Below are 42,042 nucleotides of genomic sequence, written 5' to 3'. Positions count from 1 at the left end.
TGAAGGAAATATTTAAAATAACAAAAAATATTAAATTAATATCAAAAATGTTAATTCGATCAATATAAAATAAACTACAAACATTACAATAAAAATAGATAAACACATTTAAACAAAATATATTATCTCACAAAAACAACATAGGAAGATTCATATCATGATTAAAAAAAATATTTTACTAGGACTTATAATTGCTTTTTCAAGTCAATCATATGCCGCCACAATAAATTCAGAAACGTTTAAAGATTTAGATTATAAGAGTGCTGTAACAACAGCACATACACTATATAAAAATAATGAAGGGATAATGATAAAAGTTCTACCCAATAGAATAGTTGCAACTTTTTCAGATGGTAAAAGTAGTTCTGTAGCAATACCAAAAGATCAATTTTTTCTATCAATAGCTCCGTACATTAATAGCTCTCATCCATGTACTAATCATGTTTTAACAGGTTGTACCGGTGAGATAAAAAATCAAGTAATGAAAGTTGTCATGATTGATACTGATACAGGTGAAACATTAATAGACAAACAAGTCACGACACAACGTGATGGATTTATAGACTTTTGGGTTCCAAAAGATAAAAACTTAGCATTCAATATTTATCATAAAGCAAAAGACGGAAGCGAAAGAGTGGCAAGAGAGGTACTGTCTACTTTCAATAATGATAGAACTTGCATTACTACTATGCAACTTATTGAAAGTTAATATTTGAATGCAAAATCAAAAAAGACTGGAGTTATTCCGGTCTTTTTTTATATAAAAAATGGAAATCCTTTTCCATAAAATATCATGCACTAACATGATCCGAGTCTTTGTGGTTTTCTTGGGAGCACCTACAAAGAAGCTCAAGATAATCCCTTATCTGGTTGATGAAACTTTTATTAGTTACGACCAGTGCACGTGGGTTATTTTCCAATTACCATCCGCTTGTTTAATTAACACAAGCGTTTCCATGGTCATTGAGTCAATACTTTTACCTTTATATTCACCTTGGGCGTGACTTATTGACGTTGAAATAGCAATGTCATCTGTAATCGTTACTTGGTGTTCTTTTGGCGTTATGGTTAACCCTTTTAAGTAGGCCATATCTGCAAGCATGTGATGATTGGCATAATCCGTAAGTGAACGTTCTACTTTTCCACCTTCATAAATTTGCACATTGACAGCTAATGACTGCCTGACAATAGCCTCATTGCCCGTTTGTAATGCAACATGAAATTGTTTGACAACATTACCCGCGGCGGAATCAACACCGATAAACGTTTTTTGTTCTATAGGGTGAGTTTCATCACCATGGGCGAAGCTCAATGTGCTTTGTCCTGCTGACATCAGTAATATCCCGGTCGTTATGAGTATTGTTAAAGGGCTATTCTTCATTTTTATCTCTCTGTTAATTTATAGTGATTATCCAAGGCTCATAGGACCTAGCACGCTCGAAAGTACCGCTGTTGTCGCTAATATCAGTACTGCTATTAATGCTTCTAATCCAATCGATTTTTGTAGTTTTTGCTTTGCGAGTAATGGGTTCGCAATCGTTAATTTCGGTACTAAAACCAATTTATGCCATGCTGCTATAAGCAAAATGATAGCCACCAAACAGAGCTTGATGGTGACCGCAATACCATAATCGGAGCTGAATAATTCAGTGGGACTATCAAACAACATCCACACCATTCCCATGCCTGAGAGCAACACAAGAATGACAATCACTATGCCTAAACGACCAAATGTATCCATGACATTTTTTATGACGATGTTGTCATCGGTGCTGCATAATTTCCATAATGGATAAAAAGCGCCTATCCAGCTGCCAATGATCAACACGTGTATCAATATTAAGCCTTGAGCAAGCAATCCCAGCTCAGTGCTATGGCCAATAAAAGTAAACGTGACAGCAATTAACAGACAGCTGAGAATCGCTAATACCGCAGAAAACGTTTTGATATAACGGTTCTTATGTAACAGTAAACCACTAACCACTAGCATTATCCCAAAACCGATTAAGCGCCAAAGCACCGTTTGCCCTACCTGGGTTGGCCAAAGAAAAGCATGCATCTGCGCATCAAATATTCCCATCAAGCCACTTTCAGCAAAAGCCCCTACTTGAGCAAAATAGTTGATACTGACGGCAATCAACCCCAAAACGGCACCTACGAAGGTATATTTTGCAACGTTAATACCAAGGTTCGGTTGACCCTTAATGAGATATTGCATCAATGTGCCGCCAATAACGGCGGCAACACTCAGATAGATAACCCATTTAGATATCAACACCGATATTTCAAATACGGTTAATATCATGTTTACTCATCCACTTATTGATGTGCAGTGTGCTCGCTAGTCTCATGCTCCATTGTCATAGGCGGTGCACTGCGAGTGTTCATGCCAGAGTCGTGAAGCATAAAGCTCATGTTGCCTTTCATCTTATGACCGTCGTCACCCATGATCATCCAGTTAACTGTGTAATTAGCTGCGTTTAATGCTGGTAGAGCGAATGAAAATGCTGCTTGGCTGGTCGCACTTGAAGGTAATGTTAGCGGTACGCTTTGCTGCTTCTCATCTTGCATTGTTAATTTGACCAAACGTACCGGAGCCGTAAAGGTCAGTTCAAGCGTTGTTGGGGCTTGACTTAGCATCGCACCGTTAGCGGGCATAGAACTGCCCAGTCCGACATGAGCAAATGCTGAAGCACTCAGGAATAGACTTGTTACGACTAAAACGTTGTTAAATAATTTCATGATATTTCCTTTTATATTGTTTTTAACGATCGAAAAACGGTTTACATAAATGATTAAATATTGGCTTAGCTAACATCTTGGCGCCAAGCTTATAACTCAGTGTACGAACGAGGTCTTAGAACCAAGCTCTAAAACCAATAACAAACTGGGTTTCTTGTGTTTCTTCCCCTTCATTTCGGGCGTAATCGGCGGTATTACCGAGCTTCTGACGCCAATCCACACCGATATAGGGTGCGAACTCTCGAACAATCTCGTATCTCAATCGCAGCCCTGCACTGACGTCAGATAAGCCTGAGCCTATTCCAAGTTCAGCATCGTCCTTACCAAATAAATTAACTTCTACTTCAGGTGTGAGTATCAACTTTTGAGTGATTAACAGTTCATATTCCGCACTCACACGCATAGCCGTACGGCCTTGATCACCGATGAATAAGGCCGCATCAATATCAAAGAAATATGGCGCTAACCCTTGAACCCCAATCACAGCCCAATTACGGTTCGGCGTCGGTTTGATATCGGTTTTAATACCGAATTGTACATCCCAGTATGGTGCGATGGGCTTACTGTAAAGAGCCTGAATTTCAAGGTCTTGCTTATCACTATTTGAATATTCACCTTCTGTTTTAAGCCACAACTTATTCAAATCGTAACCTAACCAGGCTTGTGCACTAAACTGGGTAGGATCTTGCGGATCCACGCCTTTTTCAAATTGATCCAGCATGACTTTTGTTAATAGAGGATCATCATTACCGCCGGCAAACACAGCTGAGCTAGCCAATGAGGCGCTCAGACTCAACAGTCCCAATGCCACTAAATTCGTTTTATTCATCTGTATTCCCCTTATTTCACCACGACTTTTCTGAACATGCCTGGCATGTGGAATAACAAGTGGCAATGATATGCCCATTGCCCTTTTGCATCGGCGGTGACTAAGTAACTGATTTTAGAACCCGGCTGAACTAATACCGTGTGCTTACGGGGAATAAAATCAGGGTCGCCTGTCTCTAACTCACTCCACATACCATGCAAATGCATAGGGTGAGTCATCATCGTGTCGTTCACTAAGGTGATCCGCAGTCTTTCTCCGTATTCAAACTCTAATGGCGCGGCGTCCATAAATTTCACCCCATTCACAGACCACATATATCGGTTCATATTGCCGGTTAAATGCAGTTGAATTTCGCGGCTAGGTTGGCGCGTGTCGTAGGTAGGATGTAAGCCTTTAATATCGCCATAAGTTAATACTTTGCGATTAAATTGTTGTTGATGGTCACGCAATCCAATCCCGGGATCGTGTAAACCACTTTTTGGCGCATCTGCACGCATATCCACTTGTGGGCCGAACTCGGTGTCAATGTGTTTAATTTCATTGTTACTGCCAAAGCCTGCAAGCCCTAGTCCTGAGACTGTCGCTTTCGCAGCGTCCATGGCCATTTTGCTGTGATCCATGCCTGACATATCACCGCCACCCATAGCCATCTTGCTGTGATCCATGCCTGACATATCACCGCTGCCCATAGCCATCTTGCTATGATCCATGCCAGGCATATCACCGCCGTCCATAGCCATCTTGCTGTGATCCATGCCTGACATATCACCGCCACCCATAGCCATCTTGCTGTGATCCATGCCTGACATATCACCAGCGCCCATGTCCATTTTGCTATGATCCATACCGCTCATATCCATATCACTCATATCCATGCCCATATCACTGTGGCCAAGGACTGGCCTTGGATCCATTGGGGGAATAGGAGCATGTAAACTGGCATCTGAGGTAAGGTTACCTACCGTAAAGCCGGTGCGGTCAATACTTTGAGCGAAAATACAATAGGCATTATCAACCTCTGGCTCAATAACCACATCATAGGTTTCAGCAACACCGATTCGAAATTCATCCACAGAAACCGGTTGAATGTTCTGACCATCACTGGCAACAACACTCATTTTGAGACCCGGTATACGTACATCAAATATGGTCATCGCAGAACTATTTATAAAGCGTAAGCGCACTTTTTCACCTTGTTCAAACAATCCTTGCCAGCCCTGTTGCGGAGGATTGCCATTCATTAAATAGGTGTAAGTTGAACCCGTAACATCAGATATGTCTCTGTCACTCATGCGCGCGTTATTCCACATCGAACGAGCGTTCCACGTATTGGCTAAGCCATTTTTATTCACGTCAGAGAAAAAATCCATTACCGTACGCTCACGGTAATTATAGTAATCGGCTTGTTTCTTTAATTTGGCATAAATGTTTTCAGGGGCTTCGTCAGACCAATCAGACAGCATGATCACATAGTCACGGTCATATACAACCGGATCGGGGGTAGCCGGATCAATCACAATAGCACCGAATAAACCGGTTTGTTCTTGATAGCCTGAATGACTGTGATACCAATATGTGCCACTTTGCTGGACGGTAAATTGATACTCAAATGTTTCACCGGGTTTAATGCCATCAAAGCTAAAGCCAGGCACACCGTCCATTTCGGTGGGTAAAATAATACCGTGCCAGTGAATAGAGCTATCATGGTCGAGATTATTTTTTACTCTTAAGGTGACTGTTTCACCTTCTTTCCAACGTAATAACGGCGCGGGCAGTAATTGGTTTACAACAGTCGCTCGAGCAGATTTCCCGGTAAAATTAACCATTTTATAGTCAATTGATAAGTCAAACACTTTGCCAGAGAGCTGGCTCAACGATTGGCTTAACGCATTGGCAAAGGCATTTTTAGGGAAAGGGATCGACATCAATGCCAACATGGCGGATGCACCAAACACAAACCGGCGTCGGCTGTTGTTGAGTTCACTGTTTGTCGTTTGAATCATGGGTTTTATCATGTATTGAGATTTCATTGCACAGACTCCTCAAGCGAGTTCACTTGGGCGTATACCTGGCTACTGCCATCATTTTTCAACAGTAAGACTTGGTATGGCATAAATTTATCTTGGTACTCCATACCAGGGCTGCCCACAGGCATAGCGGGTACGGTTAGGCCGATAGCATCTTTAGGGGGGGTGGCTAAAAAACGACTAATGAATTTTGCAGGGATATGCCCTTCAAACACATAACCTTGAGATGACACTGCGGTATGGCAAGATTGCATTGAAGCAGGAATACCCTTTGACTGTTTAAACTCATAAAGGTTGTTAATATTGTGGGCATCAACATTAAATCCACGCTCACTAATATGCGTAAGCCATTTCTCACAACAGCCACAATTGGCATCTTTATAAACAGTGAGTAATGGCGCCGTAGTGCCGGGCTCCGCTGCATGGGCAGGTAACATCCCTCCCATAATTTGCAGAATAAAAATAGTACCTATGACACGAAAAAAACGAATAGAATTGCGATATAGAGCAGACATAATATTGCCTCCAAATCAAATTTCGTCACATTAAACAACGCGGTTTAATGTCAGTTTATTAACCGAAAAAAGTTAAAAAATTGAAACTACATGATTGGCTAGGACAGTTAGCAAAAAAAAGGCGTAACTGTGCCTATGTTAGGCAAATATTGGAGGACGGTATAAAGATGAAAAATACTGGGGCATTAGTGCTGAGGTAAACATTGTTGCAGAATTAACTAAGCTGACTTCTGATTTAAGCGTTGGCATGGCCATCGTTAAAGCGATGGATAAACATGAGCCGACAGGACAATGGCACGCTTGGGCGCAGCAATTATCATCCGCACCATCGTTCATATCCATGTTCATTTGCATACTAGCGTCATGACATGCTTTGCCATTTTCAGCAGGCATATTTGAAGTCGTCATTGAACTCATTGGCATAGTACCAGGCATAATCACAGACGCAAAAGTTTGACCGACAAACGTCAGTAAAACAAACATCATGATTAAATGGACTCTACGCAAAATATATCTCCAATGATTATAGAATAATATTAGTGAAAAATACTGCATTTAGCAATGAAAATTCATTTGAAAAACATAATTAAATGAAAATAAAAATCAATCTAATATAAAAATAACGATGCAGATACTTTTATCTGCATCATTTTTTAATCAACTCAACACTATCGTTCCTCATGTCTCAATTGAGCACGACGCCATAAAAAGAACACAACAGGAACAATTAATAGTGTCAGTATGATTGCACTGACCATTCCGCCGACCATTGGCGCAGCAATTCGACTCATCACCTCGGAACCTGTTCCAGTACCATAAAGTATAGGTAATAATCCAGCAATGATTGCTGCTGCGGTCATCATTACAGGACGTACACGCATACCTGCACCTTGAATAACGGATTGAATCAACTTTAGTTCATCAAATTTTTCTAGCTGCTGTGAACTATGATCAATCGCTTCTCTATAGGCTTGGTTTAAATAGACAAGCATAATGACGCCAATTTCGACAGCCACACCCGCCAATGCTATAAAACCTACCCCTACAGCAACTGAAAAATTAAAACCTTGTATATACATTAACCAAATACTGCCCACCATTGCAAAAGGCAATGTTCCCACAATAATTCCTACTTCAACAGCATTGCGGAAATTCATGAACAATAAAATAACGATAATAAACAAAGTCAATGGTACTACGTAAGTAAGCTTCGCTTTTGCTCTTTCCATATACTCATATTGACCTGCCCAGGTAATAGAGTAACCGGCAGGTAATACCAATTTATCACTAACAACTTTTTGGGCTATTTCAACATAACTACCGATATCGACATCTTCAATATCGATATAAGCCCAACCATTAAGACGAGCATTTTCACTTTTAATACCTGGTGGTCCATTTTCGATAACAATATCCGCTACATCCCCTAAAGAAATCCTCAAACCTTGCGGAGTGACGATAGGCAATAAAGCTAATGCTTCAGGAGAATTTCGATAATCCTGAGGATAGCGTAAATTAATTGGATATCGTTCTAAGCCTTCAACTGTTTGTGAAATATTCATACCACCGATCGCTGTAGCCACAACTTGTTGAACATCCGCTATATTTAAACCATACCGAGCAGCATTCTCCCTCTGGATATCAACTTTAATATAACGTCCACCTGCAACCCTCTCAGCGTATACTGACGCAGTCCCTTTAACATCTTTAAGGATTTCCTCTAATTGTTTACCAATTTTCTCAATTTCCTTGAGGCTAGGACCTGCAATTTTAATCCCTACAGGCGTTTTAATCCCTGTCGCCAACATGTCAATTCGGGTTTTAATTGGCATTACCCATGCGTTCGTCACACCGGGTAACTTTACTAATGAGTCTAATTCTTGTTTTAAACTCTCAGTCGTCAGTCCTTCTCTCCACTCGCTTTTGGGCTTAAGCTGAATAAACGTTTCCACCATTGTTAGAGGTGCAGGATCCGTTGCAGAGTCTGCTCGGCCAACCTTGCCAAATACGGTTTTAACCTCGGGTACTGTGTAAATTAACTTATCCATTTGTTGCACTAATTGGCGAGCTTTACCAATAGAAATACCAGGGTAAGTGGTCGGCATATACATTAGATCGCCTTCATCTAGTGGAGGCATAAACTCACTACCAATTTTATTTAACGGCCACACACCAATTGCCAACACAAATAACGCAAATAGGAGGGTTATTTTCGGGAAAGCCAATACTTTTTTCAACACTGGCATATATACAGCAGTTAACAATCGATTAACGGGGTTTTTGTGTTCAGGAAGCACTTTTCCCCGAATAAAGTATCCCATTAGCACTGGCACTAAGGTAATAGCTAACGCTGCCGATGCAGCCATTGCGTAAGTTTTAGTAAACGCAAGCGGTGAAAACATCCTTCCCTCCTGTGCTTCGAGGGTAAATACCGGTAAAAAACTAACAGTAATAATAAGTAAACTAAAAAACAATGCCGGGCCAACTTCGCTGGCAGACCGCGCTACAACCTGCCAACGGTTTTCTGCCGTCAATGGCGTTCGTTCCATATGTTTATGCATATTTTCAATCATTACAATGGCGCCATCGACCATAGCACCAATTGCAATAGCAATACCACCTAAAGACATGATATTGGCATTTAACCCCTGCAAGTGCATAATAATAAATGCTGTTAAAATACCAACTGGTAAGCTAACAATCGCAACAAGTGATGATCTTACATGCGCCAAAAATACCATACAGACTAAAGCTACGACTAAAAACTCCTCTAGTAGTTTAAACCCTAAGTTTGATACGGCTCTCTCAATTAAACCGCTGCGATCGTAAACGGTCACAACTTCCACCCCCTCTGGAAGGCCTTTTTTCAGTGTCTCTAATTTAGCTTTCACACCATCAATAGTCTTTTGGGCATTTTCACCAAATCGCATCACAATAATGCCACCGACAGTCTCACCTTCACCATTTAGATCAACGACGCCTCGTCGCATTTGCGGTCCGGTCCCTATATCCGCAACATCTTTTAGCAGTAATGGTGTGCCATTATTGTTCACGCCTAAAGGAATATTGCCGATGTCCTCTTTATTCTCAAGATATCCTGTGGCACGAACCATATATTCAGCTTCAGCGATTTCGACTACAGAGGCACCAATTTCTTGATTACCACGGTTAATCGCCATTTGAATAGCGGCTAAAGGTATACCAAATGCACGCAACTTATCTGGGTCAACCTTAATCTGATACTGTTTGACCATCCCACCTAGAGCACTCACTTCAGAAACACCAGGGACTGTTTGTAATTCATACTTTAAAAACCAGTCCTGTAAGCTGCGTAACTCACTAATATCGTGTTTACCGGTTCTATCAACTAGTGCATATAAATATACCCAGCCCACACCAGTTGCGTCAGGTCCTAATTGAGGCTTTGCATTATCAGGTAACGTTGAAACAACTTGGCTAAGATATTCCAACACACGACTACGAGCCCAATATAAATCGGTTTCTTCATCAAAGATGACATAGACATATGAATCACCAAAAAAAGAGAATCCCCTTACCGTTACTGCACCAGGTACAGACAGCATAGCCGTAGTTAAAGGGTAAGTGACTTGATCTTCAACTACTTGTGGGGCTTGACCTGGATAACTTGTTTTAATAATTACCTGAACATCAGATAAATCAGGCAAAGCATCAATAGGGGTATTTTTAAGTGAAAATAAACCCGCGCCGACGAGAATTGCACTGGCGAGCAAAACAAAAAATCTGTTTGCTACAGACCATCGTATTATTGATTCAATCATGGTTATTCTCCCATCTCCATTCCTGAATGATCTGTTTGATGTGTTGTATTAGATACATCATCAGTATCTTTGGGATAGTGTATATTTACCACTTTGACCAAGCCGTCTGATGTTTTTTCTAATTCAATATGAAGCACAGCACCAACGGTAAATACAGAGAAATCCACACTGTCATCAACAGTAAAGTCCATGGTCATTTGTGGCCATTCCCATTCATTGACAGCTTGATGGTCCACATTAATCATTCGATGTGCAGCCATTAAACCATTTACTTTTGCCTCTACCCAGGCGGTTTCAGATGTGATGGCTTGAATATTTTCTTGCTCATCTTCTGGTGCTGTCATACGTTTAAGATCAGAAGTTTTATTTGATTCAGAATCCAATAAAAATTGTGCAGACGAGACTACAATATCTCCCTCGTACAGTCCTGACTCTATTTGAATGCTGTCATCATCTAATCGCCCTAACGTTACCGCTACAGATTTATATTTACCTTCACCGAGGGCAAGTACAACTCGATCAGAGTTTCCTGTTCTAATAACAGCCTCCCTTGGTAACAGTAATACGTCCTCTTCACTTCGTGTTTTTATCGACACTTGAGCAAACATATTTGGCTTTAATGCCGCATTGGTATTATCGAAACGCAATCTCACTTTTAGCGTTCTTGTTTTACTGTCTAATGTCGGGTAGACATAATCGACTTTTCCTTGCCAAAATTGGCCTGGCAGGTAATCTAATTTCATTTCAACAGCTTGCCCAACTTTAACCATGTTTGCTTGACGTTCAAAAACTTCAGCTTCAACCCATACTTGTGATAATGAGCCAACTGAAAACATTGTCATACCCGGTTTAACAAACGATCCCTCCCTTATATTCAAATTATCAATAACACCACTTTGGTCAGCATAAAATGTAATATTTTGTTTGACTGTTCTATTTTTTCGTAGCGCTTTAATCTCCTCGCTTGGTATTAATAATGCTTTTAACCGAGCTTCAGATGCTGTAATCAAACGTTGATCTTTTCGATTTAATGCTAATAACATTTCTTCTTGTGCATTAACTAAAGCAGGAGAATAAATCGAATATATAGGTTGCCCTTTAATAACCGGATCACCAGAGGCTTTTACATAAAGTTCTTCAATCCATCCTTCTACTCTAGGATTAATATGAATAAGTTGATCTTGATCGTATTGAACGTATCCTACTGTTTTAATGCTAGTTTCCAGTGCTCCAAGCGTTGCTACGGATGTGCGCATACCAAGTTTATTAATCACAGCAGGTGATATTTTAATGGCACCAGGTCCAAAATCTGTCGAATCGGTGCCATCTTCGTATACAGGTATAAGATCCATACCCATTGGTGATTTCCCAGGTTTATCACTACGATAATTAGGATTCATAGGTGCGACCCAATATGAAGGCTTAGCTTTTGCACTGTCCTCTGAAGTTATCTGATTCTGCGGTGTATATAGGGTTGATGCACTAATACCAGTAAGAATACCGATAACTAATATGCTGATCATTTTCAAATTGCTGTTCATTTTACTTCTCCATCAACATAAGATTTATGTGAGATGCTAACTGGGCCCACTTTAGGGGTAAAAAAATAGTTCAATTGAACTTTAACTTTCTGTAAATCAACGTTAATGGCCAAAGCATCTAATTGAGTATTTAATTGAGCAATGAGGGAACGTACGACTTCAGCGAAATCACCCTTATCATTTGTGTAAGCCGTTAGCGACGCATCAGCTTGATCTTGCATTTGAGGTAATAAAAAATCGTTATAGAGTGTCTGACGTTGTTCCAATTTAAGAAGTTGCGCTTTCGCAGTACCGTATGACGCCATCATGTTTCGAAGCAGTAACCACTTTTCCGTTTTAATTGATTCCGATTGATAAATAGCGGCTTGAACTTGCTTGTCTTGTTTTGACGAAGTAAATATTGGTAAATCAAAACTCACACCAATTGATAGCAAATCATCGCGAGAATTACCCATAGGATCATTGCCTCGATAACTGTATCCAGCATTTACACCCCATTCTGGCTTATACAATTGCTTTTTCAACTCGACACCTTTTCGGCTTGACTCAATTCTTTGCTCCAATGCTGAAATGAGTGGATGAACAGAGAACGCTTCATACAGAGACTGTTGGTAATGTTGGCTTTTTTCCTCATCGAAATAAAGATTAGGATTCGTTAGTTTAATTTGAGGAAGTATATTAGGGACGGTGAACGTCGAAAATAACAGCTCATAATCTTGTTCATGACCTATTCGATATTCATCAACAAATGCCTTACCAACCCATTCAGATAATTTCTGTTTAAACATATCTTCTTGCTGGGCCAAAACGGTCAGCTTATCTTCAAGACGGGTCACCTCTAACTGAGCACGAATAATATCCTGCTGATTAGATTTAACTAAAGCAGATGAATACCCTGCTTTAACAACATCTGATAGTTGTTCAAATAAGTTCCGATTGCGCTCAATCAGTGCAATGCTCTCTTGCGCTTTATATACATCAAACCAAATTTGAGCTGTGGTGACACTTAACTTTGCTCGTCTATCTTGTCTTAAAAAAGGATATTGCTCAGCCATTAACTCAAGTTGTTGTTTGCGTAAACTTAAGCTATCACCACGGGGAAACATTTGAGTGACATCAACTTTCATTTGAGTCATTGCTTCTTGTCCAAAATCAAAAGTGTTTATGGACAAATTAGCTAAACCAACACTGATTTTTGGATCTGGTAAGGTTCCTGCCGCGATACTCTCTGATTGAATAGCATCTTGTTGAAATTGATTGCTGACTAACCAGGGATCGTTTGATTGAGAGAGATAAACGGCTTCTTCCAGTGTTAATGTCTGTACTGGTTCAGCAGCATACACAGCAACACTGAGACTAGTAGAGAACATCACTACCATTAAAATATATTGAGTGTAAATTTCACCCAATCTCTTGTAAATTAAAGACATATAGCCTCCAAATTAATCACCAATGCTCGTATTGAATCCGAACAACGGTAATATCTTGTTAATTTATTTTAAAAAAGATAAATGAACAGGAAGACGATCAAAAATTGATCAGGTCTTTCCTATTTAACAAAAAATATTGGAGGACGATATAAAGAAGAGTTATATTGCGGAGTCGTATTTTGAGTCAAACCAGATATAAAACTACTCAAACTTGAGATGGTTATTGATTGGACAATTATCATTTCAAGGGCAATTGAAAAACAAGTACCTATCGGACAATCACATTGATTATCACAACAATCAGTAATGTCCGCGGTAGATGTTTTAACGGCATCAGCATCTGATGTTAATTGGTGATGGCAAGCGTTAGCCGCAGCGGTATTCACTGGATTTGATTTACTTAACATTGAATTCATATCAGAGGGGCATGGCAAAATCACAGACGCGAAAGCTTGACTGACAAATGTCATCAAGATAAGCATCACTGTGATAATTCGCATACGACTCAAGATAAAACTCCAATATAATTAGTTCTATTAATGTTAACTCAACTTGACTAAATCATCATAGTTAACTGTAGTGTTTTTTTACTTTTAACTACTGATACTTGACATAGATCACACTTCGAAAGCTCTTACTAAAAGATAGTCTGTATCGATAAAAATTAACATCTAATTGTCTTAACTTATCTTGGATCCTGGTGGGGGTTTGTGGCAACTATGTGGTTGATGATTTGCATTATCTTTGATGTTTTGATCCACAAATTGGTAGTAACTTTCCTTCACATGAGTCCACCAATCGTTATGAATATTAGCACCATGCTTTCTGATAACCGCTTCAATACCTTCTAAATTGATATGGCTGGCATCATAGGTTAGATAAATAGATCCCGATTTGTCATTATAAATCACTTCTTCTATGCCAAACAGTTTGTCTATCTCAGTCTTTAATGCTTCTAAATTTTGATTATCTACTCCAGTTAATCTTAGGTTTCTGACAACTAAAGTGGCTTCTTTAACGCCCGGTCTATGTTCAAAATCACTCATAATGTCTCTCTTAATCATTAACTCATCATTTTTCTGATGATTTAGGTAAAAAGTAATTAACAAAAAATGGCCAATTTTCTAACCTAGACCGTAAACAGCTTAGGTTAGAATCAAGATATTGATTGCAAAGTTCAAAAAGGCTCATTTTAATACTGCTATTATCTTCATCATTGATACCAACATATTGAAAAATACGCATGGATATCTAGTGTTTACTCAACAATCAATACACCTTTATACATTTGCATCTGACAATGAAATGGATACTCACCCTTTTCCAGAGCTGGTAATGATATCGTCGTGGGCTTATCCAGCGCTAAATCCTGGCTAATCTCCAAGTCGGGTAGCAGGACTGTGGCTGAACATCCGGATTTATCTTGGCGTAAAAAAGTTATCTCTGTTGGTGTATTAGCCGAAATTTTAATTCGTGCAGGCGTATACACACCGTCTTTAACCAGTATCAATGTACTAGCGTCAACACTAGAATCCTTTGTCGGTTTATATAGCCAAAACCACCAAATGATAAAACCGATTAATGCGATACACAGTAAATTAATTAACATATTGAAGCTCCTAGTGTTCTTTGGCTTTAAACAAACGTAAACGGTTAGCGTTACTCACTACGGTAAGTGATGAAAAGGCCATCGCAGCCCCGGCAATCACTGGATTTAGCAAAATACCAAAAACAGGGAAAAGCACACCTGCTGCTAAGGGAATACCCGCGACGTTGTAAATAAACGCGCCAAACAAGTTTTGTTTAATGTTGCGCAGCGTTGCTTTACTAATGGCTATCGCATCGGCTAAGCCATGAAGTGATCCGCGCATTAAGGTAATATCAGCGCTTTCTATCGCCACATCAGTGCCTGTTCCAATAGCAAAGCCAACATCGGCTAACGCTAATGCGGGGGCGTCATTAATCCCATCGCCGGTCATACCAACCACTTCATTTTGTTGCTGAAGTTCAGCCACTTTATTGGCTTTATCTTCTGGCATGACTTCTGCGAAAAAATCATCAATACCGACTTTTTTAGCCACTGCGGCGGCGGTCGCTTTATTGTCCCCGGTTAACATTATCACTTTGATGCCACTGCGTTTCAGTCTCGCAATCGCTTCGATTGAATCAGGCTTTATCGGATCTGATACCGCAATAATGGCCAGTAATTGCCCTGCAAGCGCTAAATACATTGGTGTTTTAGCATTTTCAGCTAACACTTGGGCCTTAGCTTCATTGAATCCAATATCAATATTTTTGTCTTGCATTAATTTTAGATTACCAAATAATAATATCTGGCCATCCACTTCAGCTTCTACACCTTTACCTGAAATGGCATTGAAGTGCTCAGTGTTAATGGCTTCAATACCTCTATCATTCGCACTTTCAACAATCGCTTGCGCGAGTGGATGTTCGGAGTGACTTTCAATTCCAGCAGACAAGGCAAGTACCTGCTCTTCACTGTCTGTATTAACCAAAATAATATCGGTAACTTGCGGTTTACCTTCGGTAATGGTGCCGGTTTTATCCAATACCATGGCGGTTATTTTAGACGCGGTTTGCAATGCTTCACCGTTCCGAATAAGCACTCCCGATTCAGCCGCCTTACCAACGCCGACCATCACTGACATTGGCGTTGCGAGTCCTAACGCACAAGGACAAGCAATAATTAATACTGTTGTTGCAGACACGATGGCAAATACACTCGACGGCTCAGGGCCAAAGTTAAACCACACCATGGCACTGACTGTAGCGATGATCATAATGGCGGGCACAAAGTAAGCGGCTATAACATCAGCTAAACGTCCAATCGGCGGCTTAGAGTTTTGCGCCCGTTTGACCATACTAATAATGCGCGCCAGTGCAGTATCTTTACCTACACGAGTGGCTTTAAATATGATCGAGCCTGATTTATTCAAGGTGCCAGTGACCACATCGTCACCGATCACTTTTTCAACAGGCATTGGCTCACCAGTCAACATTGATTCATCAATGGTGCTGTTACCTTCAATAACCACCCCATCAACTGGGATTTTTTCGCCAGGGCGAACTTTAACGTGATCATTAAGTAATACATGAGCAATATCGATGTCGAGGTCTTTTCCATCACGGATAACCCGAGCAGTTTTAGCTTGCAAACCAATGAGACGCTTAATCGCTTCAGAGGTTTTACCGCGCGCTTTAACTTCTAGTGCTAAACCAAGATTAATTAAACCAATAATCATTGCGGTCGCTTCAAAGTAAACATGCCTTGCCATCTCGGGAAATAATTGTGGAAATGCAACTATCAACATAGAGTAAACCCAAGCAGTACCGGTACCTAAGGCAATGAGGGTATCCATATTGGCGTTATGGTTTAAAAATGATTTCCATGCACCGATATAAAAATGCCTACCTGATATCAGCATAATCGCAAGAGTCACCACACCAACCAGTCCCCACACCACTTGTTCTAATAGGGTTGATACCGTCATTTCGCCAATAAACAGTCCATAAATCATCAACGGAATACCGACGGACAGAGCGATAATGGTATGGCGTAATAAACTTTTATAATGTTGCAAATCAGCCTGTTCTTTCTCGTTCATGACATCTTCTGCCGACTCCGCCTTTATTTGAGAGGCATTGTAACCAGCGCTTTCGACCGCTTTTATAATCAACTCGGCAGATGCTTTACCGTTAACTAATACCGTTCTGTCCGCAAAATTCATCTCGGCCGAATCAACGCCTTCTACGTTGTTAATCGCTTTTTCAATTTTGCCAACACAACTCGCGCAGCCTGCGCCGAGAATATTGAGTTGTATGGGTGAGTGTGTAGTGTGATCCATTACTTAACCTCCGTTGAAGTTTCATTAACACAATGGGGAACATCTAATTCCTCTGAAACTATATCCTCTTGATTTGTATTTTCTATCAAATGGCAAATCATGTTTCCTGTAGGTATGTTGTCAGGCATTTGAGACCAATCTTGTATCGCCTTAGAAAGCTTACTTCTTAATTTCACCATTTCGTTGAACTGTTGCTCTGTTTCAAGCAGCTTTACTTTAATTAATTCGCGTACAAGTTGACATGCACTATCCCCAAGATCAGTCTTAGAAAAAATAACTTTAATATCTTCGACAGAAAAGCCTAAATTTCGAGCACTCAAAATAAATTGCATCCTCACCATATCTTTATGGTTGAATGTTTTATAACCATTATTGGGAGATTTGCTTGGATTGAGTAATCCAATTCGAGTATAAAAACGCACAGTATCAGCGGATACACCCAATTTATTAGCGAGTTGAGTCACTTTCATACGACCTCCAAACCAACGTAAGTAACTACGATAGTTCTACTATAACTCTGTGTGTTACACACAGCTCAAGAAGTATATTAGATATAAATAGGGCGCTATGATAGCGCCCTATTTATCCAATTAATGTTTCATCATTTTGCCGTGTTGTTTCATAATGATAGACATTAATTCTTCATGGTTAACCAGCTTCACTGATTCACCTTTTAAGCTAACAGAATCTATTGTGATCTGAGGGGCGTCGATAAATTTACGAGCAGATTTTGTAGTAAAAATATCCTTAGCTCTAACCTGAATATCTTCGTTTTTAGTTAAATTCAAACTCCAATATAATGCATCAGATTTTACAAAATTAGTATCATCTGCTCCCGTTGAAAAAACGTCAAAAAACTGAAGTTCAAGTAAATGTTGACCTGGCTCAATTTCAATCTGCCCCTTATTAGTCACAGACTGACCATCAACTGAAGTAAAAATAAGATAATCAGGTAATGTAATAGTAGCAGCCATTGAAGCTGTACTAGCTAAAGATAAAAGTGTAATTGCGATAAATTTTTTCATGATAAACTCCAGATGCTTTATGATGCTCATAAGTAAACGAGCAACGAAAATCTTTATAAATTAATAGTAAGTGATTAATTAAAATAAAGAATTAAGCAATTGGAGGGGGATTTTGACTTCCAAGCGAAGCCGGAGTTGATATCCATAAAGTTGAGTTAACTTTAGAACTTGTGAATAGAGCATTAACTAAATTTGAATCTGATAACAAAACAAATACATTAGCGACTGCATGGCAATGGCTAATACAGTGGCTTGAATCTTCGGGACAACAGTTATCAGTATCATCACAATCATTGTCCATCATAACTGAATGTGACATAGAGCTAGTTTGCATACTTGATTCAGACATTTCGCTAGACATAGCATTATTTGGCATTAATAACTGTATTATTAATGCTAATATAACTGCTAAATTTAACAAAATATTAGTCATGCAATTGTATCCAGTTGAATTATGCGATTAACCATAGCAAATTTTAAAATCAAATTCCATGACATAAGTCACAATCCTAGGTCTATTAAGATATTCAACTTACAATTATTAAACTATTCAATGAATCCTTACCCTGACATAACACTGGGGAGATGCAGACCTGGGCGGGATATGTGCTCTGTACTATGTAGATATGCCCAAGGGATATTGCAGAGAGCACAGGACTCAGGGCTATTTTATTTGTAACCGAGCTACTAAATCCAGTCTTTAATACTACTTTAAGCATCGATGGATTCATCATGCATCGCTTTTGTTTTCTAACAATGCTTATCTTCGTCGGCTCTGCTCCTAACATATTCAAGCTCATATGATGCAGGCATGATAGATTTTCCGCCCCGTGAGCATTGTATATCAGACATACATCCTCACTCATACTGACATCAAGCACCCAGCGCATCGATTCTATGCCCTAATGTTCTCGAACGACTATCGCTGCTTGTTCGGCAATTAACGCCTCAGAACTAATATAATAACGATACTCCAGCTCGATTGGTTTTCCTTTCTCAAGGCGACAACTTTCAACCATAACGTTTTTTTAACCTTTTCCACTTTGAAAAGTCACCGACTAAGTTTTTACTATCAATAACATAGCGCTGGCGACATTCAGTTCAACCATGACCGTGCTCAATTGCGGATTTGTCCGTATTGTTGGTTTACTTGAAACTGTTTGCTGGAACGGTATATGTACAGGCTCTGTACAAAGTTTTAAGTAAATGCAGCATTTTTAAAAAAAATACTCACATACAAGATCTTAACGTATCATCATTCCGTTTCAAAAACTTGATTTTGTTACTTTATCAAAATAAATACTGTCCATTAATCTGAGCTGAAGTAAGTGCAACAGTTTCTCTTATAGAGATTTCTGGTATATCGAGCTTGAGTAAGCCAACTTAATCACATCATACCGGATTGCAGCTAACGATCATCATTAGCTAGCTCATTATTGAAGAATATTACAGTGACTGGAACAAATTTTTATTATTACTTTATTCACGTAAGTTAACTTAAACACGAAGCAATCTTTTAGCAGTGAAGGACTACTGATTACACATTAAAATTCATGTTATTAATAAACGCTCCAATATAATACATGTTGTTATTGGACCATATGTATTGTAGAAGTCCTTAAAATCAATACTCATAGCATATATGTACATAAATAACTCCTCCTAAAGCATGTACCGGCACAACCAGTGTGAGTGTGGCCTTACTTGAGCAAGGGTTAACGGTTGCCCACCAAGCCTTTACTAAGCAGGCGTTTATGTTGGCCGATGCGGTGTCTGATGCGCCGTGTTTTAGTGACTATCAGCAGTTAGATAGGTTATTTCCCAACGCTAAGTTTGTTTATTTAGATAGGCCGTTAGATAAGTGGTTGCCGTCAATGCAAATGTTAATGGGCAGAATGCTAGTGCATTTAGACAAAGACAAGGGTCGTTTTCATCCGGTGATGAAACGCAGCTTTAATCATTGCTTTGATATATGGCAGGTTGAGGATGTGTTTGATGATAGCCATTTAACAGCCTGCTATCTGCGCCACCAGCAGCAAGTGCTGGACTATTTTACTGAGCGAGATGACTTTATTGCTCTTGATATTAGTGTGACTGGTAGCTTTGCTGCGCTGTTGCAATTTATCGGTTTACCTAAGCCAAATACCACTGAATTTCCACAGTTGAACTTTCCGCGGTTGAACAAGGGCCGTAATGTGGCCAGTTGGGATGAGTATAAACACCCAAATAAAATTAGCGCTAACGCTTCTGGGCCTGATAAGCGCAAGTTTTTTGATTACCGAATGTAACGCTGTCGATTAAAAATGAGCGCGTCAATACACTCTGATCCACTCGCGTATCAACCACGGTTTTATAACCGTTTGCGGCTGGTCATTACTTCTCTTTATCGCGTTTTTTCTTGGCAACGGTTAGCCAATCTAAGCTCACACCCGATATGGCATTAAAACCACGGATGCGGAAAATCAGTGTCAGCAATTGAGGTCTAGGGCGAATTTTGGGCTCGACCGAGCGCGGAATAAACCACAATGCCACCAGCGATCGCATGGTAGTTGATACGATAAACACCACAAATATTGGGCTGCTTAACCAAGTATCCAAACCAGACCAAACTAAAAATACTTCCGAATATGAGGCAATGGAGCCGCCGACCATGGCTCCCACAAATACAAATCCGGCGCTTAATGCAGCTTGTAAGGCGGCATAGATGGCAAAGTCACTGCGAAAGGGTCGAATATCGTAAAGGTAATTAGCAGTGCTTAAAGTAAAGCCACTCCAAGCAAAACCCGAAAAAGCTTGAATGGCGAGAATGTATAAATAATTTTCCGAGAATAACCACAGCAACGGCAAACTGGGAATTAAGCAGCTGGTGATGATCATCACCAGACGATTGCCATATAGGTCGCTAAAGCGCCCCCAAAACCGCAAGGTGATGAACTGAGTCAAAATAGACGCTACGCTGCTTAACACAAATTCGAAGTAGGTAAAGTGCAAGCCTTCGAGCATATATACCGCAAAAAACGGTGCTGATATCGCGACCATGCACTGCATACCAGCAACAAATAAACTGTAATGCCTAAAGGTTTTATCTTTCCATGCTTGACCAAAGTTATACAAGGTTTGGGTAAATACCCCAGATGCTTTCGCCACCCTCGGTTCTGGGTCGTGCATTTGCAACAATAACCACGCCGATACAAACCGCCCCATTGCCGCAATCGAAAACAGTAAACTAAAACCAAGCCATGCCATCTGCACTGAGTCGGTTAAGGTTAAGATGCCGCCGCCAACAAAAAATATGCTTAGTGACGCCATCATGGTTAAGCGGGTGCGCGAAGCAAAAAAGGCGCCGCGACGACGCTGTGGCACTATCATGCCCATCCAAGCACGCCAATGTGGCTGAATCAGATTAATAAACCCTTGATAGAACACCGCTAAGCCAATGAATAACCACACCGCATTATCAGGCCTAAACGCCGCGAGCGCGCCCATGCCTAACACCACTACCGCTTGCAATACTGCACACACAACAATGAATTGTCGGCGACTAAAATGACTCGCTAACCACACTGATAACAGTTGTGCTATCGCGCCAAACAGCTGAGGTAAACCGGTTACCCAACCCATTTGCCCTAGGCTTGCCCCTAAGAAAATCGCATACGCATTAAAAAAGTTGTCACTGGTGGCTGTCATGGTTGACGATGCCACCGCTTCTTGCTGGCTGCGGCGCAAGGTACACCTCAGCCACGACAATCTATCGCGACTGCGTGAGCATGGATTATGTGGACTTGATAAAGGATCAAAAGCCATAAGCTATATAAGTGCACACCATTGATAAGTGATTGATTATGATTACGGATTAACGTCACGGATGAAAGTCACGGGTTAACGTTAGTGACTAAAATTATGACTGATAAATAATCAGCTCACAATCTATAACGATCACATAATCATCTATTATTGTATGTTTAAAATAGACTCATGAATGAATCATCAACTTATTTCGTTAACGACGCACCTTGTCTAACCCAACAATTACCTTGACTAAAATGAAACAAAAAATTTACATTAGTAGCCTGATTAGTGCTACGGAAAGTGCTTCGCTAATTAAAGCCATATTTTAAAGCTTCGCTGTTCAGCTTAATAACGCCAATTGCGCTATGACCTTCCGCAAGTACTCAACAAAATCAATAAGCTACATGCTGATATCTTTTTGGTGTGTGTATTTTTTTATTAATATAAAAGCAAAAATATAATGAAATTACCGTTAATTATCAGTTGTTTTTTTCTCGCAGGATGCCAGTCAACACCTTACGCCATGGTTGATGGCAGTCAAAGTAAGGTGTCGGATGCTGACAATTATAACGTGGAGATTGTCGCCATTGATGGTGCTTTTCAAACCGGTAAGCTGACAAAAAATATTAAACCTGGATATCACACAGTACACCTAAGCACCACAGGACCGCTGCGCAGCAAAAAAGCCACTTCAACCTTAGTTTATCCTCTATTAGCTAAAGAGTGCATGCGTTACGTTGTATCCGCCCAACATGGACCGGGCAATAAAGATGACTGGGAAATTAGAGTATTAGATGAAAGACTGATTCCAGCATGCACACCTTCATCCGCTGAACCAGAGGTTGCAGTCGTGATCCCTGATTATGCTAAACCCACAAGTAACATTAGCTGCTTAACTCAAGAGCAACTCACGAATCAAACGACTCCTGTAGTGCTATTTCATTCGGTTGCAGCATGCATAAAATCTCAAGATTACAACTCAGCAATTAACGGTTACTTTTTAGCAGGTGCTTATGCCTATTTTGACTCTTTGCGAATTCCTAACAAGCCATCGCATGCAATTGTAGAGTTAATCAAAAAAGATTCTATTTGGACGTTATCTGCACTTGAGCAACAAAACTTTGAACAAAAACTGGCAGAGTATCTTGCCTCAGAACAAAAACAACAAACTTGTGAATGGGTAAAGTCGATGGATGCACCAGACTATGCGCCACAGTACATGTTGCAGCATTTACCTCAAGACGGCACGCCTCAACCGACAGACTTGTTTGCAAACATAGCAGCGACCTTGTTTAGTGCAACACTCAATCAATACCTTGGCTGCCAAGCACCGCAAGACTAATTACGATCAAAACACTTTATACACAAAAGCCCTGTCGATATAAACCGGAAGGGCTTTTTCACATCAACCGTAAATCACACTCTCACCTAACAGAAAGACACGATTCCTTCGGTGACATACTGCTCTGGTAACTTTTGTAACTGTTTAAGCAATAAAGGATTGCCCAGTAAATACGCCAATTCTTGACGGGTAAACAGACTGGCAATGTTGTGATGGCATTGTGCTTCTTGCACCTTAACTCGGGTAATCGCTTCCAGGGACTCAACCGCAGAACCAGGTAAACGATGAGGCCTTTTATCGATAATGGCTAAATGAAGATCCATTAACTCTGGGTCTTGCAGCAGTTTTGATAAGGTCCACGGCTGCGCAATAGCGCTAACGTATTCGCTACGGCGTAGTTGTGAATCTAGGCTTAGCTTGGGCGCACACACTTCTTCAGGTGTTGCCAGTATGGCTAAACGCTTTACCCATAAACCAAAACCTTCAGAGCCTGTCATGGCCGAAAGCGGAACCGCCAGCCACAAACCAATTAACGCAGGGCTCATCCAAGCTAACAAGGTCAGCGAATCAAGCACAGCGGCATAACCTAATAGCGCTCCAATTAACATGTGCCAACGATGGCGGTAAATCAGTGTTAGCCAAGGTAAACTGCCATCATCACGTCGTTGTGGTGCCCAACCGCTGTCGCGTCCGGCTAAAATAGACATTACCGCACCGCAGTGGATCAGCATCATTATCGGCGCAATCAGTGCCGACAATATCACTTCAACCACGACGCTAATCATGGCTTTACCTCTACCACCGAGCTGCTTACTCATGGAGCTATTTTTCAGTAACAATATGATCCCAAGAATTTTAGGACCGAACAATATACCCATGGTGATATAAAACAACCGCAGTGCACGGTCTGAGTCCATCACAGGCCAAGTGGGAAATAAGGAGAATTGATCCGTAAAGTACTCGGGGCGAATAAAGTGCGCTTGTAATGCCAACATTAAGCCTGACAAAATCAACATTAACCAAAAAGGCGATGACAAATACGCCATGATCCCTGTGAGTAAATGTAAACGGCTCACCCAATGTAACCCTTTACTAAACAACACCCGCGAGTGCTGTAAATTACCTTGGCACCAACGGCGGTCGCGCACGGCTAAATCGACAATAGACGGTGGGCATTCTTCATAAGAGCCAGGAAGATCTGCGGCAATGACCACGCTCCAACCAGCCCGTCGAATCAAAGCCGCTTCAACAAAGTCGTGGCTCATGATATGACCACCAAATGGCGGTCTTCCTGCAAGATTGGGCAACCCAGCGGCGCTCATAAAAGCCTGAGTACGAATGATGGCATTGTGGCCCCAAAAGTTGCCTTCTTTATGGGTCCACCAAGATAAACCCGTACCAATAACCGGGCCATAAATACGCGCAGCAAATTGCTGTAATCGCGCCATTAGGGTATTGCCATTGATTAAATACGGAATGGTTTGGATAAGCCCAGCATCAGGGTCTGCCTGCATACGTCTCGCCAAACTGACGATAGTGTGGGTTTCCATTAAGCTGTCAGCATCTAACACCAAAAGATGGTCGTATCTGGCGCCCCAGCGTTTGCAAAAATCGGCCACATTACCGGCTTTACGGGCATCATTTTTACGCCGACGGCGGTAATACACCCGCGCATCTTTGCTCACTTGCTGGCGCAAGATTAAAAATGCCTGTTCTTCTGCCAACGCAATATCAGGGTCAGTAGTGTCGCTTAATATAAACCAATCAAATGCATGGCTTTCGCCCGACGCAACCAAGGCCATGGCCATCACTTCAACCGCGGCAAAAACGCGATCGGGTGACTCGTTATAAGTCGGCATTAATATTGCGGTGCGGGTATGCAGTTTTATACTTTCTGCAGTTTCTGTAGACGGTTTTTTGAGTAGTATAATAAAGCCAGCTATGCCGCCGCTAAATGCCAAAGCAATCCAACAAAAGTTAACCGCAAACAAGACCAAAACAATGTATTCCAGCGGCGTTACTCCGCCGACATTAAATACCGACACCATCTCGTAAATAGCCATTATCGACATGATAAAGGCACTGCCAACCACTAACAGGCGACGTAAAGTGGCTGACTTTACGCCGTTGGCAATAATACTTTTACGTGGCATACCGTCGGACAACGCACGTAAACTTTGCGCTTCCATTGGGCTTGGTCGCTCTAGCGGCATGGCTGCACCACCGACCAATATAGGGTCGACAGTGCTAATATCAGCCTCTGCTTGCATCATGTTCATATTTAAAGAGTCCAACGATAAAGCCAAGTTTCGACATCACGTGGGCCAGTAAACTTCAGCTCAGCACGAAGCTCAATCAATTCAGCATCTTGTGGGTCCATTTCAAAGGCTAAACGGTAACCGTTGGTTTTAGGCTGACGAGATACCACCACATTGGTGACTACGCCTGCAGAACTCTGCACTTGTGCCACTGGGATTTCATCGTTATTACCTTCTTTTACTTGATAGTCGATAACGAACAAACGTCTCGGTGTGGCTTTAGCGATTTCAGCGCGGCCACTGGCGGTACGCGCCACAATCACGGTGCCGTCGTCAACTTCAGGCTCGTTACCCCAAATTAACCGATAGGTAAAATGAAACTCACTACCGGCTGCGATAGGTTGTTTAGGCTTCCAGTAGCTGACGATGTTGTCATGAATTTCAGAGTCGGTTGGAATTTCGGTTAACACCACCTCACCCGCGCCCCAATTACCGACCGGCTCAACCCATAAACTTGGGCGACGCTCATAATGGGCTTCGAGATCTTGGTAGGCATCAAAACTACGTTCACGCTGAATTAAACCAAACCCTTGCGGCGAGTTGTCCATAAAAGCACTCACCTGCAATTGCTTTGGATTGGCTAGCGGACGCCATAAACGCTCACCGCGACCATTTAAGATTAATAGCGCATCAGAATCATGCACTTCAGGTCTGAAATCATCGGTGTTTTGACGACCATTCATAGAATGTAAAAACATACTGGTACTAGGCGCTAAGCCGACTTTAACTAAATCCACTCGTGGAAATAAAGTCGCTTCCACATCGATATGGGTGTTATCGCCCGGTCTAACTGAAAAGCGATATGCCCCTGCCACGCTAGGACTGTCCAGCAAGGCATGCACCACGATTAAGTTACTGTCGGTGTTTGGGCGTTCAACCCAAAAAGCGCGAAATATCGGAAACTCTTCACCTTCTGGCTCGGCTGTATTTAACGCTAAGCCTCTTGAAGACAAGCCGTAATCGCTGCCTTTACCCAATGCACGGAAATAACTCGCGCCTTGAAATACCATAAGCTCGTCGAAATATGCCGGGTTATTCAGCGGATAATGGATACGTAAACCTGAATAGCCAATATCTTGGGTGGGTAATTTTTGGCTAAGCACGTCGCCTGCACTAAAAAATTCTGAGTTATAGGCTAAATGAGTGGCTTGATTGCCTTCAACTAAGGCAATTTCAATCAAATCTTGGAAATAAAAGCCCCGATGAAATAATTGCATTTGATAGGGTAAGCCTTCGGCTTTCCAAATAGACGCTTCTGGCTTAAAACGAATATCTCGATATTCATCGTAAGAAATTTTAGCTAAACCAGCTGGCAGTGGATCGTTAAGATCCACATAGGCAGTTTGGGATAATCGGCGGGCGATTTTAACCACAGAATCGGCATCAAAATTAGCCGTTTTCGCAAAACGCACTTTAGTTTGTGTATCTAAGGTATTTTGTGGTTTAACGGTCACCGTTTCATCTGTGTAAGTCTGAAGCGGTATGGTCACGCTAGGCGATGAAGGGACAGTAGTAGACGAGTTTGATTCTTGTGCAGCAAGGGTAAAACAAAGCCCTGCGGCAATGGCTAACGACAAACGCGTCAGCCCTTTTATTACAGTGTGAGAAGAGACCGAAGTGCGACAACTCAGTAAGCTAACCATAGATAGGCAACCCAAAATAAAAAGCGTTAAAGTACATTTTTCAAAGCGGTAATTGCTGCACAATATCTGCCATACAATCACCTACTTCTGTGGCGCGAAAGATATCAGAACGGCTTAATTTTGCACTTGCTTTAGTATAAAAAGTCACACCAAGTCAATAACATTTAAATCTAATGATATACCCAAAAGAAATATAGGCTAGCCAATAAAATGTAAATATGCATTATTGTGATAGTTAATTGCGCCATATTTCATACTCCAGTCAATATCCACGTCTATACTTTACTCTAATGCTTGTGTTAACTGTGTTGCATACTCCAAAAAAAATACTCTAAAGTATTGATTAATAAAAATAAGAAATAAAAGGGAAAACATGATCTCTGTGTTAAAAGCTAGGCGAAACATATTATGCTTAAGTACATTACTCACGTTAGTCATGTCGTATAACGCTATATCAGATACCCTTGAACTCTCAACTCTTGAATGGCCGCCATTCACGGGATCTCGTTTAATCAATAAAGGCATTACGAGCCAGATAGTAGAACATGCATTAAACAATGAAGGTCATAAACTTAGGATCACGGTTTTACCTTGGAATCGGGCTATAAGAATGGTGAAGATGGGCTATGCCGCGGGATACTTTCCTGAATATGATACGGCCACAGATGAATTTTTGCTGTCTGACTCTTTAGGACATAGTTCGTTAGGATTACTTGAACGAAAAACAGATCCCATAGCTTGGCATAACGTGAGTGACTTAAATAATTACACCTTAGGTGTCATCACTGGCTATCTCAATACGGTTGAAATTGATGCGATGATATTAGATGGCAGTCAAAAAATTGAAACCGCAAGAAATGATAAACAAAACATCTTGAAACTCGCTGCGGGTCGTATTAACGCGATTATAATTGACGTTAATGTGTACGATTTTCTAAAGTCAGACCCTCAAATTGCAGAAATTGCGGATCTGCTGCAAATTAATGAAAAAATATTAGAATCTAAGAGCTTGCATGTTGCATTCGAGAATAATCAGCAAGGGAAAAAGTGGTTAGAGATTATTAATAACGGTCTATCTAAGTTTAATCCTCAAGCTGTTTTGGACGCTTCGCTACAAGAAATGCGACAAAACAAGTGATATTACTGCAATAGATAACTGTAAACCTGCACTCAATGATCCATCCGAATACGCTTGCATCTCCCCATAGTTATCAAGTCCAGCGCCCGTGTAATCCACAATTGCACATTGCAGCCATTAAGCTCAAGTAAGACTGTTGTCCATACAATGGGATCCGTTCATTGACCCACCCTAATTGTTACAATATTGTATTTAAAAGAATTTAAACTGTAACAACAGTTTATTATCATACTTTATAAGTGTGATTTAATTCATCAAGGTGAATTAAGTCTTTGGGGGTCAGTTCATTTAAGCGCTGAATAAAACTATAAACATAAGAGCACATGAGTAATGACAATATCAAAACTATCTATCGCTGCACTTTTGACAGGATTAGCATTCAATGTAAATGCTAACTTGCTCATTAGTGAAGTTCTGTATGACACACCGAATAATGACAGCACTGAAGAGTATGTTGAGCTGTTTAATGCTGGATGTGATGTTATCGACCTGAGCCAATATCAAATTAGCGATAACGGCAGCAGCTATAACTTGCAAGGCAGTTTAGCCTCTGGAGAGTACTTCACCGTAGCAGCAAACTCTGCCGGTTTTAATAACTTATTTAATCTGTTACCCGATTTGTCTGGGATGCCCTTAGCATTAGGTAACTCTGGCGATTTTGTGCGCTTAAATAAAGGTGCCCAAGAAATAGATGTCGTGGCTTGGGAAGGCGGCATTTCTGGGTGGTCTTTAAATGTTCAAGATGTGTCGTTATATCGCACCACGGTACTCAACACTAAATCAGCGGCCGATTGGAACGCAAGTAATACCCCAGGGACACCAAGCACAGGTTCACTGACCACTAATTGTGGTGGTACTGGCGGCGTTAGCGATAATCAACTCGGTAATGGTCAAGCTAAAACTAATTTAACTGCCAGTACAGGCCAAACACTAAAATACATTGCCGACCTTCCTGCTAATGCCACTCAAGTGACGGTGACCATGAGCGGCGGCAGTGGAGATGCCGATCTTTATGTGCGCCAAGGTAGCGAACCGACATCAAGTGAATATGATTGCGCGCCTTATATGTCAGGTAATAATGAGCAGTGCCCTATTAGTAACCCTGTTGCAGGACGTTACTACATTAACCTTCAATCTTATGCTGCCTTCAGTGGTGTCAGCCTTGTACTTAATTATACCGTTAACACGGATACGGGTGGTGGCACAGGCACTGGTGAGGGAGACGGATCCGCTGGAGATAACGGCAGTTATGCGTTCAACACCTACTATGCAGCTGCCATTGGCCAATCTGGTGCAGCACTTAAAGCGAGTCTGAATCAGATAATTAAAGGCCATACGCGCTTTAGTTATAGCCAAGTATGGGATGGATTGGGTTATGCCGACGAAGACCCTGCCAATAGTAACAATGTCATTTTATTGTATACCGGCCGTTCAGAACCCAAAACCAATCGTGCGGGTATGAGTAACTCACAAGATGCATGGAATCGTGAACACGTTTGGGCTAAAAGTCATGGGTTTCCTGACAGCAGTCAGTATGCCTATACAGATTTACATCATCTTCGACCAGCCGATGTCTCTGTTAACAGCAGCCGTGGTAACAAAGATTTTGATGTGGGTGGCAGCGAAATATCAGAAGCACCAGGCAACCATACCGATGCTGATAGCTTTGAGCCAATGGATGAAGTGAAAGGCGATGTGGCGCGAATGATCTTTTATATGGATGTACGTTATGAAGGCAATGATAACAGCGGCACGCCAGATTTAAGCATCGCAAATGGCACAACCAATACTGGCGCTGCGTTATTGGGCGATCTGTGTACCTTGTTAAATTGGCACCTGCAAGATCCCGTCAGTGACTGGGAACGCCGCCGAAATAACCGTATCTTCGAATGGCAGAAAAATCGTAATCCTTTTATTGATAATAGCGGCTGGGCAAGTGAGCTATATGGCGCATCGTGCCAGTAGGTATTAGCCATCATAGGTAAATGATTAAGCGCAGCCATATAGGCTGCGTTTTTATTATGAGGCCCGATACAACAGAGCCGTAGCTTAGCCAATTCATTCATTTATCAGCGATAAAGTGCGAGGTGTCGCAAAAATAGCCCTTATTGCTTCACAACATAAGACTGGGTTTTGTTAATCCCATCGAATATTGCCGCCTCAAAAATGCCTGCATACTCATTAGATTTTTATTTCGAATTATCAAAAAAAGTAACCCCAGCATACTGTCGTATTAAAAACATCAATAATGAAGATGACACATAGGAACCAACCCATAGCCTTGTTTTAAACAGCAAAAAACCTGGGCTCCCTTGCCCGGCTGTACAAATGTTAACCCTTGTTTAGTTGTTAAACATACGTTAATACTAATTTACTCGATCAAGCATTACATAGAATCGGGATCCAACAAGACTTAAACATTTTATGCAATACATCATTGCACCTTTGGGGAGGATAAATGATGAAAACCAGTGTGTTAAAAATATTAATAAAGGTATCTCAGGTTAAATCCGCAACACTTAGCGCATTATTTTTAGCCGGTATTACGCTATTGTCACTTGCGCCACAGCAAGCCTATGCCCAAGGAACAAAATACCCTGTGGTGCTCGTTCACGGTTTATTTGGTTTTGATGATATTTGGGGGGTAGATTATTTTTACAGAATACCGCAAACCTTACGTCAGCAAGGCGCTCAAGTTTTTGTTGCTAGCGTGTCACCCGCCAACTCAAGCGAAGTCAGAGGGGAGCAGTTACGTACTTTTGTTCAAGCCGTACTAGCACAAACAGGGGCAAAAAAAGTTAACTTGATTGGCCATAGCCATGGCGGTCCAACAATTCGCTATGTCGCCAGTGTCAGTCCAGAAATGGTGGCTTCGGTAACGTCAATTGGGGGTGTTAACTGGGGTAGCCGTGTGGCCGACTTAGCACGTGGGATCATTCCCGCAAACTCCAATACAGAATATCTGGCGCAACAAGGTATTAATTTGTTAGCCGGTATTATTTCTGGCATATCAGGCAATAACGGCCTACCGACTGATAGCATCGCAGCGATGACATCACTCACCACCCGGGGCTCTATTGCATTTAACCAAGCTTATCCTGAAGGTATTCCGAGCCAATATTGTGGTCAGGGCCAACAACGAGCAAACAATGGTGTGTATTATTTTTCTTGGTCAGGTACCAGCCCATTAACGCATGTTGTTGATCCATCGGATTACCCACTGAGCTTAACCAGCTTAGTTTTTGGTGAACCTAACGACGGCCTTGTTTCTGGCTGTAGTTCTCATCTAGGTAAAGTGATTAAAGACAATTATAAAATGAACCACTTAGATGAAGTAAACCAAACGCTGGGGCTAGTTAGTTGGTTTGAAACTAATCCAGAAACCTTATATCGCCAGCATCTTAATCGTTTACAGCAATTAGGTTTATAAACAAGATGAAAAGTGGATTTTCACTCGCTCAAAATCCGCGATTATGGGTGGGCATAGTTTTGCTCGCCCTTTTTATCGTGCTATTGACCGCATCATTGATGCATAAACACCAAGGAGAGCTATTGGCCTCTGATAAATTACCTACCTTTGAGTCTAACTCAACATTATTCACACCAGAAACTACAGTGATTACTGCGCCTATTGGCAAAGACACATTAGGTCAGCCACTGCGGTTATCTCAAGCACTACGCTGGGATTTTGACGACATTATTTTGCAGCATCAAGATAAAGCAACCTCACTGGAAAACCTACTGTCTACATTAGCCAGTAAACTTGGCCTTAGTGCCGCTGCGCACGCTAAACTTGCAGCATTGTTTCAGCGTTACCGTGACTATAAAATCGCGATAGCTTCTTTAAAAGATGCCAGTCCTGCAATAGACGGCGATATTGATTTAACCATGACATTTGATTTTATCGAGCAGGCCCATCTATTGCAGCAAAGCTATTTTTCGGCACTCGAAATAGATGCATTTTTTGCCCGGGACAACAAATATGATCAACAAGCATTTGAGCGGCTGAAAATTCGACAAGATAGCAGTTTGACCAGAGAACAAAAAGCGGAGTTACTCGCGCATCAAATCAGCCAACTGGATGAAGAAGAACGCCGAGCCATTACGCCAACACTGATGGCCAATGATATCAGCGCTTATTTAGAGGGCACATCACCACACAGCGACCTAATTACAGGGATAAACGCAGACATGAGCCAAGAAGTGCTTGAACGAGTACAAGCAACTCAAAAAAACAATCTAGATTGGCAAAATAAAGTGACCTTGTACCAGAATTATCAACAACAAATAGCCCATTTGCCAGACACTGAACAGCAACAGGCTTTAGCACAATATCAACAACAGCAATTTACCCCGAATGAACAAAAACGCTTAACCGTGTTTGTTAATCATCCTGAGTTAATCAAGCCTTAATCTACTATCCAATCGATTAACTAATCGCTGTGCCATTGACCCGTTTAGGCTAGTTACCGTAACCGAAAATAACATAGCCTGAACGGGTATCTAGTTTACATAAATAACCGCCTAGGCGCGGCATGCATCAAAAAGTGTTGATGTGAGATATTCCATGCATACGCACCAGCATGAGTAAATACGAGGTAATCACCCACGGCTAATGATTTAACATACTGCTGTTTCGCCAGCACATCTTTAGGAGTACATAGTTGCCCAACAAGCGTCACCAGCTGATTGCTCAGCACCGGCGTTATCGATGCATCCAAAGCCAATTCAGTGTCAACACGCTGTCTCTTATGCGCCGACAATCCATCTTGGTTCAGTACAAAAAAAGGATGGTTATGATCTTGGGCTGCTGGAGTTCTAAAGTGATGAGTACCACCATGACCAATGGCAAACCATTGACCATGATTGTGTTTAATGTCTAATACTTGCATAACATAGTATCCCATTGCGGCGCTGACAAATCGGCCACACTCAAACCTAATCTTCACCTCTTCCATGTTCAACTCGGCAATCAAATGAGCCAGTCCAACACAAAAAGACGACCAGTCGAATACTTGCTGAGGATCGGCATAATTAATGCCTATACCACCACCGACATTCAGTAACGGTAAACGCAAACCATATTGATGGCACCATGTTTTAAAGGTTGAAAAATACAATGCCATCAAAGCCAGATGACGCTCAACATCCAACTGATGTGACATTAAATGAAAATGAAAGCCCACCAGCTCGACTAAAGGTATGCCGGATAATTTGGGCTGGTCACGTAAAAGATCCATGGCGGCATCGAGTTCACTCACATCGATACCAAATGGCGTGGGTTTGCCGCCCATCGTGAGACGAGTTTCGGCGATGCCCTCTAATGCAATATTCATCCGTAATAAGATGCGACAGTGACATTGTTTTTGCAGACAAAGGGCAATGATACGTCGCAGCTCGGTCAGACTCTCAACATGAATAGCATCAACCTTTAGATCGATTGCCTGAGAGAGCTCTGATATTAATTTACCTGGGCCACCGAAAATCAACGGCATCTGCGGCTGACATTGATGCAACCAATTAAGCTCGCCACCTGAAGCCGCTTCAAAACCATGCACTATCGGTGCTAATGCAGCCAATACTTCGGCTTCAGGGTTAGCTTTAGCGGCATAGTAAAGCTCACAATTACTCGGTAACGCTTTTACCATCGCATTGGCATGGGACTTAAGTTGTTCGAGATCGTAAATATAAGCACACAAAGGAGCGTGCGGATCTTGTTGTGACGTTAAAGTCGAAATCGCATTAATGATTTTATCCACAATAAACTCCAGGCAGTAGTTGGGATGTGGCTATCTCTGATGCTGCAATGTCGACTGGCTCGGATGTCGTTGCCTCTGCGTGACCATCTCGACGATGAACCATTGGATTAGGCAAGCGGGTATAACCCGATAACCGATCGGCCTGCATAAATAGACGGGTACTCAAGTTATTTTTTGAGGGAATCGGATCACCATGTAATAAACCTGCAAGCTCAGGTTGCTCACCTTCGATGTGCTGCCACTGACGTATCACATTGGCGACGACCTGCCACAATTTAGCTTCTAATTGCTGGCTGCCAGCAGCTAAATGAAATATTGCTTCGCTGACATTATTAATCAAGCTGCAATAAGCTATTCGGTTCCAGCCCTGGTCTCGGCTGTAGTAAACAGAAGCCTTGGCTTCTTGTGATAATCCTTCAAGCGACTCGCTCGGCCAAAACTCAGGCACGAGTTTGGTTCCTTCAAGATCTCGCAGCCAAATATAGGCTGGTATTCCCTCTTCAAACCCTACGACTGTGTTTTGTAAATGAGGTTCAAATGCCACGCCTCGCTTAAAGAAAAAGTAAAATATCCCGGGGAGTAACACGTCAACATAGGCGCTAAACCATTGAATAACGGTTTGCTGATAAGTTTGATGTCTGTGCTTAGATAGTGCCATAAGGCGCATTTCGCACACACTCTTTCCTTGATGATCCCAAGCAAATAATGCACCAGCCATCAATGGCTTATATCGTTCAAGCAAGTGATTTTCTATACCCTCACGGTAAAGAATACCGAAACACTCCGACACCATAAGACTTTGGGCCCGATTGCTGTGCATATCCTTGTCTTCATTCGCCAATCCGCTTAAATCTAATGTGCTGGCACCCGGCTCTGCCATCAAAGTAAAATGCGGGCAATGCATACGGGCCTCTGCGGCCACTGTCATCAAGATTTTGCTTAAGATCACTGCACTTTCAAGTTCATACCAAGCATTTTTACGCACGCAATTGGTTAAGCGGACATGAATAGAAAACTTCATAAACTGATTGATGTCGGGTAAATAAGTGGTTCTTACCGATGAGGTTGGATACACCTCTGTGCCGATTTGCCCTAAGGGTTCAATTAAGCCTGCGGCGATGGCTTTGCGCACTAACGGCTGCTCAAAGATGGTGTTAACTTCCCAGGGGTGACAAGGGTATAAGCAAGCTTTTTGTGGCTTTATTTTGTTAATCCAGTCCATCGGTTTTACTTCGGTGCAGTACAACTGCTTAACCAAACTGGGATCAACTTTAAACCAATATAAGCAAAAATTAGCCTTAATCTCTGGCGAACAAGCCAACATGTCATCGAACGCCACACCATGACGACTTTTTGGGGTCGGATGCATAGCATGCCCCCAAAGCAAGCTTTGCTCAGAGGCAATAAGCCCCGCGCCAGCATAGCTTAACAGCTGATTTTCAGTGGGAGCCTGTTGCGATAACCGCTGCAAAAATGCTTGGGTTACCGCAATACTGTTGCCTATTTGGGCTAATAACTCATGATTAAACTCAGTACAGGTGATCTTGGCCAGGTGCGCTAACAGCAGTTGTGTTATCTGTTCAGCACTACTGAGTTGCCAAACACAGCCTAACTTTTTTAAATAGAGCTGAGGGGTAAAACGAATTCGACCAAGCAAGCTCACTCTGTCGGCAACGAACAGCAATGTGGCGTTCGACTCAGGAAGCTTGAGACGAACTTTTTGCTGGTCGCGCGTTAAACACTGCGACAAGGAAAGTGGGCAATCTGGATGAGTATCATCAAAATCAACCTCTTGACGTACAATGGCAAACTCGCGTAAGTAGCAATTAAGCAAACAGCTTATTGCATTAAATTCGGCCTGTTCGCGGTAAATCTGCAGGCTATATTTAGCCTGCACTGGCTTAATATCACTCTTGGATTGCATAAACATGTTGCTCTACCTCCTTGTAAAAAAACTTAAGCCCTACTAGTGCACAACCACAGCTCAATGCTGCGAGTAAAAAAGGAAACTGCAACCCGGCTACTTGAGTCACGCTGCTCGCACCAATTCCTGCAATCACACCGGCCCATTTGCCCCAAGCATCGAAACGACCAAAGGAAAGTCCGGCGCTACCTTGCTCAATACTGCGGCTGACAATGAGATGCAGACCATTGAAAATAAGCACCATACCTAATCCAAACAAAACCCGCAGAGCCCATAAGCCAGTGCTGTTATGCAATAAAAATTGCCCTAAACACGCCCCCGCAAACAGGACGAGTCCAAGTTGAGTTTGCGACTTAGCAGACAAGGTTATGGATTTAATATTAAAGGCCAATAACAAATAGATAAGGTGTGGCAGGCTATAGTAAAAACCACTTAATGCATCACCCTCAATGCCCAGCTGTTCACTGTATGGCAGAAAGTAGGGAAAGGTCACAACCATGGCAAAACAGAAGAAAAACTGTAACCAAAGTACCTTATAGAAGGTCTGACTCTGAGCGCTTGCCGGTGGGGCAATGATTGATCTAGCCACAACAGCCTGACTGACGACCACGTCATCTTTTGGTAAGCCGATGCAAATAAACAATGCCAGCAAAGGCAGTAATGCCAGCACACGATAAATCATTAATGGATCATCAATATGAGTAAATAGACCTAAGATGATTGGTGCACTCACTAAAGCTAATCGTGCAGAACTTTGAGTCAGATTAAGGTTATTAGCTAAAGCCTTACCTTGATAAAAGCGACTCAAATAAGCATTCGATGCTGCAAGCGTACCGCCACTGATCCCTTGTACGACTAAGCCGATAGCAAACATAGATACGGAATCAGCAAAACCGGATAACAAGAACCCCAACACTAAACCGATTTGAGCCCGCAACAATGAAGTCTTCTTGCCATACCTATCGGCAAACTTGCCCCACCAAGGTGCCGATAATGCGGTGCAGATCGTCGGCACAATAAACATTAGCCCCACCAGATAACCTGATTCATCTCCCCCTAAACTCGCCAGCATCCGAGGGAGAAAAAGTGGCATGCCCAGAGCAGTAAATGCCGTGAGAAAGTGACAAAACAGTACAACTGAAATCACTCTCATACTACGGCCTCACCCAATGCAAAAACGTCTTCATCGTGCTGTTCAAGCTGAGATTGCTCTCGCGAGGCACGTAAAAAGTTTGGCGCACTTTGGCCATAAAATTTATTGACATCGGTCGCGCCTGATTGCGCTTTACTCAGCAAGCTGCCAGAGCAAAGCAGGTATTTAACTGGCAGCATGGGCTGATTTAGCAAATAATTCCGAGCATAGTCAGTCTCTATTCCCTGCGCCTGGAGCGACGCTAATTGGTCGATTAAGCAATCACGCAATTGACGATAAAGCTGCCCTGCTGGTGCCATTCCCGCTTCGGCAATCGCTTCAATAATGGCGGCTATGTCTAGCTGCAAGGTAATCGTGGTAAACATTTGTGCTAAGGCTTGATCATCATTGACTATGATCCTGCGATCGATAAGTTGTGCTGCATCATGTTCAAGCGCTTCGTCTTTTGACAAACTCGCTTGATAACGACTCAGCAGCAATCTGGCTGAGTCATTGTCTTTCATCACTAAGGATAAGCGTGAATCTTGATGATAGGCCAAAATAGCATTTTGCTGGTTTGACTCTAATGCGATGCCATACTTTAACCACAAACGTAAATGCACCTTGAGCATAAGCTGTAAATATTGGCTAAACCAAACATCCCAATGGCCTTGGTAATATCGATCCGCTAAATGCACTAAATATAGGCGTCCGTCAGGCATGACACTGGCAAGTGCAGCAACTGGAACTAACTGCTTATCTTGCATGGTTGGTGGATAACGACGCACGATATAAGCAAACAGTTTATGGTCGCCTAAGTGACCACCATGTTGTTCATCCACATGCTCAATGCTCTCACCTAATACATCATCGCGTTGCGCCAATGCTGTCAGCGTGCGTTCAAACCAATGTCCGTCATATAAAGTACTCGGTTTTATGGAGCGAATATTCTTAGCCCCTAAGGTCGCCATCAATAATGGCACCTTAATATGCACGCCTGGAGTATTGACCACAGCTAATGTTCGAACGGATAAACTGGCCTGCACCGTAAGCGCCGATTGAGGAGCTAGAAGCACTCCCTCTGGCAAGACATCCAAACTGAGAGCCGTTAACGGATGTAATGGAAATAAACAATGTGTGTCTGTGAGCGACTCATCGAGTCCAACCTCAGTCATACTTGGCCAACACTCTGGCACTAACGAGGTTAACGTCACTAACTCTTTAGAAATCGCTAACCAATAAAGCTCAAATTGGGCGGCAAACTCTGGTGCAAATAATGTCATCGCTTGAGAGTCAAAACCGACTTTGGCTCGTGCGGTTGGATAATAAGGATGGTCTAAATACGATGCGACCTGATCGCTGAACAGCATACTTTTATGCCAACCTTTCATGGTGCTCAATGGGACACTTAATGCCTCTTTCCGAGCATTAAATGCTTGTCTACAAAGCGCCCTATGGGATACCGCACAGTCCGCTTCTGCAATATAGTCGAGGAACAGGGCGTTAGATTCTGGCGGTAAATCTGCGGCCAATTCCGTAAGCCAAGCTCGATAACCTTGTTGGTACAATGGGGTATCATTTTTGTTGGCCAGCTTGTGGCTTAGCCAAGTATCAGAGACGGCTCGCCATGTCTGCATATATTGACTGGCAATCACTGGCACATAGATAACTCGCTGCGAAAAATGACTGATCTTAAGCCAAGCGGCAGGCTTAGCGTCGGGCCAGTGTCGGTTCAATGCTGGCGGTATTGCCGCAACAATCTCGCCTTTAGACATCAGTTCACAGACATTTTCTCTGAGGCAGGCATCGATAATACGTTGGCCGATATACTGTTTATCCGTGGTCATTAGTTAAACTCCCAGGTTAAATCCTGCGATAACACATCAGCCGTGGCCTGAAGACTCAAAAAATCCCGCCCCCAAACCGTAAGCACGCCAAGGTAATCTTTATTGGAATGACTGAGTCGAATTTCATCGCCTATCGACTTAATAGGCAAATAGTGTGCATGATGGGTTAAATGATCCACCGCTAATGGCATAGGACACGCACTAAGACTGCCCTCTTCGTTAGCCGGAAAATAGCGGATTAAGGCATCACTGGTGTCGGTATCTAATTCAGCTAACTCCTTACCTGCGTGGACTAATAAAATCGTTTCAAACCAGTTAAAATTAAGCACATCATTAAGAAGAAACTCGCGGCCATCGCCGATACTACGGTAATTCATTTCAACTAAAACCGGTCCGCTGTCTGTCAATATAAATTCACTGTGGCACACCCCAAAATTAATCCCAAAAGCGCTAATCTGAGCCAATGCTTGTTGACGATATTGCGTGCAAATTGCCCCATTCCAATAAGCTTGAGTTTCAATAAAATAAGGCGGGGGCGATAAAGACACATCAAACCCACCTATGGCATGCAAGGTCTGGCCATCGCCTAGGGTTTCTAATGTAAATAGTGGCCCTTGCAAATAAGACTCAAGTAAAATCACACTCTCTGAACAACCGATGTTGGCCGCATACGCCATTAATTCTTCAGTATTTTGGCATAAAGCCACTCCCATACTCGCAACACCTTCACGAGGTTTCGCGACTAAAGGAAAGGGCATATTACTAGGTAAGTCATGCCCTACAGACCAACTAAAAGCCCATGTACTGGGTAAACCAAGCGCCAATAACTTAGCGCGCATCGCCGCTTTATTTTTAGCTTGGTAACACACATGCCAATTTTTCGCTGCGCAAGCAAAATAATCAGCCACCATCGCAGTTGATGTTTGCAAGTGATCACTATTAGAAAAAACGATATCGGGTGAAACACCTAAAGTATGTAAGCAATCGATAATGGCAAGAGGGTTGAATACATCACATTCGATAATATGATCTGGAGACTGTATTTGGCCGACAAAATATTGTTTATGTGCTAAACCATGATCGGTCAGTAACCATATTTCGTAGCCTAAATTGAGTGCTGCTGGTACAAAACCTTCCACCACAGCTCGATTTTCCACATGTGTAATCAAAACTAATTTAGGTTGCATAACTTACATTCCTATACTCAAAAAATACTAACGCTATTTAACGGCAATATGGTCCTCAATCACGGTAACTAGGATGAGGATTCTCGCTGCACCGAAACAATGTAAATGATAATCATTACTATTTAAATAAAATTTACATTCGAAAATGACATTAATAAAAAATGACTACTTGGCTTAAACTAATTGGAAAATAAGGAAAAATATTACTAAGACAGGAAATTGAGTAACGGCATCGTAAGCAAGTCGTCATAAACTACTTGACCCGGCAAACGCAAATGAGAATACTTATCGAAATCATTAACAAAAAAAAATATTTTGACCATTATGCTGTTCTTCCACTCGCTCAAATCAAAACTAAGCAACCAAGAAACGGTTTTTGGGATCTTAAATTCAGTTCCCTCTCCAGTCATATGTGAAATGTTTGCTTATGCAGGATTTGATTTTGCCGTTCTAGATACTGAGCATGTGCTTATCTCAGATGACACTTTGGCACACTGCATTCGTGCAGCAAATTGCTCAGGGCTGCCACTGCTAGTCAGAGTGCCAGACGACAACGCCGCAACCATAGGTAGAGTTTTAGATGCTGGAGCGGCTGGAATTGTGGTGTCGAGAATATCTAGCCTGGCAATGGCAAACAATGCGATCGCAGCCGCTAAATATCCCCCCTTGGGTACTCGAGGTATTTCGGGAGGACGTAATACCGGTTTTGGCACCCTTGCCCTCCAAGACTATATCGATTTAGCGAATCGAGAAGTGGTGGTGTGTCTGATGATTGAATGCATCAATGGCATGGCGGCATTACCTGACATCGTCAAGCTAGCGCAAGTCGATATGATTATCGAAGGCGCATTAGATCTCAGCTTATCTCTAGGTTATGGCACACAAGTTACCCACGCCGATGTTCAAGCCCAAATCCATAAAATGGCCCACCTTTGCCAAGCCCAAAATGTCACCTTTTGCGCCATTCCTCGCACTCCAGAACAACAAGCGAGCTGGCATGAAAAAGGCACAAAAGCATTTTTAATCGGTGAAGACCGCGGCATGATTTTCAAAACGTTTAAGCACCAACTTGACACATTAAAACAGACTAAATGATACATAGGGAATATGCATGTTAACTGAAAAAACCAGATTTACTTTGACCACCATTGCTGTCGCAATCACTGCCAGTCTTGCCAGTTCTTCAGCGTTTGCTGACAAAAGTCAGCCTAAAACCAAGCCTGAAGTGATTGTGGTAACAGGCAGCCTGCTAGGCAATTCTGAAGTAGCAGATTTAAAAACCTATACCGGTAACCGCTCCATCATTACAGCGGATCAAATATCACGAACGGCGGCACGATCAATCGATACCGCATTACAACAAGTCCCGGGGATCAAAATTAAGGATGAAACCGGAACCGGTATTCTGCCTAATATCTCTGTACGTGGCTTAGATAGCAGCCGCAGCGGCTACGCCCAAGTATTACTGGATGGCATTCCAATGACACTGGCGCCATATGGCCACACTGGACAGTCATTATTCCCGGCAACCTTATTTATGATCGATAGAATCGATGTTGCTCGCGGTGGCGCATCAATCCAATATGGCCCGAACAACGTCGGTGGAGTCATTAATCTTATTTCAAAGTCGATCCCAACTGACTGGGAAACTAGCGTCAATGAACGGGTGACCTTCTTTGGTGACAGCCGTAACCTATTTGATACCAACATTAGTACTGGCGGTGCCGTTAATGATGACTTTTCAATGCGTTTTGATGGCAACATAACCAAGGGCGAATCGTTTCGTGAACACTCAGAAACCGATATTAAAAACCTGATGTTAAAAACCGTATGGAATATCGATGAGCAAAATAGCTTAGATGCGACATTACAATACTACGATGCATTTTCTGAACTACCAGGTGCACTGAACACACCAGCCTATGAAGCCGATCGAGAGCAATCTTTACGTCCTAATGATGAATTTAACGCAGACACTAAACGAGTCGCATTAAAATACAATCATGTTCTCGATGATTCGAGCATCATCGACTATGGCGAAGTTGATCTCAGCGTATTTGGTAATAAAAGCTCACGTAATTTCCAGTGGGACTTTTATGATGCCAGCCAAGACACAGACGGCAATCTAGGAACAAGCTGGAGTGATACCACACAAGAAGCCACTCATTTGCGTAACTCCCCACGAGAC

The 42,042-nt window shown here is 42.0% G+C and carries 33 protein-coding genes and 2 pseudogenes (1 of these 35 only partly in view); 9 read left to right on the top strand and 26 right to left on the bottom strand.

Features of this window, described 5'->3' with window-relative positions; genetic code table 11:
• The first annotated feature begins 157 nt into the window (after positions 1-157).
• Positions 158-709 (top strand): CueP family metal-binding protein, encoded by a 552-nt coding sequence (locus tag H5123_RS13485; RefSeq protein WP_182698294.1) that lies wholly within the window; start codon positions 158-160, stop codon positions 707-709.
• Positions 710-889: 180 nt separating this feature from the next.
• Here the strand turns inward: H5123_RS13485 and H5123_RS13480 are convergent, their stop codons facing one another.
• From H5123_RS13480 to H5123_RS20665, 18 genes and pseudogenes are all read right to left on the bottom strand, one after another.
• Positions 890-1,333, bottom strand: coding sequence for a nuclear transport factor 2 family protein (locus tag H5123_RS13480; RefSeq protein WP_182698305.1), 444 nt, complete (start codon positions 1,331-1,333; stop codon positions 890-892).
• Between the two features lie 75 nt (positions 1,334-1,408).
• Entirely contained in the window at positions 1,409-2,305 is an 897-nt protein-coding gene (locus H5123_RS13475; protein ID WP_182680751.1) for a copper resistance D family protein, read from the bottom strand.
• A gap of 14 nt (positions 2,306-2,319) precedes the next feature.
• On the bottom strand, positions 2,320-2,742 hold the full coding sequence (locus H5123_RS13470) for a copper resistance CopC family protein (RefSeq protein WP_182680750.1): 423 nt from the start codon (positions 2,740-2,742) through the stop codon (positions 2,320-2,322).
• A 115-nt stretch (positions 2,743-2,857) separates the two neighbouring features.
• Entirely contained in the window at positions 2,858-3,571 is a 714-nt protein-coding gene (locus H5123_RS13465; protein WP_182680749.1) for a copper resistance protein B, read from the bottom strand.
• Between the two features lie 11 nt (positions 3,572-3,582).
• A complete protein-coding gene (locus H5123_RS13460; protein ID WP_182698293.1) occupies positions 3,583-5,601 on the bottom strand; it encodes a copper resistance system multicopper oxidase in 2,019 nt (672 codons plus the stop codon).
• Positions 5,598-6,113: a DUF411 domain-containing protein gene (locus H5123_RS13455; RefSeq protein WP_123884748.1), complete on the bottom strand. Its 516-nt coding sequence runs from the start codon at positions 6,111-6,113 to the stop codon at positions 5,598-5,600. The genes H5123_RS13460 and H5123_RS13455 overlap by 4 nt, the downstream gene beginning before the upstream one ends.
• 138 nt (positions 6,114-6,251) lie before the next feature.
• On the bottom strand, positions 6,252-6,620 hold the full coding sequence (locus H5123_RS13450) for a hypothetical protein (RefSeq protein WP_235781911.1): 369 nt from the start codon (positions 6,618-6,620) through the stop codon (positions 6,252-6,254).
• A gap of 161 nt (positions 6,621-6,781) precedes the next feature.
• Positions 6,782-9,913, bottom strand: a complete 3,132-nt coding sequence (locus H5123_RS13445; protein ID WP_124018405.1) for an efflux RND transporter permease subunit — start codon at positions 9,911-9,913, stop codon at positions 6,782-6,784.
• A gap of 2 nt (positions 9,914-9,915) precedes the next feature.
• A complete protein-coding gene (locus H5123_RS13440) occupies positions 9,916-11,454 on the bottom strand; it encodes an efflux RND transporter periplasmic adaptor subunit (protein WP_182698292.1) in 1,539 nt (512 codons plus the stop codon).
• The gene (locus tag H5123_RS13435; protein ID WP_248992136.1) at positions 11,451-12,884 is read right to left on the bottom strand and encodes a TolC family protein; all 1,434 of its coding nucleotides are present in this window, start codon (positions 12,882-12,884) and stop codon (positions 11,451-11,453) included. The genes H5123_RS13440 and H5123_RS13435 overlap by 4 nt, the downstream gene beginning before the upstream one ends.
• 119 nt (positions 12,885-13,003) lie before the next feature.
• Positions 13,004-13,291 (bottom strand): hypothetical protein, encoded by a 288-nt coding sequence (locus H5123_RS13430; protein WP_182698291.1) that lies wholly within the window; start codon positions 13,289-13,291, stop codon positions 13,004-13,006.
• 273 nt (positions 13,292-13,564) lie between these two features.
• Complete coding sequence (locus tag H5123_RS13425) at positions 13,565-13,930, bottom strand: cation transporter (protein ID WP_123884662.1); 366 nt, start codon at positions 13,928-13,930, stop codon at positions 13,565-13,567.
• Positions 13,931-14,142: 212 nt separating this feature from the next.
• On the bottom strand, positions 14,143-14,493 hold the full coding sequence (locus H5123_RS13420; protein ID WP_037425971.1) for a cupredoxin domain-containing protein: 351 nt from the start codon (positions 14,491-14,493) through the stop codon (positions 14,143-14,145).
• A gap of 10 nt (positions 14,494-14,503) precedes the next feature.
• Positions 14,504-16,750, bottom strand: coding sequence for a heavy metal translocating P-type ATPase (locus H5123_RS13415; protein WP_037425974.1), 2,247 nt, complete (start codon positions 16,748-16,750; stop codon positions 14,504-14,506).
• Positions 16,750-17,220 (bottom strand): MerR family transcriptional regulator, encoded by a 471-nt coding sequence (locus H5123_RS13410; RefSeq protein WP_037425976.1) that lies wholly within the window; start codon positions 17,218-17,220, stop codon positions 16,750-16,752. Before H5123_RS13410 ends, H5123_RS13415 begins: the two co-directional genes overlap by 1 nt.
• Before the next feature lie 120 nt (positions 17,221-17,340).
• On the bottom strand, positions 17,341-17,775 hold the full coding sequence (locus H5123_RS13405; RefSeq protein WP_182698290.1) for a DUF2057 family protein: 435 nt from the start codon (positions 17,773-17,775) through the stop codon (positions 17,341-17,343).
• Positions 17,776-17,866: 91 nt separating this feature from the next.
• Positions 17,867-18,208 carry a hypothetical protein gene (locus tag H5123_RS13400; protein WP_083848295.1) on the bottom strand — a complete coding sequence of 114 codons (342 nt, stop codon included), beginning with the start codon at positions 18,206-18,208 and terminating at the stop codon, positions 17,867-17,869.
• Between the two features lie 247 nt (positions 18,209-18,455).
• Positions 18,456-18,894 (bottom strand): annotated as a pseudogene (locus H5123_RS20665) (ISAs1 family transposase); the annotation flags it as partial.
• Between the two features lie 554 nt (positions 18,895-19,448).
• On the opposite strand from H5123_RS20665, the pseudogene H5123_RS13395 reads away from it, so the two are divergent.
• Positions 19,449-20,063 (top strand): annotated as a pseudogene (locus H5123_RS13395) (sulfotransferase); the annotation flags it as partial.
• Between the two features lie 85 nt (positions 20,064-20,148).
• Here H5123_RS13395 and H5123_RS13390 read toward each other — a convergent pair.
• Positions 20,149-21,579 carry an MFS transporter gene (locus H5123_RS13390; protein ID WP_182698289.1) on the bottom strand — a complete coding sequence of 477 codons (1,431 nt, stop codon included), beginning with the start codon at positions 21,577-21,579 and terminating at the stop codon, positions 20,149-20,151.
• A 445-nt stretch (positions 21,580-22,024) separates the two neighbouring features.
• Here H5123_RS13390 and H5123_RS13385 point away from each other — a divergent pair, with 445 nt between their 5' ends.
• Positions 22,025-22,906, top strand: a complete 882-nt coding sequence (locus H5123_RS13385) for a hypothetical protein (protein WP_182698288.1) — start codon at positions 22,025-22,027, stop codon at positions 22,904-22,906.
• A gap of 86 nt (positions 22,907-22,992) precedes the next feature.
• On the opposite strand, the gene mdoH is transcribed toward H5123_RS13385, so the two are convergent.
• On the bottom strand, positions 22,993-25,176 hold the full coding sequence (mdoH, locus tag H5123_RS13380) for a glucans biosynthesis glucosyltransferase MdoH (RefSeq protein ID WP_404948314.1): 2,184 nt from the start codon (positions 25,174-25,176) through the stop codon (positions 22,993-22,995).
• A gap of 11 nt (positions 25,177-25,187) precedes the next feature.
• A complete protein-coding gene (locus H5123_RS13375; RefSeq protein WP_182698287.1) occupies positions 25,188-26,867 on the bottom strand; it encodes a glucan biosynthesis protein G in 1,680 nt (559 codons plus the stop codon).
• 373 nt (positions 26,868-27,240) lie between these two features.
• Here H5123_RS13375 and H5123_RS13370 point away from each other — a divergent pair, with 373 nt between their 5' ends.
• The 4 genes from H5123_RS13370 to H5123_RS13355 all read left to right on the top strand — a co-directional run bounded on the left by H5123_RS13370 (position 27,241) and on the right by H5123_RS13355 (position 32,418).
• On the top strand, positions 27,241-28,005 hold the full coding sequence (locus tag H5123_RS13370) for an ABC transporter substrate-binding protein (RefSeq protein WP_182698286.1): 765 nt from the start codon (positions 27,241-27,243) through the stop codon (positions 28,003-28,005).
• Between the two features lie 330 nt (positions 28,006-28,335).
• Complete coding sequence (locus tag H5123_RS13365) at positions 28,336-29,970, top strand: endonuclease (RefSeq protein WP_182698285.1); 1,635 nt, start codon at positions 28,336-28,338, stop codon at positions 29,968-29,970.
• A 493-nt stretch (positions 29,971-30,463) separates the two neighbouring features.
• The gene (locus H5123_RS13360) at positions 30,464-31,435 is read left to right on the top strand and encodes a triacylglycerol lipase (protein WP_182698284.1); all 972 of its coding nucleotides are present in this window, start codon (positions 30,464-30,466) and stop codon (positions 31,433-31,435) included.
• 5 nt (positions 31,436-31,440) lie between these two features.
• The gene (locus tag H5123_RS13355) at positions 31,441-32,418 is read left to right on the top strand and encodes a lipase chaperone family protein (RefSeq protein ID WP_220487639.1); all 978 of its coding nucleotides are present in this window, start codon (positions 31,441-31,443) and stop codon (positions 32,416-32,418) included.
• 95 nt (positions 32,419-32,513) lie between these two features.
• Here H5123_RS13355 and H5123_RS13350 read toward each other — a convergent pair whose 3' ends face one another.
• From H5123_RS13350 to H5123_RS13330, 5 genes are read right to left on the bottom strand one after another with little or no spacing between them, the layout of a single operon-like run.
• Positions 32,514-33,764 (bottom strand): type III PLP-dependent enzyme, encoded by a 1,251-nt coding sequence (locus H5123_RS13350; protein WP_207891321.1) that lies wholly within the window; start codon positions 33,762-33,764, stop codon positions 32,514-32,516.
• Complete coding sequence (locus H5123_RS13345) at positions 33,757-35,694, bottom strand: IucA/IucC family siderophore biosynthesis protein (protein ID WP_182698282.1); 1,938 nt, start codon at positions 35,692-35,694, stop codon at positions 33,757-33,759. Before H5123_RS13345 ends, H5123_RS13350 begins: the two co-directional genes overlap by 8 nt.
• A complete protein-coding gene (locus H5123_RS13340; RefSeq protein WP_182698281.1) occupies positions 35,672-36,841 on the bottom strand; it encodes an MFS transporter in 1,170 nt (389 codons plus the stop codon). Before H5123_RS13340 ends, H5123_RS13345 begins: the two co-directional genes overlap by 23 nt.
• Positions 36,838-38,667 (bottom strand): IucA/IucC family protein, encoded by a 1,830-nt coding sequence (locus H5123_RS13335; RefSeq protein WP_182698280.1) that lies wholly within the window; start codon positions 38,665-38,667, stop codon positions 36,838-36,840. Before H5123_RS13335 ends, H5123_RS13340 begins: the two co-directional genes overlap by 4 nt.
• Positions 38,667-39,854 (bottom strand): acetyl-CoA carboxylase biotin carboxylase subunit family protein, encoded by a 1,188-nt coding sequence (locus tag H5123_RS13330; RefSeq protein WP_182698279.1) that lies wholly within the window; start codon positions 39,852-39,854, stop codon positions 38,667-38,669. Before H5123_RS13330 ends, H5123_RS13335 begins: the two co-directional genes overlap by 1 nt.
• Positions 39,855-40,178: 324 nt before the next feature.
• Here H5123_RS13330 and H5123_RS13325 point away from each other — a divergent pair, with 324 nt between their 5' ends.
• Positions 40,179-40,949 (top strand): HpcH/HpaI aldolase/citrate lyase family protein, encoded by a 771-nt coding sequence (locus H5123_RS13325; protein ID WP_182698302.1) that lies wholly within the window; start codon positions 40,179-40,181, stop codon positions 40,947-40,949.
• A 16-nt stretch (positions 40,950-40,965) separates the two neighbouring features.
• A protein-coding gene (locus H5123_RS13320; RefSeq protein WP_182698278.1) for a TonB-dependent siderophore receptor crosses the window boundary here: on the top strand, positions 40,966-42,042 show its 5' portion. It continues 1,056 nt past the right edge of the window; only the first 1,077 of its 2,133 coding nucleotides appear in the window; it begins with the start codon at positions 40,966-40,968; the stop codon falls past the right edge of the window.

The organism is Shewanella sp. SR43-4 (assembly GCF_014163845.1).
GTDB classification, from domain to species: Bacteria; Pseudomonadota; Gammaproteobacteria; order Enterobacterales; family Shewanellaceae; genus Shewanella; species Shewanella vesiculosa.
Note: the sequence above shows the minus strand (reverse complement) of the source record. Positions and strands in the feature narration are given on the sequence as shown.

What these genes read in the sequence shown, in the direction of transcription:
- H5123_RS13405 (WP_182698290.1), bottom strand. Translation starts at nt 17,775, where the DNA reads ATGAAAAAATTTATCGCAATTACACTTTTATCTTTAGCTAGTACAGCT.
- H5123_RS13390 (WP_182698289.1), bottom strand. Translation starts at nt 21,579, where the DNA reads ATGGCTTTTGATCCTTTATCAAGTCCACATAATCCATGCTCACGCAGT.
- H5123_RS13475 (WP_182680751.1), bottom strand. Translation starts at nt 2,305, where the DNA reads ATGATATTAACCGTATTTGAAATATCGGTGTTGATATCTAAATGGGTT.
- mdoH (WP_404948314.1), bottom strand. Translation starts at nt 25,176, where the DNA reads ATGCAAGCAGAGGCTGATATTAGCACTGTCGACCCTATATTGGTCGGT.
- H5123_RS13485 (WP_182698294.1), top strand. Translation starts at nt 158, where the DNA reads ATGATTAAAAAAAATATTTTACTAGGACTTATAATTGCTTTTTCAAGT.
- H5123_RS13435 (WP_248992136.1), bottom strand. Translation starts at nt 12,884, where the DNA reads ATGTCTTTAATTTACAAGAGATTGGGTGAAATTTACACTCAATATATT.
- H5123_RS13400 (WP_083848295.1), bottom strand. Translation starts at nt 18,208, where the DNA reads ATGACTAATATTTTGTTAAATTTAGCAGTTATATTAGCATTAATAATA.
- H5123_RS13370 (WP_182698286.1), top strand. Translation starts at nt 27,241, where the DNA reads ATGATCTCTGTGTTAAAAGCTAGGCGAAACATATTATGCTTAAGTACA.
- H5123_RS13460 (WP_182698293.1), bottom strand. Translation starts at nt 5,601, where the DNA reads ATGAAATCTCAATACATGATAAAACCCATGATTCAAACGACAAACAGT.
- H5123_RS13325 (WP_182698302.1), top strand. Translation starts at nt 40,179, where the DNA reads ATGCTGTTCTTCCACTCGCTCAAATCAAAACTAAGCAACCAAGAAACG.
- H5123_RS13480 (WP_182698305.1), bottom strand. Translation starts at nt 1,333, where the DNA reads ATGTCAGCAGGACAAAGCACATTGAGCTTCGCCCATGGTGATGAAACT.
- H5123_RS13440 (WP_182698292.1), bottom strand. Translation starts at nt 11,454, where the DNA reads ATGAACAGCAATTTGAAAATGATCAGCATATTAGTTATCGGTATTCTT.
- H5123_RS13455 (WP_123884748.1), bottom strand. Translation starts at nt 6,113, where the DNA reads ATGTCTGCTCTATATCGCAATTCTATTCGTTTTTTTCGTGTCATAGGT.
- H5123_RS13365 (WP_182698285.1), top strand. Translation starts at nt 28,336, where the DNA reads ATGACAATATCAAAACTATCTATCGCTGCACTTTTGACAGGATTAGCA.
- H5123_RS13410 (WP_037425976.1), bottom strand. Translation starts at nt 17,220, where the DNA reads ATGAAAGTGACTCAACTCGCTAATAAATTGGGTGTATCCGCTGATACT.
- H5123_RS13355 (WP_220487639.1), top strand. Translation starts at nt 31,441, where the DNA reads ATGAAAAGTGGATTTTCACTCGCTCAAAATCCGCGATTATGGGTGGGC.
- H5123_RS13470 (WP_182680750.1), bottom strand. Translation starts at nt 2,742, where the DNA reads ATGAAATTATTTAACAACGTTTTAGTCGTAACAAGTCTATTCCTGAGT.
- H5123_RS13445 (WP_124018405.1), bottom strand. Translation starts at nt 9,913, where the DNA reads ATGATTGAATCAATAATACGATGGTCTGTAGCAAACAGATTTTTTGTT.
- H5123_RS13425 (WP_123884662.1), bottom strand. Translation starts at nt 13,930, where the DNA reads ATGAGTGATTTTGAACATAGACCGGGCGTTAAAGAAGCCACTTTAGTT.
- H5123_RS13415 (WP_037425974.1), bottom strand. Translation starts at nt 16,750, where the DNA reads ATGGATCACACTACACACTCACCCATACAACTCAATATTCTCGGCGCA.
- H5123_RS13375 (WP_182698287.1), bottom strand. Translation starts at nt 26,867, where the DNA reads ATGGTTAGCTTACTGAGTTGTCGCACTTCGGTCTCTTCTCACACTGTA.
- H5123_RS13465 (WP_182680749.1), bottom strand. Translation starts at nt 3,571, where the DNA reads ATGAATAAAACGAATTTAGTGGCATTGGGACTGTTGAGTCTGAGCGCC.
- H5123_RS13385 (WP_182698288.1), top strand. Translation starts at nt 22,025, where the DNA reads ATGAAATTACCGTTAATTATCAGTTGTTTTTTTCTCGCAGGATGCCAG.
- H5123_RS13340 (WP_182698281.1), bottom strand. Translation starts at nt 36,841, where the DNA reads ATGAGAGTGATTTCAGTTGTACTGTTTTGTCACTTTCTCACGGCATTT.
- H5123_RS13345 (WP_182698282.1), bottom strand. Translation starts at nt 35,694, where the DNA reads ATGTTTATGCAATCCAAGAGTGATATTAAGCCAGTGCAGGCTAAATAT.
- H5123_RS13330 (WP_182698279.1), bottom strand. Translation starts at nt 39,854, where the DNA reads ATGCAACCTAAATTAGTTTTGATTACACATGTGGAAAATCGAGCTGTG.
- H5123_RS13420 (WP_037425971.1), bottom strand. Translation starts at nt 14,493, where the DNA reads ATGTTAATTAATTTACTGTGTATCGCATTAATCGGTTTTATCATTTGG.
- H5123_RS13335 (WP_182698280.1), bottom strand. Translation starts at nt 38,667, where the DNA reads ATGACCACGGATAAACAGTATATCGGCCAACGTATTATCGATGCCTGC.
- H5123_RS13360 (WP_182698284.1), top strand. Translation starts at nt 30,464, where the DNA reads ATGATGAAAACCAGTGTGTTAAAAATATTAATAAAGGTATCTCAGGTT.
- H5123_RS13430 (WP_182698291.1), bottom strand. Translation starts at nt 13,291, where the DNA reads ATGTTAAGTAAATCAAATCCAGTGAATACCGCTGCGGCTAACGCTTGC.